This is a genomic window from Thalassobium sp. R2A62, assembly GCF_000161835.1.
GTDB lineage: Bacteria > Pseudomonadota > Alphaproteobacteria > Rhodobacterales > Rhodobacteraceae > Thalassobium.
In genome coordinates this window covers 2,967,313-3,024,983 of sequence record NZ_GG697169.2, presented here as the reverse complement: position 1 = coordinate 3,024,983, position 57,671 = coordinate 2,967,313, and the positions used below count along the sequence as shown (strand labels likewise).

Below are 57,671 nucleotides of genomic sequence, written 5' to 3'. Positions count from 1 at the left end.
CTTGGTGACATAGCTTTCCAGAACTTCGCCCTCATGGTCGACTGCCCGCCACAGATAGTGCGTCTCACCGTTGATCTTCACAAACACCCCGTCCAAATGCCACTGCCAGTTCGAATAAGATCGCATCCGACTGACTCGGTTTCTTCGGATCTCAACCGCGAACATCGGGCCAAATCTGTTCCACCAGAACCGAACTGTTTCGTGGCTAACGTCGATTCCACGTTCGTGCAGAAGGTCTTCTACGTTGCGGAGTGAGAGCGGAAATCGAACGTACATCATGACCGCCAAGCGGATGATCTCCGGCCTCGTTTTGGAGTACCTAAATGGATTGGGTTTTGTCATCCTACAAAGCTACGGAACCACCCTGCCCGTCTCAAGTTAATTTGCTCTGACAGTACCCCACAGTCCAAGCCCCCGAAAAAACGGGAGAAAACAGGGAAAAAGGCTGTTTACTGACAGAGACTGGGTGTGGGACGACACATAGTTCTGCCTTTTACCACCGCTAAGTCATTGATTTTGAAGAACCTGGAAAATGGATGAAGCACCACTCTTACCTTTTGCGACTCATAGGTTTACTTTTGACAGCGAAGCGGTCGTCCGTGCAATCCGCAGCGAAGGGCAAGAACAAGCCCAGACTGTGAATTCGATTTTCTAACTGCGCGTGCTCGCAGTATAAATATTTCTGCACCTGCGAAGAATTGGGTATCGCTATGCGGCATCAAAAACAGCCTTTCGTTTCAGCACGAGAGAAAGCTGGCCAAGAATCCAATCAAGGAACGAAGCGGTTTTTTGCGCTTCACCCCGATCGAGGCTTTTGGGTAGTACAGGCCAGTCTGCAAAAAAGTTTTGGAGCATATTCCTGCCGTCAGCGAAGTGCTGATGTCAGATAGTATAAGCAGGAAGAGAGGGTATTTTGTGCTAAGATCCGACATCAAAGAAGTATTGCTGGCCTGAAATCGCGAGATTTTTCGCGCTTCGTCACAGCTCCATATACATAGGGAATTTGTCACACAGCGTTTCTACTTCGCCTTTGACTTTGGCTTCGACCGCGCCGTTGCCGTCCGGGCCATTGGCAGCCAACCCGTCCACCACTTCGACAATCCAATCGGCGATCTGGCGAAATTCCGCCTCGCTAAATCCGCGAGTAGTACCCGCGGGCGTGCCAAGCCGAATGCCAGATGTGACCATTGGCTTTTCTGGGTCAAACGGAATGCCGTTCTTGTTGGTAGTGATATGCGCACGTCCAAGGGCGGCGTCGGTGATGTTACCTGTCACGCCTTTGGGCCGCAAATCCACCAGCATTACGTGAGTGTCCGTACCGCCCGTGACAATATCTAACCCACCTTTGATCAACTGATCAGCCAGCGCAACTGCGTTGGCGCGTACTTGCCGCATGTAGTCTCTGAACTCAGGGCGCAGCGCCTCACCAAAGGCCACAGCCTTAGCGGCAATCACATGCATCAGCGGGCCGCCCTGAATGCCGGGGAAGATCGCAGAGTTAAACTTTTTCGCCAAAACCTCGTCGTTGGTGACGATCATGCCGCCACGGGGGCCGCGTAAGGTTTTGTGTGTCGTTGTGGTCGCAACATGCGCGTGCGGGAACGGGCTTGGGTGTTCACCCGCCGCCACGAGGCCTGCAAAGTGTGCCATGTCGACGTGCAGGTAGGCCCCCACGCTGTCTGCAATCTGGCGCATCCGGCCAAAATCAATGGTCCTTGGAATCGCAGACCCACCAGCAATAATCATCTTGGGTTGGTGTTCTGTTGCCAGCGCCTGAACCTCTTCATAGTCCAGCAGATTGTCCACACGACGCACACCGTATTGCACCCCATTAAACCATTTGCCGGACTGGTTTGGGGCCGCCCCATGGGTCAGGTGACCGCCCGAGGCGAGGTTCATGCCCAAAATGGTATCGCCGGGCTGCAACAACGCCTGAAACACACCCTGATTTGCCTGAGAGCCAGAGTTGGGCTGCACGTTCGCGTATGCACAGCCAAAAAGCTGCTTGGCGCGCTCAATGGCGAGGTTCTCGGCCACGTCCACATGCTGGCAACCTCCATAATACCGACGCCCCGGATAGCCTTCGGCATATTTGTTGGTCATCACTGACCCTTGGGCTTCCATGACAGCAGCAGAGACGATGTTTTCAGAGGCAATCAGCTCAATCTCTTTGCGCTGACGCCCCAGTTCGGCGTCAATTGCCGCGGCAATCTCAGGATCACGGGTGGCAAGGGTTTCCGTAAAAAACGCATTTTTGGTGGTCATGTGAGGTCCTTGTCGTAGGTTAGCCAGTCCAGCCCAGACCCGCAGAAATGCAGTTCATGGATTGAAGCAACGGGCCGGTTTCAGCTGATTGATTCTCGCGACGCAATGCACGCAATTGTTTGATCTGAATTGTATGAATGGTTTCGAGGTAACGACGGTTTCCTTCAAAACGCTCCGTCAGATTTGGGAAGCGCGCCGCTAGACTTGGCTGTCCTGTAATCTTTTGAATTGCCGCAGCCGAGCTAGCATATTCGGCCTCAATCATCCCCAATATGGCTGTGCCGGATGCCGTATCAGTCGACAGCGCCGCATACTTGGCCGCAATTTGCATATCTGCTTGAAACAGGCTCTTCTCAACTTCATCGACCATCAGTTGGAACAAGGTCGATGTCGCAAACATATCGCATAGCATCTTCCATCCCAGCTCACCGCGTACTTTGGCAAAAGAAGCACACGCCGCACCAAACCCATACCATCCGGTCAGCAGATGGCGGTTTTGCGACCATGCAAACACCCAAGGGATCGCACGCAGGTCGGACAGGCTGGATGCCCCGAACCGGCGCGCGGGCCGCGATCCGATCTTGAGCATGGCAAGTTCCTCGACCGGACTGGCCTCTTGGAAATATTGGACAAACCCCGGCGAATTGAGCAGCGCATCATAGGCGACTTGCGACATGCCGGACAGGGCTTGCAGGGCGTTATCGTATTCCGGGTTGGTTTTTGGGGCATTGTGCGAAAGGGCTGTGTGAAGCAGCGCTGAGGACGCCAGCTGTTCAAGTTCCCTCAGTGCAGTCCCGCAGTTGGCGTATTTGGTAGACACGACCTCGCCTTGTTCCGTTGTACGCAGGGCACCATTCAAGGTGCCTGACGGTTGCGCTGCGATTGCGCGCCCCGTTGGCGCACCCCCGCGACTGACGGAGCCACCACGACCGTGAAAGAAGGCAGGAACAAATCCGAGACCTTGCAGCGTTTGTCTAATCTTGCGTTGGGCTTGTTCCAACTCCCACGTCGAACAGATAAAACCGCCGTCCTTATTGCTGTCTGAATACCCGAGCATGACTTCGATACGAGACCCTTGCCTCTTGAGGCTGCGGCGTGCGGTTGGAACGGCGATCAGGTCACTCAGAATACGGGGGGCATTGCGAAGATCTTCGATTGTTTCAAACAAGGGCACTACAGGAAGATCAAGCGTTTCTCCGGTTGCGGCAGCGTACCGGGCCAACAAATATACAGCTAACAGATCATCCGTGGATCGTGTCATAGACAAGATAAAACAACCTATCGCATCTGGGTCGTTCCCTTCGCGTGCATCAACAATTGCTTCCAGCAAATTGAGCAATTCTTGGGCCTGTTCACTCAGCGCTTCCACGTCGATATCTGGCAGAACATCGACGGCTATTTCGTAGCGCAAACGCTGTGACCACTTAATACTGCCATAAGTCTCGCCTGGTCCCCAAATCTCAGCCAAAACATCAGTTGTGACAGTGGAATTCTGCCTGATATCCAGTGAAGTTGTGCGAAATCCAAAGACCTCGACCCTCCAGCGCACTGGACGGATGTAGCGATTGCTCAGGTGCTGTGCGCCAATCGCAAAAAGGGCATTTTCGATTTCGTGAAGGTCCGAGACAAGTTCATCTGTGTGCGAATAGAGTGGACGACCTTCTAGGCGAGCGATGATGGCACTGATGGCTTGACGGAAAACTTCACCGGGATTGCGTTTTATAAGCGCATCAAATTCGTCGGACCTTGTGGTGATCGAGGCAAGCAGTTGAACATGGATATCGGGCAATTCTGCGATGTCACTGCTGATGCTGATATGGCGCGCTGCACGCGAAAGATCATCAATATGTTTGGTGATCGCTGTATCACGCCCGCGCGCCATGGCAGATTTGGTCGCTGCCAAAGTGACGTTGGGATTGCCGTCGCGGTCCCCGCCAATCCATGAATGGAACTTTATGCAGGGGCGCAGCGAACGAGGCTGTGTTGGAAAAGTGTTTTCCAGCCCGATCAGGAATTGATCAAACAGCTGCGGCGTTGCGTCGAACAGGCTGTCGCGAAAGAACTGCAATCCCCATTCGATTTCGTCTGATAAGCTGGGTCGCTCCAGCCGCAATTCGCCAGACAACCACAAAAGATCTATCTCGCCCCGCAGGTCCTCGACCCTGTTTGCGCGTTCACGCGGTGTCAATCTTTGCGTTTCCAGCGCCACCAAGTGGCGATAAATACGGCGGTGGATTTCGAGGATCGTAATGCGCTTGGCTTCGGTTGGGTGGGCGGTCAAAGTTGGCCCAACTGACAAGGACGCAACCGCGCTTTCAAACTGATCAGGTGCGTGTTCGGCGATTTTTGCCATCACTTGCGCAAATGTGCCGTCGACACATTCCACGCCATCCGTGGTTTCTGTATTTCGGCGGTCTCGAACGGCAGTGTTTTCATCTGCAATTTTTTTAAGCTGAAACCAAATGTTTGCCGCCTGCAGGAAATCACTGATCTGTGAGTCCTGAAGGCTTTCAATGTCACGCGGTGACGCTAAGAATGCAGCAATATCAGGCGCGCGCCGCATAACCGTCTTAAAAAGCAAATCCCACAGCAGATCTCTCAGCGACTTGGCATAGTCTTGACCCTCACAATCCACCATGCCAGCCCTCACCACGTTCATCAGTTCACGCGATCCGGGGGTGTTTCACCGTTAAAAAACGCCTCAAGATTGTTTAGGGCGCGAAAACCCATTTCCTCGCGCGCTTCTGCAGTGGCGCTGCCAAGATGGGGCAACATGACGAGGTGATCGCTGTCTAGCAGGGACTGTGCGATCTTTGGCTCGCCATCGAAAACATCTAGTGCCGCACCGCCTATGGTCTCGAATGTCAATGCCTGCACGAGATCATGTTCATTGATTACCTCGCCGCGGGCTGTATTAATCAGGAACGCACCTGGGCGCATCAAGTCAAGCCTGCGGGAATTGATCAGGTGACGGTTTTCCGCGCCACCGGGGCAATGCAAGGAAACAAAATCACATCGCGGCAAAAGATCATCTAGGTCGTCCGCTTGTACGGCATTGTAGCGCGCCAGAATTTCAGGGGCAACACGGCTGCGGTTGTGAACGACAATGTCCATGCCAAAACCATGATGCGCACGACGGGCCATTTCCTGCCCGATACGGCCAAAGCCGACGATGCCCAATGTCTTTCCAGACACCTTGGTGCCAACCAGATGCGTCGGGCGCCAACCGCTCCAGCGACCTTCGCGGACCTCTCGTTCGCCTTCGCCTGCCCGACGGGCCGCCATCAGCATCAAGGTCATCGCAAGATCAGCTGTACATTCTGACAGAACATCCGGCGTGTTGGTCACTGTCATGCCATGGGCCTGAGCACTTGGCATATCAATGTGGGTATAGCCAACGCCATAGTTGGCAAGCAGCTTGGTCCGCGGGTTAGACAGCTCAAGTGCATCAACACCTATCTTGTCTGTGACCGTCGGCAAAACCGCGTCATAGTCCAGAAACGCTTGACGGAATTCATGCGTCATCAGCGGGACATCGCTCCGGTTCAACACAACATCAAACTTTTCGGACAATTGTGCTTCTACAGCGGCAGGCCAACGACGGGTTACGAGAACTTTAGGCTTGATCATTGTCTTCTCCTCACATCACGCTTGCGATTGTTTCACCAATAACCGCTGGATTTTCGGCCACTGTCACGCCGGCGGCGGTCAGGATTTCCACCTTTTCTGAAGCACTTTCGCCAAAGGCTGAAATGATGGCACCTGCGTGGCCCATGGTGCGGCCTTTGGGAGCGGTCAGACCGGCCACATAGGCCACAACGGGCTTGGTTACATGTTCCTGGATGTAGGCGGCAGCTTCGGCTTCTTGCGGGCCGCCGATTTCACCGATCATGGCGATGACATGGGTGTCTCCGTCATTCTCGAACTGCGCCAAGATATCGCGGAACGAGGAACCATTAATCGGATCGCCGCCAATACCAACGCTGGTGGAAACACCAATACCGCGTTCCTTGAGTTGTGCCGCAGCCTCATAACCCAGCGTGCCAGAACGGCCTACGATCCCGACGTTGCCTGGCAAAAAGATATGTCCGGGCATGATGCCCAGCATCGCCTTGCCCGGAGAAATTGTGCCCGCGCAATTCGGCCCGGTCAGGACCATCCGGCGTTCTTTAGGATAACGCATCATGTAACGTTTCACCTGGATCATATCCTGCGCTGGAATGCCGTCCGTGATGCAAACGCAGTAGCGGATACCGGCATCGGCGGCCTCCATGATGCTGTCAGCGGCAAAGGGCGGGGGCACAAACACAAGGCTGGCCTCGGCTTGGGTGGCTTCCACGGCTTCTTTGACGGTGTTGAACACTGGCACGCCGTGCACGGTTTCCCCGCCCTTGCCGGGCACAACGCCGCCGACAACATTTGTGCCATATTCCAACATATCCTTGGTGTGGAATTGCGCCATCCGGCCTGTAATGCCCTGGACGATGACGCGGGTTTCGCGGTTGAGGTAGATGCTCATGGTTACACAGCCTTCAGATTGGGGGAAATGTCGCTTTTCCATGCGGAAACAGACCGTTCGGCCGCTTCCATCAGTGTCGTCGCACGGATGATGGGCAGCCCGCTTTTTGCAAGGATCTTCTGGCCTTCTTCAACATTGGTTCCTGCCAAGCGCACGATGATAGGCACGTCGACTTGCACTTCTTTCAACGCCTGCACAACGCCTTCGGCCACCCAGTCACAGCGGTTGATGCCCGCAAAAATGTTGACCAACACTGCTTGCACATTCTTGTCTGACATCACCAGACGGAACGCCTTGGCAACACGTTCAGGCGTGGCTCCGCCTCCAATGTCGAGGAAATTTGCAGGCTCTCCACCCGCTAGTTTGATGGTGTCCATCGTAGCCATCGCAAGACCTGCACCATTAACGATGCACCCGATGCTACCCTCAAGGCCGACATAAGACAGGCCGCGATCTGCCGCGCGGCTTTCACGGGGGTCTTCTTGGCTTTTGTCGCGCAGCTCACTGATTTGCGGGTGGCGAAACAGCGCGTTGTCGTCGAATGTCATTTTCGCATCCAGCGCCAACACGCGGTTGTCACCAGTGATAACCAGCGGGTTGATCTCGACCATTGTGGCATCCAAGTCGCGAAAGGCGCGGTAACAGCCTTGCAAAGTGCGTACCATGGATTGCGTCAAGCTGGGTTCAATCCCCAACTTGAAAGCAATATCGCGGGCTTGAAAGTCACGTAGACCAACGGCAGGTTCGACGGTCGAACGTACGATGCTCTCTGGCTTGTTTTCTGAGATTTCCTCAATCTCCATGCCACCTTCGGCGGAGGCCACGATCATGATGCGCTGCGTTGTGCGATCAAGAACGAAACCAAGATAGATTTCACGGTCAATAGGCACGGCAGCTTCGACATAGACACGGTAAATGCCTTTGCCTTCGAGTCCGGTCTGATGCGTGACTAGTTTCTTGCCAAACATGTCTTCGCAGGTGGCTTGGATTTCATGGTCCGTGTCGCACAGCTTGACACCACCGGCCTTGCCGCGGCCCCCGGCATGGACCTGCGCCTTGACGACCCACTTTTCGCCACCCATTTCACGGGCACGGTAGGCCGCCTGTTCAGGGCTATAGGCCAGCGCACCAGCAGGGATTTCAACGCCAAAGTTGCTGAGCACTTCCTTGGCTTGATATTCGTGAATATCCATGTCTTGTTTCCTTTAAGCTGCGATGCGGGATTGGTAGTGGAATTCTAGCTGCGCGGTGATCGCGTCGATATCAACCTCTGCGCCAATGTCGTTCATGGCTTGAGCAAACTTGGTCACGATCTCGGTGATGGCGGCTTGTGTCAGCAGGTTCAGGATTCCGATCCGCACTTGCACTGGTGCCGAAAGGGTTGGCCAAATCCCGAACCCAGTTGAACGACAGTCCTGCACCAACTCCATTTCGCGGCCTGCAAAAGCAGGGGGCAGGTTCAACACCACGAGGCTGGTCATGTTGGAGGTTACCTCGCAGCCCATCGCCGTCACGGCATCGCGCAGCGCTTTTTCGTGGAACACATAGTCCTGAGCTCGCTGCGCAAGGCCGTCTGCCAAATTGATCCGAAGCGCCTCGTGAAAGGCGGACACTGCGTAAGCGGAATGGGTGCGGTGGTACGCGCCTTTTTCCACATCTTCGCCATCAACAATACCCCAGTGGCGGGCCTCCATGATCGGGTGATTGGCGTAAGTATAGGCACCGTTTGCGCGCAGTATTTCGATGTAGCGATCAGAAAAGCTGACCGGTGCGTAGGTCAGCGGCAGGCACAACAGGCCCTTCTGCGGGCAAGACGCCCAGCCAACCACGCCAGGGAAGTCATCGATAGCAAATTCTTCGACGCCGAGGGAGGACACGGCATCGACGAGGCCCATCGCATCGTGCTTTACGCATGCGTCCGAAAACCCTTTGATGTCATTGATCCGGCCAGAACCGGTTTCCCAATGTGCCATAAAGGCCCACGTGGGTTTGTGTTCAGCCAATGCGGCCTCCACGATTTCCGCGGTGACTGACTGACCGTGGGGCACTTCGATCACGGTAACACTGGCAGGTTGTGGGTTCAGGCTGTCGGCGGCCAGCTCTGCGCGGGTGGCGGCCTTCATCCGAAGCGTGAGCGCGTCAATGCCCGAAAATGTACCATTGGCGAATGCGACGACTGTGTCACCTGGCATCACGGCGGACATCATGCAATCCAGCCCGCTCCACCCGGTGCCTGCCACGCCGAAAGTGTGGACGTTGGTCGTGCCCATGAATTGACGCAGCATATGTTTGCATTCGATCATGCCGCGCAGCACGTCGGGCTGCATGTGATCGGCGATACCCGCACCCGCGTAGGCTGCAAGAACTCGGGCGTCGGTATTGCCGGGTCCGGGGCCAGCGGCCAAAGTGTTTGGAATAACGAGTTGCGGGAACGAAGAAGCATTTCTCATGGCTTTGCCTATCTCATCGGGAAACATCTGCTCCCCAGATGAAGCATCGGTTTGTTTTTTACCGCAACGTAGGTTACTCCTGCTTTTGGGTAACTAATTGGGTAGTTAATATACTACCCATATTTACAGAAATACCGTGGTATACCGAAATATGACCCACCAAAATGGGTAGTTAAATTGTGAAAGAGCCTTAAATGCAAGACCTTACAGATAACACCGGCCCGATCACGGTGGCGCTTGCGGACAGCAACATGCTGGTCCTTTCCGCCATGTCTGAAATTTTCGATCGCGATCCGCGATTCTCTTTGGTGGCAACGGCCTCCACTGCGGAAGACTTCCTCGGGACGGTGATGCGCGTGCCTGTCCAAATTGGGATCATCGACTGGAACCTCCCCGCCTTGGGGGGGCAAAAGCTGATTGAGGTTATGCGTGATCAGCCAAGTGCGCCACGCATTTTGGTCTACGGCAACAACGCGGGCGACATGCCCCGACAAGCCCTTTCGGCGGGCGCGGCAGGCTTCACCCCGCGCAATGGCCCGGTGGAGGGATTGCTCGACACCTGTGCTGCGGTGGCGGCGGGGCAGATGGTGTTTCCCTTCCTCGATGTGAGGGAGCTGCAAAGCGACCCGATCCACCAGTTGACCAAGCGCGAAAAAGCGCTGCTTGAGGCGCTCTCGCGCGGGCTATCAAACAGGCAGCTTGCGGCAGAATTTGAGATCTCTGCAAACACGGTGAAATTTCACCTCTCAAACCTTTACGAAAAGCTGTCCGTAACCAGCCGCACGCAGGCTGTTGCGTTTTTCTTTTCAGCTCGGATCGGGGATCGATCGGCAGATGACGCCTGAGTGAAATGCGACCAAACCTCGCCTGAAATTTATTCTTGACAGGTAAATTTTTTTCCTGCCTGTGTTGCCGCCACTTTCGCATCACAACCTCAAGGATTATCGAAAATGAGTTTCCATCCCATCGACCAAGCCACCGCACGCCTTAACAGATCAGAGCTGGCAGTTCCCGGAAGCCAGCCTCAAATGTTTAAAAAAGCTGCAGAATCTGACGTTGACGTGATCTTTCTTGACCTCGAAGATGCTGTCGCGCCTGACGAAAAAGAACAGGCCCGCAAGAACATCATCAAGGGCCTGAACGAAATCGACTGGGGCAACAAGTCGATGTCGATTCGTATCAACGGATTGGATACGCACTACATGTATCGTGATGTTGTTAACGTTGTGGAACAGGCTGGCGAGCGGCTGGATCTGATCATGATCCCCAAGGTTGGCACCGCCGCAGACGTCTATGCGGTGGACATGATGGTAACCCAAATTGAGGACGCAAAAGGGTACTCAAAACGCATCGGTTTTGAGCACATCATCGAGACCGCTTTGGGCATGCAAAACGTCAACGAAATTGCCGCCGCTTCCAAGCGTAATGAGAGCCTTCATTTCGGGGTTGCAGACTACGCCGCAAGTATGCGCGCACGCACCACTGTGATCGGTGGCGTAAACGAGCATTATGCAGTTTTGACCGATCCTGCGGAGGACGGATTACGACAGGTCCATTGGGGCGACATGTGGCACTCTGCGCTAACCAATATGGTCGTTGCCGCCCGCGCAAACGGCTTGCGTCCGATTGATGGTCCTTTTGGTGATTTCTCCGATCCCGAAGGCTACAAAGCCGCCGCTTATCGTGCCGCAGTTTTGGGCTGTGAAGGCAAATGGGCGATCCACCCCAGCCAAATCGCACTGGCGAACGAAGTGATGAGCCCGTCCGCGGCCGAAGTCACCAAAGCCAACCGGATCATCGAAGCCATGGCCGAGGCCGAAGCAGCGGGAAAAGGGGCAGTTTCCCTTGATGGCCGCCTGATCGACTACGCATCCATTCGTCAGGCCGAGAACTTGGTCGTAAAAGCCAAACAAATCGCAGCTGGATGAACCTTACTCATCTAAAACACCTTGCACGGACCCTTTTTTTGGAAGGGGTCCGTGCCGCCGACCCAAAGTCAGCCGTCCAGCGGGCGCTGACGGCTGAGCCGCTAAAGGTAAACCCAGAGGGGCGTCTTTTGGTCATTGCCTTTGGCAAAGCGTCGGTTGCGATGATACAGCAGGCTTTGCAACATATTCCAGCGGCCCAACGCATAGAGGCCATCGCCGTCACGAACTACGAAAACGCGCGGGAAATTGACGGTTGCCGGGTCATGGCTGCGGGCCATCCGTTGCCAGATCAGAATGGCATTGAAGCCGGTACCGCCGTTATGGACCTTCTGCGCAGTGCAACAAAAAGCGATCAGGTTCTTTGCCTGATTTCCGGTGGAGGTTCCGCGTTGCTGCCAACGCCGCGTGATGGTTTGACGCTTGCTGACAAGATCAAAGTAAGCGAAATTCTGTTGGAAAGCGGATTTGACATTGAGCAGATGAACCGCATCCGTCAGCACCTTTCGGTCCTAAAGGGGGGCGGCCTGCTGGAGCTGGCATATCCAGCGAAAGTGCGGAGCTTGATCATCTCGGATGTTGTTGGCGACGATCTGGAAATCATCGCAAGCGGACCAACGGTACCCGCCAGCGTTGGCGGCAACCCCTGCGCTCTTTTGAACGACAAAGGGGTGTGGGATGCCATGCCCGGTGCCGCAAAGACCCTGCTTAAGACCCCGCGTGACACATCAAACCGTTCGGCTCGGGACACGTTGATCTGCACCAACGGCCAATGTCTGAACGCCATTGCCAGCAGTGCGCTGGATTGGTCCCCGCAAATTGTGACTGAGCCGCTGGTTGGCGATGTGCGCGACGCAGCCAAATCCGTTCTGGATTGCATCAGATCGCAACCAAAATCAGCACGACAGTTGATAATCTGGGGTGGCGAAACAACCGTTGAAATCAATGGAAATGGAATGGGTGGCCGCAATCAAGAACTCGCTGTGCGTTTCGCCGAACTCGCCTCAGACCTCACAGGCGAATGGGTGTTTCTAAGCGGTGGAACAGATGGACGAGATGGCCCAACAAATGCTGCCGGTGGTATCGTTGATCGCCAAACAATTGCGCAAGCGCAAACCAACAACATCAACGTTGCTGCAGCTCTCGAAGACAATGACAGTCATCGGGTTTTGGACAATTCAAACGGACTTTTGAAGACCGGGGCCACTGGCACCAATGTGGCTGACATCCAAATATTCCTAAGGATGGGTTAATGAGTTGCGACCTAGATCTTTTTACACGATCTGATGGTGTCACCCGCAGAGGGGGCCAAATCAATAAGGTAAGAGAATATTGGGCTGTTACGCTTTCGCAAAACCGGGAAACGCTGATATTAGCCTCTTACATCCGGCAGAGAAATGCGACAATAAGCGGCCTGTTACTACGGATTATAAGCGGCGGGCGATTAAATTGAGATCAGTCTGGATTGACTAATTGAACAGCCGGTTCGGTAATTTTAGATGCAATGCAGAAGAAATTTTGCTGTTAGCACAAATGTATGCTGCATCGGCAATAGCCGCGACTGCACCAGTCTGCTTTGCCTGCGACCTGCGAGTTCGCCGAAGGCGCATCGAAAGGTCGGTTTGAAATGGATGTCCAGTGTTTCACTTGAACGGCTGGTACGGTGAATTCCGCCGCGCTGCAAAATATGGGTCACTGCACTTGCGAGGAAATGCTGCGTCAGCAATATGCCAAACACCAATGACGGCTTCGTCCGCGCTGCGGTCATCGAGGATGCTGAATTGCTGCAGAACGCTTGAATGTCGGCAATGCGGGCTGCGACCGCAGCATCCCGATCAGGTGTTAGATGTCGGCTAAGGGCCGCCTGTGAAGACGGCCTAAATACGCTAAATTTCAATGGCTTCTGCGATGGCCAGAGCATCCTCGAGCTCCACACCAAGATACCGAACAGTACTGTCCATCTTCGTGTGGCCGAGCAGAAGTTGCACTGCCCGTAGGTTGCCTGTTTTCTTGTAGATCTGGGTGACCTTTGTGCGTCGCATCGAGTGGGTGCCGTATGCACTCGCCTCAAGCCCGATGGACGTGACCCAATCACGCACGATCCGGGCGTACTGCTGGGTCGAAATATGCAGCCGTTCATGGAAGCGGCCCGGCCAAAGGTACTCTGAGCCGACCATGAGCTCGTTTTCCATCCACTTCTGGACCGAGGCTCGGGTGCCTTCGGAAATCTCAAATCGCACGGGTTTCTGGGTTTTGCTTTGCAGGACGGAAGCGCGTTCCTTGATCTGGCCAGACGCCATCACGTCAACGACTTTCATCTTCACCAGGTCACAGCCACGCAATTTGCTGTCGATCGCCATGTTAAACAGTGCGAGGTCTCGATGGTTCTCTGCTAGTTCAAGCGAACTCGGATTGCCCAAACGTGTTTGGGCTTCAAAGGTCGTTTCTGATCAACGATGCGACCCTTGTTCCAGGCGGGGCGAAGTGCGCGAATGGCTGGCAGGTTTGGTGTGGTTTCCATGACTGATCCTCCGATCCGCCATGCCCTCCCAAAGCGACAACCCAATGCTGACGGGCACAGTGTACCACAGGATGTTGCGCTGCCCGCCTCGACAGGCGAGAACTCATCAACAGACTCAACATTCAACACACAAGCATCATGAAATACGCTCGATCAGATTCGGCTGAGGTGCCAATCTGCAAAAAGGTGCGCTTGCTCTGAAAATGGCTGCGTATCGTAGCCCGCGAACAAGCCATCTTGCGTGACCAATACCGTGCGCCAGCCACGTGCCGCAGCGCCCAAAATATCTGTATGAAGAGTGTCGCCGCACATCGCTATCCGGTCAGGCTCAAGCGAAGCCAGTGACCCTTCGATTAGGTCATAGACTTCGGGGAAAGGTTTTCCAAAGAAGTGGACATAGCTTGGGAATTGGTCGGCGATCTGGTGGCCATAGTGCCCTGGCTCAATGGAGAATCCATTATCGCGAGGCGCGGCCAGATCTGCGTTTGCGATCAATATTTTTCGCGGGCGCTGCTGCATCGCTGACATCAACAAGCCTTGACGCGAGGTTGTCCAGTCCGCTGTCGACAGAAACAGGAATTGTTCGGCCTTGTCATAGTCGTCGGCGTTGTCTTTCAGGCGCGTCACGCTGCTAGGCAGATCGTTCAGCGGGTCATAGTCGTCGGCGATTACCCCCCAACTCCCGTCACTCAGGTTTTGAAGAGCCGCTTCCCGGCTGGTGATGATTTCATCATCCATGACGCGCAATCCAAGGCGTTGGAACTTTGTAATTGCGCCCTCTCTGTCATAGCTTGCGGCATTGGTGAGGATGCGAATGGCGCAACCTCGTGCCCGCAGCTGATCCAGACGTAAATCTGCACCGGGGATCATCGTTTCGCCCACATTTAATACGCCAAATGCGTCAAAAACAAAGGCATCAACCTGATCGTCGATGTCTAGCAATGACGAGATCCCAAGCGAGGCTTCGCGGGCGACAACGTTTGGAAACCGTGCCCGCACTTCTTCGTAACGATCAAAAATCGACTGCGTTGTCAGCATGTTTCCCCATTTCGTTTTCTGATCGCCCGCTTGGGGAACACCTTAAAGGAATATTCTGTAAGCGAAAGCAAAAACCACAAAACAACATTTTTTTGGAGTCTTTGATGGGTCAAATCGATGGGTCAAATCCCTATTTTTTGACTGATGTTAGATTCATCCACCGCAAACCCCCGGTCACATCGCGCACAAAAATGTTGTTTTGTTGCTTTTTGCAGACTAAGCTTCACAGAGACTCATGGGCGCGGGGGTGGAATGACATCGAAAAAACAAAGACGACGCGAAGCGATCTCGGCTTTGGTGCTTGAACAGGGTGCTGTGACCATTGGTTCACTGGCTGACCGGTTTAATGTTTCCATGCAGACGATCCGGCGCGACGTGGATACCCTTTGCGAAGGCGACCTGCTGCACCGTGTCCATGGCCGCATCGAGCTGAGCGAAGAATCTCTCAATACGCCCTTCGATCAACGTGCTGGCACGAACCTGATGGGTAAGCGCGCCATCGGAGAGGCCGCCGCAGAGCTGATTCCTGACGGTGCTACTTTGTTCATTTCCATCGGTTCGACGCCGCTGAGCGTTGCGCAGGCCTTGCGCCGCCGGAAGGGCCTGACCGTCATCACAAACAACCTGAGTGCCGCGATGGCGCTGAGCGAGGACGTCTCGAATCGGATCATCCTGCCCGGTGGTGAGGTGCGTTTGCCGGATCGCGACATTTTAGGCAACGAAGTGCTGGATTTTTTTGGACGCTTCCGTGCGGATTTCGCGGTGTTCGGTGCTGCCGGGATCGCAGACGACGGTGGGTTGCTGGAATTTCACACAACTGAAGTCAGCGCGACACAAAAGATTTGTGAAAATGCCAAACAGTCTCTTCTGGTGATCGATGGGTCAAAGTTTGGGCGTCAGGCCCCCGCGTTGGGCGGCAATATAGCTGACATGGACAGGATCATCATCGACCGACGGCCGGAGGAGCAGTTTGCGCCCTTGCTGGACACCCTCAAAGATCGGCTGCTTGTGGCTGAAGGACATGCAAAATGACGACAACACCGTTTGTGAAGCTCGATGGCGTGGCAAAATGCTGGAACGGCCAATTGGGCGTTGAAGGCATCACGTTGGATATTCCCGAGGGTAGCTTTACCGCCCTTTTGGGGCCGTCGGGGTGCGGGAAATCAACGACGCTGCGCTTGTTGGCGGGATTGGAATTGCCCGACGAGGGTAAGATTTTGATCGATGGCAAGGACGTGACGACCAGTGCGGCATCGGACCGGAACTTGTCGATGGTGTTCCAGTCCTACGCACTTTTTCCGCATCTGTCGGTCGCCGAAAATGTCATGTTTGGCCTGAAGGTCAGGCGCGTCCCAAAGAAAGAGCGGCTGGAGAAGCTGCGCCGCGCTTTGGAAATCACCGGCCTGTTCGGTCTTGAAGATCGCAAGCCTGGCGAATTATCAGGCGGTCAGCGCCAGCGTGTCGCCTTGGCCCGCGCCATCGTGGCGGGGCAACGCCTGTGCCTGATGGATGAACCGCTCTCCAATCTTGATGCCAGGCTGCGCAACGCCGTGCGCAAGGACATCAAGAAGTTGCAGCGCGATCTGGGCATCACAGTCGTCTATGTGACCCACGACCAGACAGAAGCGATGAGCATGGCCGACACGGTTGTGTTGATGAAAGACGGGCATATCCAGCAGGTTGGTGCGCCCGAGGACTTGTACAGCAGGCCCAACAATACCTTTGTTGCCGAGTTTGTCGGCGCGCCGCCCATGGCTTTGATGCAATCTTCCGTTTTGGATGGGTTTGGCGATGACAAGACAATCGGGATCAGAGCCGAAAATATCCAGATTGTGCCAAAAGGCGAGGGGCGGATGCGGTGCACTGTTAATGAAAGTGAATTTTTGGGGGCAGAGACGCTAATCGGTCTGGATCACGCCCGCACTTCAGGACTTTGCGTGCTCAAACCGGGTCTTTCGATGATGGCCGATGGCAGCGAACTCGACATCACCTTTCACGACGAAAACCTGCACGTCTTTGACGCTGCGGGCCAACGACTGGCTGGGTGAAAATCACCCGCTGACAAAACAACCAACTAAAACCAAGGGAGAGAGAGATGAAACTATTTTCGACAACTGGATTGGGGCTGGCCACTGCGATGGCGGTTGGCCTGACTGCTCCGGCAAGTGCTGAGACCGAACTGACAATGTATTACCCGATTGCGGTCGGGGGTGCATTGACCGAAGTGGTCGACGGCATCGTTGCAGACTTTGAAGCGGCAAACCCTGACATCAAAGTGAACGCGATCTATTCGGGCAACTACGATGACACGCGCGTGCGTGCCTTGTCCGCACTTGCCTCTGGTGAGCCTGCCCAATTGGCGGTGATGTTTTCTATCGACGCCTATGACCTGATCGAACAGGATTTGGTGATCCCGTTCGAGGAGATCGCAACAACGGATGCGGACAAAGAATGGTTGAGTGGATTCTATCCCGCGCTCATGGCCAATGGTACGATCGAAGGCCAGACATGGGGCATTCCGTTTCAGCGCTCAACGATCGTGGCCTATTACAACAAGGACATGTTCCGCGCCGCAGGTCTTGACCCCGAAGCACCACCTACGACTTGGGATGAAATGATCTCTATGGGTAAGGCTCTGACCCAAGGCGACACTTACGGCCTGATGATCCCCTCTACCGGATATCCTTATTGGATGTTCCAGGCGCTTGCGATCCAGAATGGCAAAGAGGTCATGTCCGATGATGGTCTGATCACTTACTTCGACGACGCAACCGTTGTGGAAACGCTGGAATTCTGGAAATCGCTTTCGTCGGAACATGGCATCATGCCAACAGGTACCGTTGAATGGGGCACATTGCGTCAGGCATTCCTTGAAGGCCAAACCGCGATGATGTGGCATTCCACTGGCAACCTGACAGCGGTCAAAAATGGTGCGAGCTTTGACTTCGGCGTGGCCGAACTGCCCGCCAATGTGCGCAAAGGCTCGCCAACAGGGGGCGGCAACTTCTACCTGTTCAAAGATACGTCTGACGAAGAGCGCGCCGCTGCAATGAAGTTGATCCAGTTCATGACTGCGCCTGATCAGGCCGCCGCATGGTCCATTGGCACTGGCTACATGGGTGTGTCACCCGCAGCCTACGAAACAGATGCTCTGCAAGCCTACACAGCTGAATTCCCGCCTGCCTTGGTGGCACGCAACCAGCTGGAAAACGCTGTGGCCGAATTCTCGACTTTCGAGACAGCCCGCGTACGCGATGGTCTCAACAATGCGATCCAATCCGCTTTGACCGGCGCGAAAGAGCCAGCTGATGCACTTGCCGAGGCACAGGCCGCCGCTGAGCGCCTGCTCAAAGACTACCAGTAAAACTACTGGCTGGGCTGGCGCGTTGTTCGTGCCGGCCCACCTCTTTCCCACAGCGGAGACGCGCCATGTCAGCCCACGCCAATCTTGAACGCCGCAGACAGGCCATTTATGGCTGGCTGTTGCTGTCGCCTGCCGCTGTTCTGCTGACGTTGTTTGCGTTCTATCCGTCGGTCGCGACTTTGTGGTCGAGCCTGTTTTCCCGCGGCACGCGCCGCAAACCTACCGAATTTGTAGGCACCGAGAACTACGCCGATCTCTTTGCCGATCCGACTTTCTGGATCGTGGTCAAGAACAACCTGCTTTACGCAGGTATCACAATCCCTGTGTCGATCTTCATCGCGCTCTCGATGGCGCTTTGGGCCAATGGAAAAATCCGCGCCCGTGGCTTTGTGCGCACTGCCTATTTCACGCCGACCGTCTTGCCGATGATCGCGGCGGCAAACCTGTGGCTTTTCTTTTATACGCCCGGCCTTGGGGTGCTGGACCAGATCGGCAGTCTGTTCGGCCTGCCGTCCGTTAACTGGCTGGGCCAGCCAGAAACCGCGCTTTGGGCGATCATCATTGTGACCATCTGGAAAGAGGCGGGGTTCTTCATGATCTTCTACCTCGCCGCGCTTCAGACGATCCCGGCGGACCTCAAGGAAGCCGCCGATATCGAAGGGGCCAGCCGCTGGACATATACGCGCCGGATCGTGTTGCCGCTGCTTATGCCCACAACCCTGTTCATCGCGGTAAATGCCATGATCAACTCGGTCAAACTGATCGACCACTTGTTCATATTGACCAAAGGCGGGCCGTCAGATGCCTCAAAACTCATCCTCTATTACATCTACGAGATGGCATTCGCCTTCTTTGACGCGCCAAGTGCAGCGGCCATGACGATGATGGTCATTGGGGTGCTGGGGATCGTCGCGGCTGTGCAGTTCCTCTATCTCGACAGAAGGACGCACTACCAATGAAGAGCCTGACCAAATTCATGGACAGCTTTGGCGCAATCCTTTTGGCGATAATCTGGATTTCACCGTTACTGTTCGCCTTCTGGGCCGCAACACATTCGACGTCAGATGCGGTCAATCTGAAACTGTTCTCGCCTTGGACACTGGATAACTTTCGCGTGGCCTGGGAGGGCGCGCCATGGCTGAAGTATTTCATCAACACCTTCATGCTGGTGACCGTGATCCTGATCGGGCAATTCGTGCTGACGACATTAGCAGGCTTCGCCTTTGCGCAGTTGAATTTCCCCGGCAAGGATTTCGTGTTCATTCTGGTACTGATGCAGCTTTTCATCCTGCCCGAAGTGCTGATCGTTGAAAACTACGCCATGATCTCGCGGCTAGGGCTGTTTGATACGATCCTTGGTGTCGGGATGCCCTATATGGCCAGCGCATTTGGCATATTCCTGATGCGTCAGTCTTTTAAGGGTGTCCCCATTGAATTGCACGAGGCCGCGCGGATTGAGGGCTGTGGATTGCTGGGCATTCTGTGGCGGGTTTATGTGCCCTTGGCAAAACCCACATATCTGGCCTATGCGCTGGTTTCGGTCTCTACCCACTGGAACAATTTCCTGTGGCCCTTGATCGTCACTAACTCTCCGGAAACGCGGCCTCTGACGGTGGGTTTGTCGATCTTTGGCGCGCCTGAAAACGGTGTGGATATCAGCGTCATCTCGGCCGCAACTCTGATGTCTGTCGCGCCATTGCTGATAGCGTTCCTGATCTTCCAACGCCAATTTGTCCAAGCCTTCCTGCGCGCAGGGATCAAATGAAAACAATCTTGCAGATCTCCGACACGCATATCGTGGCACCAGGTGGGCGTGTCGCGGGTCGGCTCGACACTGCAGATGCCCTGGATCGCCTAGTCATCCGGATCGGTGCAATCCGTCACCAGGTCGGGGGGCTGGATGCAGTGCTTGTGAGCGGGGATCTCAGCGATGATGGCAGCGCGCGAAGCTATGACCACTTCAAAAAGCTGATCGCCCCTCTAGGGGTGCCGCTGCATGTCATACCCGGCAACCACGATGCACACGCGCCGATGCGTGCGGCCTTTGCGGATCAGATCCCGGGCGCGGGTCCTATCAACTGGGACCACAGGATCGGAGAGGTTTGCCTGATCGGCCTGGACACATTGGTCGAGGGGCAAAAGCACGGAACCCTGACCCGGGAGACGCTGGCCTTCCTGCGTGCCGCATTGAACCGCGCGGATGGCCTTCCGGTTTTGCTGGCGTTGCATCATCCACCGTTTCCATGTGGGATCAGGTTCATGGATGACATCGGTCTGACCAATAAACAGGATTTCGCAGACGCCGTCCGCAGCTATGCAGGTGAGCTTCGGATTGTCTGCGGGCATATCCATGCCATGATGATCCAGACAATTGCAGGCCATGTCGCGATCTCTGCACCATCGCCCAATAGCACCTTTGCCTATGACCGGCGGCCTGATGCGCCGGTTGGGTTTCACACCCAGGAGGACGGATGCCTGCTGCACCGATGGGATGGAGGCTTTCAGTCGATCCGCATCGGCCCAGATGACGGTGACGGTCCCTTTCCGTTCCAGACCTCTTGAAGGCAGGAGAGCATGACCGGTGAGTGAACCGCACGCCCTTCAAATCGTCATACAGATCGCTGGCGCTGCGACCCTGTTGATTTGGGCCGTGCGTCTTGTGCGCATCGGCGTTGAGCGTGGGTTTGCCGCGCCGATGCGTAGCTGGTTGCGTCATTCTACCAAGAACCGATTGCTAGCGGCGGGGACTGGCATGGGTGCTGCAGTGTTGCTGCAAAGTGCGACTGCGGTTGCCTTTCTGGTGTCCAACTTTGTCTCTAAGGGTGCGCTGGGGGCGGCGGCAGGATTGGCGATTCTATTGGGGGCTGATGTCGGGTCAGCAGTGGTGACGCAGCTCTTGATGGTGCGTCAGCCTCTGCTGATCCCTTTGCTGCTGCTGATCCCTTTGCTGCTGCTGATCGGGGTCTCTGTGTTTCTGCGCGGCAACGGCAGCAACACGCGGCAAATCGGCGCATCATGATCGGGCTTGCCCTGATTTTTGTGTCGTTGGAAATGATCCGGGGTGCCACCGAGCCGATGATATCCCATCCCGGCATGCAGGCCATCATGGCCTATCTGGGCGGCGATCTACTGACCGGTTTCGTGATTGGCGCTGTGTTTGCTTGGGGCGTCTACTCAAGCGTTGCGGCCGTGTTGCTGTTCGTCACACTGACTGGCCAATCTATCCTTCCAACTCCTGCTGCCGCCGCCATGATCCTTGGGGCCAATCTGGGCGGGGCGTTATTGCATATGTACTGACCCATTTCCGCACCAATCGCGTCACGACGGATGGTCATGGCCAATCTGATCCTCCGAGGCGGTGGTGCCGCACTAGTCCTCCTCGGGATTGTCGCGATGCCTGATTTGTTAACCGGGCTTGGTACGACGCCAGACCGGCAAGCCATCAATCTGCACCTTGCGTTTAGCGTCGGCCTAGCGCTTGTGGCATTCCCATTTGTGGGGCCGATTATGGCCGTGGCGTCATATCTCATGCCTGAAAGACCCGATCAGCCTAGAGGGCTGAAGGTCACCAGCGCCCTTGATCCCGCTCTGCTGGACCGCCCCGGGCGTGCCATTGACTGTGCGGCGCGCGAGCTTTTGGCGATGGGCCAAAAGATTGAACAAATGCTGATCACGGTTGAACCCATTTACGACCAGTGGAACACCGCCACCGCCAGCTTGATCGCGGATCAGGACAAGGCCGTCAAACAGACCCATCTGGAGATCAAACTCTGTCCGTCGTCAGGTTTTTTGGGACCAATGGCGGCTTAAACTAAGAGAGAATTTGGCTCCGTCTCGAGACAGACGATCCAGGGATTCCACTATCAGCACGCTACCTGACTCTACAATTCCTTGGTCGATAGCCGTGAGAAATACTGAGAATGCGCCTTCTTTCGCATTCTTCCCGTGAAACCCACTAACACCCACGTCTCGTATCGTTTCGACTAAGTGGTAACCATGTTCACGAGCATAACGTTCGCTCGCATCCATTTGCCGCCGGATGCCGTCCCCAACTTTTTGCACATCGGTGCTTATGCGCAAATAGCTATAAGCGTTAATGTTTTTCACCCTTCCTCCCTCTCTAACGCACCTTAAGATGCGTCTAGTTTAATGGTCCACTATAATTTTTCAAATGGAACGCCTGGTTCAGGGAAATCGATGATGGCCGCGCGGATGGCGAGCATTTTGCCACCTTTGACGGCGATGAAGGCCTTGGAAACCTCGATGGTTCATTCGGTGGCCGGAATTTTGGGTGAGGCAGGGATTTGCACTGACCGTCCGTTTTGCGACCCGCATCATTCGGCCTCGATGCCTGCGATTGTGGGCGGCGGTCGCAGCGCGCGGCCGGGGCAAATTTCGCTCGCTCACAACGGCGTATTGTTTATGGATGAATTCCCCGAATTTAGCCGCCAAGTGCTAGACACGCTTCGCCAACCGATCGAGACGGGCGAGATCGTCGTGTCGCGCGTCAATGCGCATGTCCGCTATCCCAGTCGTTTCTTGCTCGTCGCGGCTGCGAACCCGTGCAAGTGTGGGTATCTGTCTGATACAGATCGCGCCTGTTCGCGGGCCCCGCTGTGCGGCGAGGACTACCTCGGCAAAATTTCTGGCCCGCTGATGGACCGTTTCGATTTGCGGATTGATGTGCCTCCGGTTGCGTTCTCGGACTTGGATTTGCCCAAAACCGGCGACAGCTCTGCCGTGATTGCAACCCGTGTCGCCGCCGCGCGGGAGGTTCAATCAGAACGGTTTGCCGACCATCCTGAAATGCGTGTGAACGCGGATGCCCAAGGCGAAGTTCTGGATCAGATTACAAAATTGTCTGAGGCTGACCGCACCTATCTTCGGACAATCGCAGACCGATTTGGCCTGACCGCACGCGGCTATCACCGCGTTTTGCGGGTGGCGCGCACGATCGCCGATTTAGACGGGTGTTTGGCAACCGAGAAACGGCACCTCGCAGAGGCGGTCAGCTTTCGCGTTGGGCCTGCCTAGCGTTTGGCTTCGATCGCGGTCCAAATCTTTTCCGCGATGTTGACGCCGTTGAAACGCTCCATCTCTTGGATGCCGGTGGGCGACGTGACGTTGATTTCGGTCAGGTAGTCGCCGATCACGTCGATGCCTACGAATATCTGGCCCTTTTCACGCAGCAGCGGGCCAATCCGTTCGCAAATCTCGATGTCGCGTGGGCTAAGGTCGATCTTTTCGGGGCGACCGCCAACGTGCATGTTTGATCGGGTTTCACCTGCAGCTGGAACCCTGTTGATCGCACCTACCGGTTCGCCATCAACTAGAATAACGCGCTTGTCGCCATTGCTGACGTCCGGCAGGAATTTCTGCACGATCAGCGGCTCATTGTTGATGCCGCTGAACATCTCGTGCAGGGACGAAATGTTACGATCTTCCTCGGTCAGCTTGAACACGCCTGCGCCGCCGTTGCCGTACAAAGGCTTGAGAATAACAGTCCCATGTTTGTCTTTGAACGCCTTGAGAGTTTCGAGATCGCGGGCTATCGTTGTCGGTGGCGTTAAATCAGGAAAGTCGAGCACCAAGAGCTTTTCAGGATAATTGCGGACCCATGTTGGGTCATTCACGACCAACGTGTCTGGATGGACCCTGTCCAACAAGTGCGTCGACGTAATATAGCCCATGTCAAACGGTGGGTCCTGACGCAGCCAAACCACATCAAAGTCACGTAAATTGCGATGCTCCATGTCACCCAATATGGCATGGTTGCCTTGCTCGCGTTGAACACGCAAAGACTGGCCACACACCGTGATCTCGCCTTCTTCATAGGCAAGCATATCAGGGGAGTAATAGAATAGGTTATGACCGCGCGCTTGGGCCTCTTCGGCGAGGCGAAAGCTGCTGTCTGCATTGATGTCGACCGCTTGGATCGGGTCCATTTGAAACGCAATATTGAGGGGCATCATTGGTCCTGTCAGGCAAAAACTGTTGCCCTTTACATGGCGTAGCAACCCTCGACCTGCAATGGCCCGACGTTAGAATTGACCAAATGCATTCTCAAGAATGCGAACGTCGCCGCTTCCATCTACCAAGGCCACGTCAAACCGACAATCAGTATCTTGGCCGATGGGCAGTGTTCCCAAGAATTCGCTTGCTGCACAATAGATGCGTTTCATTTGTCGTGGTTCCAATTGCATGGCCGCACTTTCAAAACTCTTGCTGCGCTTTACCTCACAAAAAGATATTCGGCTCCGTCGGTGACGATCAGATCGATTTCACCAGCACAACCACGCCAGCGATTCGCGACGATCTGGAACCCGCGATCCCTGTATTGGCGTGCAACAATTCCCTCGGCAGTCAGACCTGCGTAGTATGAAACTGCACCACTCATTCACATCTCCATTCCAAGCGCGATTTGATAGACGGCCCGTCTCGGCATGCCCAGCGAACCGGCTACAACCGAGGCGGCGTCTTTGACACGCATCGTTTTCATCGCCTCACGCAGCGCTGTTTCGATATCAGCAACCGTGACGGCCTGTTTTGTCGCACGACCAACCAGAACGACCAGTTCGCCCTTAACATTCCGCCCTTCAAAGGCTGTGCTGACTTCGGCAGCGGTGCCTCTGGTCACTTCTTCAAATTTCTTGGTCAGTTCGCGGCACACCACAGTCGGACGGTCGTCTCCATAGACATGACGCAAACTCACTAACATTCCCTGAATACGTTTTGGCGATTCGTAAAATACCAGTGTCGCGGGGATGTCTCTCAGCGTGGCGAGCTCGGTTTCGCGTGCAGTTGCCGCGTTTGGCAGAAACCCAAAAAAGAAAAAGGCGTCGGTCGGCAGACCTGAAATCGTCAGTGCCGGCAGAACCGCAGATGGACCGGGCGCCGAGGTTACTGGCAAATCTGCGTCAATGACGGCACGGCCCAGCGCATAGCCCGGATCCGCGACCAGAGGGGTGCCAGCCTCGGAGGCATAGGCCACTGATTTCCCCTGCGATATAGCATCAACAATGCGGTTGCGGGGGCCATCACCGCTATGATCGTGGTAGGCGACAAGTGGACGATCCCCCAAAGGGATGCCGTGAATATCCATCAATTTTCGAGCTGTACGTGTATCTTCGGCCGCGATCACATCGGCGCTGGCAAGGATATCGAGCGCTCGCAACGTAATGTCGCGCGCTGTTCCAATCGGGGTCGCCACAAAATATAGACCAGCGGAGAGTGGCTTGGTTTGAAAATTCATCTATAGACCCTCAGACGTGGTGCTTTATGATCCCACGCAATTAGAAGAGGATCAGCCTCTTGTCACGTTAGGGAGTGAGACAACCCATGTTTGCCTGTATATCTGCCGTCCGCAAGTCGGCGGCGCGTTTGTTCGTCTGTCTGTCGATCTTTTTTGTCGCGGCGTGTGATCCAATCAATTTGGCGGGTGGGGGCGATAGTCGCCCACGCATTGATCCTACCGCGCCTGTCCAAGTGGCCCTGCTTGTCCCCAGCGGATCTGGCAACGCCCAAGACGCGTTTTTGGCGCAAAACCTAGAAAACGCAGCGCGTCTAGCAATCTCTGACCTGAACGGTGTCAGCATCAACCTGCGTGTTTACAGCACAGCAGGCAACCCACAGCAGGCAGCGAATGCCGCTGTAACGGCCGTAAATGAAGGCGCCAAGATCATCCTTGGACCTCTCTACGGTGAAGCAGCCAACGCAGCGGCTGTCGCGGTTGCGGGACAAAACGTCAATCTGCTGGCGTTCTCGAACAACGCCAGCATCGCAGGCGGCAACCTCTTTGTTCTCGGGCCAACCTTTAACAGCACCGCAAACCGTCTGGTGCGCTATTCCGTAGGTCAGGGCAAACGCAGCTTTATGATCATCCACGGCGATGACGTTCCAGGTGCCGTTGGCCGCGACGCGATTGCATCAGCGGTCACAAACAACGGTGGCACAATCGCAGGCATCGAAGGCTATCCGCTGTCGCAGCAAGACATCGTTTCCCGTGTTGGACCTATTGCCGCGGCAACCAAAGCCAGCGGAGCAGATTCGGTCTTTTTGACTGCAGGTGCAAATGCCGACCTTCCGATCCTTGCCACAGCATTGCCCGAGGCTGGCATCAGCCCAAGCAGCACGCAATATGTTGGTCTGACCCGTTGGAATGCTATGCCGCAGGCGCTGACGCTTCCAGGTCTTCAGGGTGGTCTGTTCGCACTACCCGACCAAGCACGTCAAGCCGCCTATGAGCAGCGGTATGCGTCAACATATGGTGAGCAACCGCACCCGCTGGCCGGTCTGGCCTATGACGGGATCGCAGCGATTGGCGCGCTGTTGAGTGCTGGCAATGCAAATGCACTGACCAAAGGTGCGTTGACACAGTCGTCGGGTTTCCAAGGCGTCAATGGTATCTTCCGCTTTTTGCCTAATGGCACGAACGAGCGCGGCCTGACCGTCGCGCAGATCCGCAACAACCAAGTTGTCGTAGTCGATCCTGCGCCACGCAGCTTTGGTACAGGAGGGTTCTAAACCTCTGATGAACAATCACACAAACGCGCCGGACGGATTGATCTGTCCGGCGCGAGATATTTTCGACGTTCCCAAAATCACCGCCAAGCTGGATGCAGCTGCCGCAGTTGCCAAAGATGGCCACAGCCTGCGCAGTGCGGCTGTCGACATCCTAAAGGTCGCGCGGGTCGACGGGATGCAAAAGATTGCAGATGCCTTTGCCGAGCGTCCAACGCAGGCGCGCCCAGTCACCGAGGCCTATGCCTATCTGGCTGATCAAATTGTGATTGCGGTCTTGGATTTGGCGACCCGTCATTTGCACCCTCTCTCAAATCCGACACAGGGCGAGCAATTGGCATTAATCGCAGTTGGTGGATCAGGCCGTGGTGAAATGGCGCCGTTCTCGGATGTCGATCTGCTGTTCCTGACGCCCTACAAAATCACGCCTTGGGCCGAGAGCGTCGTTGAATCGATGCTGTATATGCTGTGGGATCTCAAGCTGAAGGTTGGCCATGCGACCCGCACCGTCAAAGACTGTGTGCGATTGGCCCGCGAGGATTACACGATCCGGACCAGTCTGGTCGAGAACCGGTTTCTAGCTGGCAACGAAGCATTGGCCCAAGAGCTGCGAGAGCGGCTGTGGAACGACCTGTTCACGTCTACCGTCCCTGAATTCATCGAGGCCAAGTTGGCCGAGCGCACCGAGCGCCACCGCAAGCAAGGTGGGCAGCGGTATATGGTCGAGCCGAATGTCAAAGAAGGCAAAGGCGGCTTGCGTGATCTGCAATCGTTGTTCTGGATCGCCAAGTACATCAACGGTGTTGATGACGCCGCTAAGCTGGTGGGTCTTGGGGTATTTACCGAAGACGAATTCGATGCGTTTTTGACCGCCGAAGATTTTCTGTGGACTGTGCGTTGCCACCTGCATCTGATCGCAAATCGCGCGATGGATCAGCTAACCTTTGACATGCAAGTCGAGGTCGCGGCACGGATGGGATATGCAGACGGCACAGGACGTCGTGCGGTTGAGCATTTCATGCAGGACTATTTCCGCCACGCCACGCAGGTGGGTGAATTGACCCGAGTGTTCCTGACCGCGATGGAAGACGCTCACATCAAACAGGTGCCGATGCTTACGCGGATCTTTTCGCGCCGCAAAAAGGCCAAGGCGCCTTATACGATCGAACAAAACCGATTGGACATTGCGGACGAGGCTGCCTTTCTCGGGGACAAGCTGAACATTTTGCGCCTGTTCGAAGAAGCGCTGCGCACTGGCACGCTGATCCACCCGCACGCAATGCGGCTGGTGACTGCGAACCTAGACCTGATCGACAAGGGCATGCGCGAGGACCGCGAGGCCAACCGTATCTTCATCGATTTGATGCTAAAGCACGGCAACCCTGAACGCGCGTTGCGCCGGATGAACGAATTGGGTGTGCTGGGGGCGTTTATGCCAGAGTTTCAGTCCATCGTCGCGATGATGCAATTCAACATGTATCATTCCTATACCGTCGACGAGCATACCATTCAGGTGATCAGCCATCTGGCCAAGATCGAACGCGAAGAACTGATCGAAGAGCTGCCCGTCGCCAGTGGCATTCTCAAAGGTGGGGTCAATCGTCGGGTGCTCTATGTTGCCTGCCTGTTGCACGACATCGGCAAAGGCCGACCCGAAGATCATTCGATCTTGGGGGCGAAAATTTCACGCACTGTGGCACCACGATTGGGTTTGAACAAAACCGAGTGTGAAGATGTCGAATGGCTGATCCGGTCACATTTGGTGATGTCGGACACGGCGCAAAAACGCGACATTGCAGATCCGCGCACCGTGCGGGATTTTGTCAAATTTGTTGGTAACAAGCGCAGGCTCGATCTGCTGACTGTGCTGACAGTTTGTGACATCTCAGGCGTCGGGCCTGATACTTGGAACAACTGGAAAGCGGTGCTGATCCGCGCTCTCTATCGTCAATCGCTGCATGCGCTTGAAAACGGGATGGAGGCATTGAACCGCACCAACCGTGGGGCCGAGGCGAAGAAGAACCTGCGCGATGCTTTGGCCGATTGGACCCCCAAGGATTTACGGATCGAAACGGGTCGCCACTATCCGCCTTATTGGCAGGGCCTTCACGTCACTGCCCACATCGACTTTGCACGGATGTTGCGCGAACTGGATGATGACGAGATCAAAATCGAGCTGACCCCTGATGAAGACCGAGATGCGACGCGTGCGTGCTTTGCGCTGGTTGATCACCCCGGGATTTTTGGGCGGATCACGGGTGCGCTTGCTCTTGTTGGGGCCAATGTCGTGGACGCACGGACCTACACCAGCAAGGACGGTTATGTAACGGCGGCATTCTGGATCCAAGACAGCGATGACACGCCATATGACGAGGATCGCCTGCCACGCCTGCGCAAGATGATCGAGCGTACATTGGCCGGTGACATCCTGCCGCGCGACGCGTTGACCGACCGCGACAAAATCAAAAAACGCGAACGTGCGTTCAAGGTGCCGACGCATATCACCTTTGATAACGATGGCTCGGAAATCTACACGATCATCGAAGTCGACACCCGCGACCGCCCTGGTTTGTTGTTTGATTTGACCCGCTCGCTGGCGGCATCGAACATCTATATCGCCAACGCGGTGATCGCGACCTATGGTGAGCAAGTGGTCGACACGTTTTATGTCAAAGACATGTTTGGCCTGAAATTTTACAGCGAATCCAAGCAGAAAACCTTGGAACGCAAATTGCGAGATGCCATCGAACAGGGCGTCGAGAGGGCCGTTCAGTGAAGCCAATCCGATTGATGCGCGGATTCATGACCGTAGGTGTTTGGACACTGGCCAGCCGCGTTTTTGGATTTATCCGTGATATTCTGATTGCTGCGACCTTGGGCGCGGGGCCGGTGGCCGAGGCATTTTTGATCGCCTTTGCCCTGCCGAATATGTTCCGTCGTTTCTTTGCCGAGGGTGCGTTCAACATGGCCTTTGTGCCCATGTTCTCTAAGAAAATAGAGGACGGCGATGACCCCGAACGCTTTGCGAGGGATGCGTTCAATGGGCTTGCTACCGTGGTGATCGCTGTGACGGTCTTGGCTGTCTTTGCGATGCCGTGGTTGGTCTATGCGATGGCCAGTGGTTTTGTCGGGGACGAACGTTTCGATCTGGCCACCGACTTTGGACGCATCGCGTTTCCCTATATTTTGTTCATCTCATTGGCGGCTTTGCTGTCAGGCGTGCTGAACGCGACGGGCCGGTTTTTGGCCGCCGCGGCCGCCCCTGTTCTGCTGAACATCTTGTTTATTGCAGCGGTTTATTTGGCCAAAGGGGCTGGATGGGACGTTGGGCGCACGTTGGTTTGGACAGTTCCAATTGCAGGCATGGCACAACTGGCGCTGGTTTGGATCGCGGCGGCGCGCGCTGGGTTCACGATGTGTTTGCAACGCCCCAAGATGACACCCGAGCTAAAGCGTCTGGCGATCATCGCGTTTCCTGCGGCTCTGGCGGGTGGCGTTGTCCAAGTGAACCTGCTGGTCGGACGCCAAGTCGCAAGTTTCTTTGACGGTGCGATTGCTTGGCTCAACTATGCGGACCGTTTGTATCAACTGCCGTTGGGTGTGGTTGGCATTGCCATTGGTGTGGTGCTATTGCCCGACCTCTCTCGCAAGCTGCGCGCTGGTGATCATGAGGGCGGCAAACATGCGTTTAATCGCGCAGCCGAAGTGTCGCTTACTCTGACAGTTCCCGCGTCTATCGCGCTGATTGCAATTCCGGTCCCTCTCATCTCAATTCTGTTTGAACGCGGTGCGTTCACCAGTGATGACAGTGCCGCCACGGCAGTCGCTGTTGCAATCTACGGGCTCGGCTTGCCCGCGTTTGTGATGCAAAAGGCGCTGCAGCCCCTGTTCTATGCACGCGAAGACACGCGCAGCCCGCTAAATTACGCATTAGTGTCTATGGTCGTGAACGCGGTTGTTGCGATCGGACTGGCCACACAGATCGGCTATATGGCGGCGGCGTTGGCGACGACATTGGCAGGTTGGGTGATGATGGCGTTGTTGCTACGCGGCGCACGCAAGCTGGGGGATGCAGCCGCCTTTGACGCGCAATTTAAACGCCGGTTCTGGCGCATTCTTTTGGCCTCTGGGCTGATGGGTGCCGTGTTGTGGTGCGTGTCCGTTTTGCTGGGACCGTTTCTCGCCGCCCCTACGATCCGCTATGCGGCGTTGGCGCTATTGGTCGGTGCGGGCACGGGCAGCTACTATGCTTTTGGTCGACTGCTCGGCGCGTTTGATCTGCGGGATCTGCGGCGCAAAGCCTAGTCGTTGCGCAACCGCGACAGCATCCGTGCCCAGCCTCCCGGCACCAGCATCGGTGTCAGTGCAAAGCCAACAACAAAGGCGACCAGTTCTGCGATCCAGCTCATGCTGGTTCCAAACAAGATGCCAAACACCAACTGAATGCCCAGCAAAAACCCGATCAGGCGAAACGCGTTCAATTGATTGTCGCCCATCGCCCCCAAGCGTTGCCATAGCACCCACGTGTAGGCCCCGATCAGCCCGTAGCCCGCAGGATAGGCACCAAAGAGCGGGAACGGATCATTGACGATCAGACAGAACGTCAATGCGCCTAAAATGCTGGACCCAAAGAAAACAACCAACGTTGCAATGGGGGACAAGACGCGACCAACATAGTTGCCAATCGCCAGCACAATGACCGCCCCAAAGGCCGCATCAATCCAAGAACGGTGCAGGAACGGGTAGAATACGAAACGTTTAATTTGGTCCCAACTGGCCTCGCGCCGCTCAACCGCAAAATCAAACAACTGGTCATAGACAGCAAAGGATTGGATGGCCCCGATCCGCCAGCCCGCCGCCTCAGGCGGGAAAACGATGCCCGTGCTGGTCAACCAAAAGAGCGCCTCGATCAATACGATCATCGCGCCAAGCCCGATAACAACACGCGGGACGGGATGGATAAGCGGCTGGTTCATTCTGTCACCTCAGTTGACGGGGCCCAAGTGCATGGGTAAGCCAGCGTAACATGTATTTCCAGCCCGAGTTGTTCCATGACTGATACCACTTTTACGCCCCGCGTCTTTTCCGGCATCCAGCCGTCCGGCGGCCTGACCCTTGGCAACTATCTGGGCGCGATGAAGCGTTTCGTAGATATGCAAAACGTTGGCGGCTTTGAGACCGTCTATTGCATGGTCGATCTACACGCGATCACGGTCTGGCAGGATCCTGCCGCATTGCGTCAGAACACACGCGAATTGGCCGCAGGCTTTATCGCGTCGGGCATCGATCCCGAAAAATCCATTTTGTTCAACCAGTCCCAAGTGCCCGAACACGCGCAGTTGGGTTGGATTTTCAACTGTGTCGCTCGCATGGGCTGGATGCAGCGGATGACCCAATGGAAAGACAAAGCTGGCAAGAATTCGCAGAACGCGTCGCTGGGGCTGTTTGGCTATCCTGCGCTGATGGCGGCCGACATTCTGATCTATCACGCGACGCATGTACCTGTGGGCGAAGATCAGAAACAGCATTTGGAACTGACGCGGGATATCGCCGCCAAGTTCAACAACGACTTTGGTGTGGATTTCTTCCCGATCACCGAACCGGTCATCGAAGGGGCCGCGACGCGCGTGATGTCGCTGCGTAACGGATCCAAGAAGATGTCCAAGTCCGACCCGTCTGATGCGAGCCGCATCAACATGACCGACAACGCTGATACGATTGCCAAGAAGATCCGCAAAGCAAAGACTGATCCCGAACCTTTGCCAGAGAGCGCCGAAGGGCTGGCCGAGCGGCCAGAGGCGCGCAATCTGGTTAACATCTACGCGGCACTCGCCGACCAGTCAGTCGATGCCGTTCTGGCCGAAGTTGGCGGCAAACAGTTTGGCGAGTTCAAGCCGATGCTGGCAGATCTGGCGGTGGCCAAGCTGGCACCGATTTCCACCGAGATGGCCCGTCTTATGCAGGATCAGGCCGAGATCGACCGCATCCTTGCACGTGGGGCTGAACGGGGTCGCGAGATCGCGTCGCCTATCCTGAAAAAGACCTATGAAATTGTTGGAATGGTCGGCAGCTAACGCCAACCCGCATCAATCATGAGAGCACGCCCCGACACATCGCGGCGTGCTCTTTTCGTTCTAGACGTACCACTTGGCCATTTTGATCTGGGTGTCGCCTGTCAGCGCGTCGGCAAAGGCAAACACATCCGAGTTCTTGTAGTGGTAAGGATAGACCACCTTGGGGGCGAAGGCCGCGACCGCGTCGGCAGCGGCGTCTTCGTCCATTGTGAACGGCAGGTTCATTGGAACAAACGCCACATCAATATCGGTCAATGCGCGCATCTCGTCAGTGCCTTCGGTGTCGCCCGCGATATAGATGCGCAACCCGTCAGCGATCAGAACGTATCCGTTGTCGCGCCCCTTGGGATGATATTTCGTCCGGTCTTCGGTGGTATTATAGGCTGGGATCGCCTCGATCGGCATACCAAGAAGTTGGCCCGTTTCACCGTTGGCGAGCGCTGTGGCCTGTGCCTGCATGTCGGCGGGCAGTTTGTCATACACAGTCGGGTTCGTGATCAGAACCGTTTCGTCGCCCATCAATGCGGTCAGCGTATCAAGATTAAAATGATCACCGTGGTGGTGTGTGACCAAAATCGCGTCGGCGGCGGGCAAGTCGGCATATTTCGCCGGATCGCCGACCGGATCGTTATAGACCGTGCCCATAGGCGTGGTCATCGCAAAAGATGCGTGGCTGACAGGGAAAACTGATTCCGCCACCTAGAACACTGACCCGTATGGTTGCCGCGCCGCCGGACTGAATAATAGCACTGTCTTTGAATGATAATTTCGCAAAAGTGGGCCCTGGCCAACATTTTTTACACGAAGCGTAATTACTCATCAGAGCCTCCGGCTTCTTTATGCATGGATTGCGTTCTTTTTGAACCCATCGAAGGATATTGTTTTGCCCATTAAAGTGATCATACGCCAACATGGAAATCTCAAGGGCGAACGGGCTGTAATCCCGATCAATGATGATGGTTCCTATGATTGGTATGGTTGGATGTGGAGCGCATCCAACCGACATCTGACCCCGTCGTCGATTGAAAAGATGCTTCAATCCATCATGCCGCTCAAGCTATGGGCGCAGTTTGTGGGCATTGATGTAGAGAAAGAGATGGTCCATGGAGAGTGCCTGTCATCTCCTCAGATCGAAGATTTTAAATCGTTCATTCCCCTATATGTGAACGACCTTCGCAGCCTCCTGATAGCTCCCCCAATCAAATTGAATGACTGGCTCTTGGCGCGTGAGACAGTATCGGACAGCGAACTGCGCTCAAGGCGCTTACACACCGACACTTACCTGAGATTTTTGGGCGAACATGGGAACGCTGTGCTGCGCAACTATGGGCGTGACAAAACTGTAAATATGCAGGTTCGAGAGAAGCGCTTAGCACCCCCGCAAAAGGTGTCAAAAAAGAAATCGATTTATGCTCCGGGTTCAATCTCCCAGCAGTTGATGAGTGGTGCCTCCAAGGGCATCGCATCTCGCATATCGCCCACAAGGATCAATAATGCTCAGAAATTTGTACAGGCCTTTTTCACATGCGACGTGAGAGGTCTCTGGCCAGACAAGCGAGATAAAGCCAAGAAGAGCCCCATCGCTCTGAGGAATGAGGTTTTCTTGCGTCTTGTGATGGAGACGAGCGGGCGTATCAGTGAGGTGAGAGAGCTTAAATGGTGCGATTTCCAACCGCGCGGCCTGATCAAAATCAGGCGCCGTCACAACGATCCAGACAACGCGCGGGCCAGGAAAGGAAATACCAAAACGAATGACCGCGAGATCGTGTTGCATGAGCATACGTTTGCGTTGCTTGAAAAATGGGAGGAAATGAACCAAGAGATCCCTCATGCGCGCACCAATGACTTTATTTTTTTAAGCCTCTCAAACAACACCGAGAAGCATAAAAACAAACCGATCAGTAAGACGTCTGCGGTTAGAATTCTCGAACACGCATGCGGTAAACTTGGCACTGGCAAGGTAAACTTCCACGCATTCCGCCACCTGCAAAATCAGGAGCTTTCTGCACTGGCACAGGCGCAAGGGTGGACCAACGAAGAGTACCGCAAGGTGGCCACGTATATCAATGGCTGGTCGCCTTACTCCGAGATGACACAACACTACAGCAAAGGGAGTGCTTTCGAACTATCGCGTCAAGCGATGAAAGACGGCTGGAGCACCAGGGAAGCACTGACCGGCCCGAACGGAGGACCTAAGGTATGAATATCCGCACCAATCTTCCCACACGGGAGCAACTGACGGTTCGCTACCATAACGGCAAAGCATACAATTTGAATGACCTGAAATGGGGTCCATTCGTGTCTGGGGGTAACAACCACAACATCAGCTTCGAGCGTCTTGCAAAGGTCTGCACGCCCGAGCTTTTGAACGCCATAAAAGCAACCGCAAGTGCGCGGCTTGAAAGCGTCACGGCCGCTGCTGTGAAATCCGATATGCTCGCCGTATCGGCATTCGCTGAGCTTGTTATCAAAGGCCGTGCGCCGGGTTCGAAACTCGCAACGATTACAGCCGATGATATTCGGGAATTTACTCTCAAAAGTGAGAGCAAAAATTACTTAGTCCCAGCAAAATTCTTTGTTCTCGAAATGCTCTCGCATGAATATCTGGCGCCGGACGCAGAGCTGCAAAATGAAGTCACCCGAACGACCCCTAAGAAGACCTCATGTATCCATATCTTAACGCTCGATCCGAACGAAGGCCCGTATCTCGACAGTGAAATTCTTGCCATAGATCAGGCCTTGCAAGAGGCCTATGACAAAGGCAAAATTAGCGACCACGACTACCTCCTTGCGATGACAGTGCGGCTCTACGGACAGCGTCCCATCTCAAACGCTGCGCTGAAACTTGGTGATGTCCAAACACCCGCGCTGACGGGTGAAAATCGAACCCAAATACGCTTCCCTATTCGCAAGAAAATAAGTCCCAAGTTTGATCGCGGGCCACTACGGCCCACCCCGATGTTCTATGCCCATGTGTTGGAAAAGCATGCGCTCAAGCGCAAGGAAGAGGACAGCGAAATCCCCTGGCAAGAGCGCGCACTGTTCACGCCTCCAAGGGGCAAAAATAGTCTCGATGATCCAGAGCTAGAGGGCCACTTCCCGAGTGAAAGTTTTTCGGCCCACTACAGGCGGATGATGCTTAGGCTAAAGGTAATCTCGCCCCGTACGGGCAAGCCTATGAGGATCACTGCAAATCGGGATCGCCACACAGTCGGAACGCTGCTTGCTATCCAGGGGTGCACCGCTGAGGTCATCGCGGCTTGGTTGGAGCATGATAGCCTTCAAAGCTGTGAGGCGTATGTGGAGGTGGCAACGCGCCATCATCAGCAGATGAGTAGCTTGCTTGATGGCAAATTTATGCACGCCGCAGCGCGGTTCACAGGTGAAGTGATTACCGAGGAAGAACTGGATGATTTTGCCCTCAGCACGGTCGTGTCTGATTTTGAAAGCCGTCAGCCGAAATTGGGCGGTTGCGCGTCCGGCGGCTGTGGTGCGCTGGACGACTTATCCGCCCCATTCGCATGCTTTCTATGCCCCAAGTTCCGCCTATCGAAAAAGGCGCATCTGACCCCTCTTCTCGAAGGTCTGGTGGCAAAAAGAAGGGAAGCAAAATCCGTTGGGGACACCGAATTTGCCAGCACCATCGACCGCCATATTGCGGCCATCCATGCCGCGCAAAAAGAATTGGAGAAATGATTGTGTCCAATGTAGCCAAGTTGATAACACAACAGAACAAGGCCGTTTCCGACTTTATTCAAGCTGGGCGCAATGTCACCATTCTCAAGAAAGCTGGCATCAAATTCGATGACATGAAGTGGGATCTAACCGCGCTCACGAAGGCGAACAATAACGCTAGCAGTCAGACCATTTCCTTTAAGACTGTGAGGGATGGCCTGGGTAAGAAAGCGAAGCCGTTTCCCGAGCCGCTCAATGGGGTCGCGAAGGCTTACATGGCGCAGTTTCTTAAGGTGACTTTAGGCCGTAGGCTGAGCAGAGGTGCTTTCGGGATTCGCCTTAAGGCCTTCCAGCGGTTGGAGCAGCAGTTGTTTGAGGCTGGCAAGTCAGGTGACATTGCCGCGCTAACCACAGAGCAGGCGGTGGCTGCATTTAAATCGTCCGAAAGCACCCAAATGCAAAACAGTTTGGGTGTAGGTGTGCGCGAGATCTGTTCTACCCTAAACAGGGCCGGGGTTTGCCCAAATGTGTCAAATGATATTGTGGTGGCTCAGTATGTTACGAGCGATAAGAACCGCATAAAGTCTCCGGAACAGAAGAAGAAGCACGCCAAGAAAACGCTCACGAATGATGAGGCCTTTGCGATCGCTGATGCCTTCCATATAGCGGGCGAAATAGGCACCGATAGAGACATCACCGATAGAGACATCCTGACAACGTCGATATTGGCGCTCATGTTTTGCGCGCCTTGTCGGATCGAGGAGACCACAATCTTGCCGTTTGATCTGGAGGTTGAGGACGGGGAAGAAAACAGCCCAGCGGACGATATACTGCCGTTCGACCAGAACGTAAACTACCGGGGTTGGTTTAGCCGGTATGGGGTGCGCTGGTGGCCCGTCAAGGGCGGTCCCCCTCAGGTAAAGTTCGTCGTTGAAGAAATGGTTCCGGTGGCCAAGGAAGCCATCAAACGTTTGCGGAAACTAAGCGAAAAAGGTCGTGCACTCGCTAAAAAAATTAGCGATCCAGATCAAATTCCTCTTCCTCCTGACTTGGAACATCTGCGCCAGACAGGTGAAGTCAAATCTTCTGAGGTTTCTAAAATCTTCGGCCTGTTTAGGTTGGAGGGTATAGTAAAGAGGCATTTGGTAAGCGTGCGCTACGGTGTCTACACGTTCGCAAGCGTTGAAGCGTATTGGCGCAGTCAGCTTCCTAAGGGATGGCCGATGGTGTCTGAATTGTCAGGCGTAGAATACAAAGACTGCCTGACAACGCATCTGCTTCACGCGTACGACGATGGAAAAGGCACCAGCCCATGTCTGCCTACATGCATCACCTCGCAGACCATTCAGATGGACCTCAATGGCAGGTTCATAAACCACCGTGACGGATCAAAAACTTGGCAACCAAACGTTTTTGAGCGCCTTGGTGTGACGCTTCCGAATGGTGACTATCCAAACATCAACACGCACCAAATCCGCCATTGGCTGAACACGGTTGCACAACGAGCCAACGTTCCTCAGGTCCATATTGCGCGCTGGTCAGGTCGCAAACATATCGCGCAAAATCAGGACTATGATCACACGGATCTGGAAGACGTGGTTCAGGAGATTATGGACAGGAACAAGCCCGAAGTTGAACCAGCGGACAAGCTCCCAATTATCGTCGACGATAGTCCCGATAATCTGGATTATCGGGCGGCAATTCTACGCAAATCGATCCACTCAACACCCTTTGGGTTCTGCACCCAAGCTCTTCGAATTGATCCATGTGACCGGGCTGGGGCATGTACCACCTGCACGAAGCTTGTCTGCATAGCTGGCAACAAAAAGCACATGGATGCTGTGGCGGAAGATGTGCAGCGTCGCCAACGCGCCGTACAGAATATGCAGGAACATGAGCAGGCCGGTGGCCGCGTAAATCCCAGAACAAAGGCAACGATGGAACAGCAACTGGAGCATGTCAGTCAACTTGAACAATACCTCTCTGACGAGGAGCTCAAGGGGCAGCAGATCAAAAACGCTGAGGCGCTTCAGCATGTCTCCTTCAGCCATTCTGAGAGGCGCATCAGTGAAATGAAAAAACTGGAGAAGCAGTGATGAGCAAACACCTCACCAAGCAGAACATACAGGACATCATTGCTCTGATCGGCAGAATGAAAGGGAAAATCACATGGGGGAAGATTACGAACTCGGTCAATGATAAGCTCAATCTTCCCCACGCCATGCTCAGCTTGAAAAATAGGCCTGAAATTGCGGAGGCTTACGCTGCGCGAAGATCGGTTCTGGATGACCTGGAAAAGCAAAAAAAGAAGGTTGCGAAAGCGCCTGCTCCCCAGCTCCCAGAAAACCCCCCTGAGCATATCGAAAAACTCGATGAACGTATCTTTGCATTGGAAGACAGGCTCCACACAGTCCTCTACAATGCAAAGGTGAATGGCGTCGATATCGTCCGCATGGAGCGCCCCCCGACACCGGTCGATTTTAGTCCGTCCAAAGGTTAGGGAGCACTCAAATGTCCCATTCAAAGAAAGCCGAAGCGCTCCGCGTTCTGGGCAGTCTGATCGAAGCGGCAGAGGTGACTGGAAAGCCTCTGCCGAACGACGGCACATCCCTGCAACTCGGACAGATACTCACGCTCTCTGGCCTATCCAGACAGCAACTCTCCCGCTACCCCGAGGTGAAGGAAATGCTGTCGGAATATGCTACGACGCAGGGCCTCTCCTACAGCCGTCAGGGGCGCGTTGCGGCTGAGGAGACTGCCCCGTCGGACAACACACAAATGGTCCCACTCGCACGGCTCCAGGAAGTAAGCCTGCGGCTGTCTGCGACGGAGCGCAAGAACGCCGAGTTGAAGGCTGAGAATGCCAGCCTTAGGGCGCAGTTGTTCCGCGCCGATGAGACCGCTGAATTGATCGCCTTAGGCGGTCGTATTGCACCTGGAAAAGCATGAACGCACACACCCCTCCCGACAACGGCGGTCTCCCCCAAAGCCCGTCGATGTTCCAGCATTACCTTGCCCGTGAACGCGCCTTCAAAAACATTGGCCCAAAGCGTGCTGCCGCTCTGACTGAGGCCTTTGGCGACGATCTTTCCAAAGCCATTCTTGATCAGGATGAGGGTGTCGCGGATATCATTGGCGAGGAGGCTGCGCTGAATGCGGCCGCAGTGCTGGAAACCCGCCTGCCAGAGACGACCTTCCTTGCATGGCTCGACAGCCTTGCCGCAGACATTCCCGCCGCCAAGGCAATCCGGCTGGCGCGGGCTTGGGGACCGCAGGGCATCGATGCCATCCGCGAGAACCCCTATCTCCTTATCGCCATCACCGACTGGAAGACCGTGGATCGTATTGGGGCAGCTCTCAACATCGGCCCCAAGGACGAGCGACGCCAGGTGGCCGCTGTAGAGGCTACTCTGTCAGGGAGTGCCTGCCTTGGGGCTGGGTCCACTCTATTGGCCTCTCAGGACGCTCTGAGGGTCGCTGAGAGGCTTTTGGGGTACAAGTGTGGTGCTGAGGTTGCTGAGGCCGCTGTGAAGGCTGGTGGGGCCATAGGGCTTGCTGGAGAGCTTCAACCACCCGGCGCTGCCCATATGGAGGCGTACTGCGCTCTCAAGCTGGCTCAGCTTGCGCCACAGACGCCATGTTCTGGCATCACCGATCCCGACACGCTCGATGCGCTTCTGGAGGAATACGAGGCTCCCCAGCCATTCCCGCTCACCGATGCGCAGCGAGAGGCTGTCCGCATGTCTCATCGGCACCGCCTGCTGGTGTTGGCGGGCTATGCTGGCTCAGGAAAAACAACCGTCCTCAAAGAGGTCTGCCAGACGCAGGAGACGTTGCGAAAAACACCCCTCATTATCACGCTTTCCGGGCGTGCTGCTCAACGGGCAAATGAGGCGACGGGCCGTAGGGCGATTACCGTCGCACGCTTCCTGATTGAACAGGAAAAAAGTGACACGCTTCTCGATGAGAACACGGTGCTGATTGCCGACGAAGCATCCATGCTTGGCCTTGTTGAGGTCTGGCGCATACTGCGCCGTCTGGGTGATGCATCGCTCATTCTGTGCGGAGATCCAGCGCAGCTTCCGCCTGTTTCTCCGGGCGTTGTCTTCCATGCGCTTGTTCGTCATCCCGACATTCGGAAGGTCGTTCTGGACCGTGTCCATCGGCAGGATGAACGCACCGGTATTCCTGCTTTGGCGGAGGGCGTACGTGATGGCATCATAGGCACCTTACCGCCCTTTACCGGCGCAAAGCCGGGCGTCACCTTCGATGCCTGTGAGCGGGACAATCTCTGCCATGAAATCGTGCGCCTGCAAACGGCACTGCACGCAGATGGCAACCACCCCGATCACGTTCAGATCATCGCCCCGACGAACAAAGAAATCGATATCATCAACACCCACTTCCACGGCCTTGCCATGCAGGGTGGCCCGACGCTTTGGCCAGGTACAAACATCGCGGTAGGAGAGCCGATCATCTGGACCGTGAACAACGCTGAACGGGGACTGACAAACGGCGCATTGGGAAGGGTTCTATCGATTGAGGATGAACGTATCTGCGCGCTGCTCGATGGGACGGAACACGAGCTGAAGGAAGAGGATGGGCAGTTCGTGCAACTGGCCTACGCCATCTCGGTTCACAAGGCGCAAGGAAGCCAGTGGCCCGCCGTCATCATCCCCACCTTCCCAAGCAAGATTGTGGATCGTTCATTGATCTACACGGCGCTGACGCGCGCCCAGGAACAAGTGCACTTCCTTGGGTCTCTCAACGCTATGCAACGAGCTATTGAGAGGCCCGCGGCGGCAGACGTTCGAAAGACAGGCTTCGGCAGGTATTTGGATTTAGTGAAGGAGATGAAGAATTGATTTTGAGCCCTGGAAGAACCCCATTCGATTATCCCCTCAGCGCAAAGTGCTGGTCGAAAAGTACCTGCAAGAACACTATCCCGCAGAACTCAAGAGTTGGTGGGAAAACCTCGATATGAACTCCATCTAAAAAAAGGGGGTGTTACGAACACACGATGGCAAGGCCGCTTCCTGCCGATGCGCGGAGACATCAAATATCGGAGCGCATAGGCAGGATGCGGTATGGGTTTGCAACACCGAAAATGGGGTTTGAGAGCGTTTTTAACGACCCCTAAAAAAGTATGCTTTCCGTCTGCTCTGATGAGGAAAAAGATATGGGAAACCCGTATCCTTTTTGGGTGTATGGTTTGTCAGGCGCCCAAGTCCTTACAAAATAGGGGTCCAAACTGCGACACCACTGTTACACTCGCTGTCTACGTGACAGAAAACTGAAACCTCGCCAGTTGCGCTGGCAAAGGTATCTCCGCTGTGACCAGCAGCCCGCGCAGCGTAGGGCAAGATCATCAAGGCCGCAGAGGATTGAAGCAAATGGCGTCGTGTCAGCATGGTGTTTCCCTCTCAATGGTTGCGTCTTTTCATACGTATGAAAGAACCCATTCCGTGGTTGAGGCAAATCACAATGCCGCAACCTGTCTCGGATTGCTGCTTGCTGGAACACGGCATGCACAATAGCGTGTCTGCAGAACAGCGAGGATATCATGGCGGCAGGCACTAACATTCGCACCTATTTCGAAGGCACATGGCACGACGGAAACGTCCCCATCATGCGGGCCGCTGACCACGGGTCATGGCTAGGCTCGACCGTCTTTGACGGTGCGCGCTATTTTGATGGCATAGCCCCTGATTTGCTGCCTCATTGCACGCGTGTGAATGCGTCTGCCCGCGCCTTGATGATGGAGCCTACGATGACGCCCGAAGAGATGGTCAATCTCGCGTGGGAAGGGCTGGCCGCTTATTCATCCAAGACCGCTGTCTATATCCGCCCGATGTATTGGGCCGTTGATGGTGATCCGACTGCGATCGTTCCTGCAGCCGAGACTACAGCGTTTGCCATGTGTCTCGAAAAGATCCCTATGCCGTCGCATAAGCATGCAACCACTTTGACCCAGACACGTTTCCGCCGCCCCGTTCTCGAGGACAATGTCGTCAACGCCAAGGCGGGTTGTCTATATCCCAACAACGCACGAATGTTGGCCGAAGCGCGGTCAAAGGGCTTCGGCAACGCGCTGGTCGCCGATGTCGCGGGCAACGTGGCCGAAACCGCCACAGCCAACGTGTTCATGGTCAAAGATGGCGAAGTGTTTACGCCCATTGCCAACGGTACATTCCTGTCAGGGATCACCCGCGCACGGCACATCAAAAACCTACGCGCCGATGGCGTCACCGTGCATGAACAGGTTCTCAGTTTTGACCACTTTCGCGATGCTGACGAAGTATTCTTGTCCGGCAATATGGCCAAGGTAACTGCGGTCAGTGCCTTTGACGATCGTCAATATCAGGCAGGTCCTTTGGCCCGCCGTACGCGCGATCTCTATTGGGATTGGGCCCATTCCAGCGCGTAAACCGTGGCGGCGCCGACTGCGGTTGGGACTGCTGGTTCTGCCATTTTTCCTAACAACATTCGGTTTGATTTTGCTGCTTGCGACGTCACCTTTTGCGACCCCTTGGGTTGATCGCACGGCGTCCGAGCTGGACCGTGCTCTGACCAGTGCAATGGCGCGAGCTGTCACCCCAGACTGGGCGCGCCGCGAGATGGAACTGGCGTTGGCCACTGGTGACTTTGACCGTGTTCAAACCGTTGCGTTGGTTGCTGCAGAACATGGGCTGGCGCCTGATCCGGACCTCGCAGCGCGGATCGACACCCTAGAGGCCGAGATAACGGGTTTTTGGGCCTCGGCGCGGACCTGTGGCAGCTGTATTGCGGACATCGCACAATGCCCGTCGGTTGCGATGATTGCGACCTGTGGGCTTCCAGTCGAGCTCACCCCAGTCGGAGATCTAAATGCGTTGCGCCGCGCCGGATGGGCGGCGGCCACAGGGGGCGACGTCGACAAGATTGACGTGACCCTTGCCATTGTGGGGCTGGGTGCGACCGCGACTGTGGTCATAACCGCCGGAAGCAGCGCTAGTGTCAAAGCGGGTGCAACATCACTGCGTGTCGCGCGCAAGATGGGCACGCTGACACCGCGGTTTTCTGGCGAACTATCCCGAGTGGCGCGGGTTGATCTGAAGCCCAAGAAGATCCTACCATACATGCACGGCACTGCAACGTTAGACGAATTTCTGGACACTGCAAAATTGGCGCGCTTGCAGGACGTGACCGGTGATTTGACCCGCGTCGCACGCAATACCTCGCTCACGGACACATTGGTGTTGATGCGATATGTTGATGGGGCGGATGATGCTGCCCGTCTCGCGCGCCTCAGCGATATACGCGGCGCGCGTACCTCATCAACGTTGGCTGTTCTCGGGAAATCGCGGGTCTTTCGAACAATGGTCAAGTTGACTGATGTGGCATTGGCGACTGCCGCGCTGATTTACGCAGCGGTCCTGCAGGTTGTGCTGTTCGGCGCCAATGCTGTGGGATCGGCCTGTTTGCGCGGTGTTAGACGATTGATCTGACGCAAACGGCATAGGCGAATCCGATTGCCAGTCGTGGCGCTGTGCTGCACAATCAGCATCGGACAAAGGAGAGCCTAAGATGCGCAAGTTTTTGGTCGTTTTGGACGACAGCCGCGAATGCCTGAACGCGATGCGTTTCGCGGCCCTGCGTGCTGCCCATACGGGCGGTGGTGTCGAGGTTTTGGCCATCATTCCGCCAGACGAATTCAACCACTGGATCGGCGTGGCACAGATCGCACGCGAAGAAGCCCGCGAGCGTATCCACGCCCACTTTGAAGTCTTTGCGAAATGGATGCGGGACAAACAGAACATCGATCCAGAGCTGGTGATCCGCGAAGGCGAGCCCGTACCCGAGATCATGGCGCAAGTGCTAGAAGACACTGAAATTGGTGTGCTCGTGCTTGGCGCTGGCGACGACAAAAAGGGACCCGGTCCACTGGTGACCCAGCTGTCGCGAAACTCGGGCAGCTTGCCGATCCCGATCACGATCGTTCCCGGCGACATGACAAAAGAACGCCTTGAGGCAATCACCTAGTTTAGAATCATTCCAAAACCTTGACATTGAGCCCTGCAAGGCGCATTTAAGAGACCCATTCAGGAGCTGCACCATGTTCATTCAAACAGAATCAACGCCGAACCCCGCTACATTGAAATTCCTGCCCGGTCAGACCGTGCTGGACATGGGCACGGCCGATTTCCCATCTGCCGAAGCAGCCGAAAAATCGCCACTGGCGAAACGGATTTTTGCGGTCGAGGGCGTAACTGGCGTCTTTTTTGGCACCGATTTTGTGACCGTGACCAAAGGCGACGATATCGAATGGGATCACATCAAGCCCGCCATTTTGGGTGCAGTGATGGAACACTACCAATCAGGCGCGGCCGTAATCGATGGCGAAGCACCAACCAGTGGCGGCCATGCCGAGCACACAGGCGAGGATGCCGAGATTGTGGGCCAGATCAAAGAGCTGCTGGATACACGCGTCCGCCCAGCTGTGGCACAAGACGGTGGCGACATCACATTCCTCGGTTTCGACCGCGGTGTCGTTTATCTGCACATGCAAGGTGCCTGCGCGGGTTGCCCGTCATCCACTCTGACGTTGAAAATGGGTATCGAAAACCTGCTGCGCCACTACATTCCTGAGGTGCTCGAGGTTCGGCCCGTTGCCGCCTAAGCCGACCCTGTTGGCCTTTGACACGTCGGCGGCGCATTGCGCCGCCGCTTTGCTGTCGGGCGATCAAATTCTGACCAGCCGGATTGACGAGATGGCCAAGGGCCAAGCAGAACATCTGATGCCAATGCTAAACGAAGTGTTGGCCGAGCATGGCCTAGGCTGGGGCGATCTCGACGCTGTGGGCGTCGGCGTTGGACCAGGCAACTTTACCGGTATCCGCATTTCGGTTTCGGCCGCACGGGGCCTCGCATTGGCAATGAACAAACCAGCGATCGGGGTCTCTAACCTCGAGGCGCTGGCCTACGGTCAAACGGGAATGCGCGTCGCCTGTATGGATGCACGCCGTGACCGTGCCTATGTTCAGGCATTCTGCACTGGCCCCGAAACTGGGCCCACACAATGCGACCTGACGGCAGAGGGCCTGCCCACCTTACCGGCGCGGTCTGAACCAGTGGTCATTGGCGATGTCGCAAAGCAGATTGCCGCGCTGACACAGTGGCGTGTGGGCGTCCCTGCGATGCCGCTGATCAATGCGATGGCGCATATCGCGGCGTCACGTCTTCCCAGTACCACCACGTCACCTGCACCGCTCTATTTGCGCGCAGCTGATGCTGCCCCTGCCCGCGACACAGCCCCACGGATCGTTCCATGACACCCAAAGACCTCGCTGCATTGCACGCCCGCGCATACCAACATGGCCGCGCGTGGTCGGCCAAAGAGTTCGAGCTACTGCTGGCAGAAGAGCCGACATTCATCATCAACGGCCCCGTCGGGTTTATCATCGGGCGTGTGGTCGCTGATGAGGCTGAAATCCTAATGGTGACTGTCGAGCCCTGCCAACAAGGCGTCGGGCACGGACGTACGTTGCTGGCCACCTATGAATATGCCGCCGCTCAGGCTGGTGCCCAAGTTTCGTTCCTCGAAGTTGCCGAAGATAACGCCCCTGCCCTCGCGCTTTATGCGGCCCAAGGGTACCGCGAGGCAGGCCGACGTCCGAAATACTATAAACGTCCCGACGGACATGCGGACGCTTTGGTTCTCAAACGGCCCCTAAAACTGGCGTAAGTGGTCGAGTTGCCGCTGTAAACCTGACCAAATGGTCAAATATATCACTACGGCAACTAAAAATCCCTAAAAACTTGTTGAACTTCCGCGCCGTACGAGTCCTACTCTCACGATGATCCGAAACAATCGGACCGCTCAGAGAGACGCGCACAATGCCGTCTTTTGCTCATCAAAGACCTGGGAGAGATCTATGACCCTTATGAAAACATTCCTCGGCGCGACTGCGGCCATGGCGTTGACCGCCGGTGCTGCTGCTGCCGACCCTGCCATCATTTTCGACCTTGGCGGTAAATTCGACAAATCGTTCAACGAATCTGCGTTCAATGGCGCACAGCGTTGGGCCGAAGAAACTGGCGGTTCGTTCAACGAAGTTGAATTGCAGTCCGACGCACAGCGCGAGCAGGCTCTGCGCCGCTTTGCAGAAGCTGGTGCAAACCCAATCGTCATGGCTGGTTTCGCATTCGCATCATCGCTGTCCGAAGTGGCCGCTGACTATCCTGACACCAAGTTTGCCGTCATCGACGTCAACTGGGTCGACATGCCAAACGTACGCGGCATTGGCTTTAAAGAAGAGCAAGGTTCGTACCTCGTTGGTATGGCAGCTGGTCTCGCATCCGAGAGCGGCACAGTGTCGTTCGTCGGCGGCATGGACATCCCACTGATCCGTAAATTCGCATGTGGCTATGCACAGGGCGCCAAAGCGGCAAACCCAGATGCAAACATCATTGCAAACATGACAGGCACAACACCTGCTGCATGGAATGACCCGGTAAAAGGGTCCGAGCTGACCAAAGCGCAGATCAGCCAAGGTTCTGACGTTGTATTCGCAGCCGCTGGCGGTACAGGCGTTGGTGTTCTCCAGACTGCTGCTGACGAAGGCATCCTGTCGATCGGCGTAGACAGCAACCAGAACTACCTGCACCCAGGTCAGGTTCTAACATCCATGCTCAAGCGCGTAGACAATGCTGTTTACGAAGCATTCAGCCAAGGCACTGACCTCGAGACAGGCATCTACAACCTCGGCATCGCCGAAGGTGGCGTAGGCTATGCTCTGGACGAGTTCAACGCTGAGCTGATCACAGACGACATGAAGGCGATGATCGAAGACGCATCTGCCAAAATCACGTCTGGTGAGCTGATGGTTCACGACTACACATCTGACGAGACTTGCCCAGCGCTCGACTTCTAAGTCAGGCTGACCAAACTACGACAAACGAGGCCGCGCTGGACAACGGCGCGGCCTCACCATTTGGGGGGAGATGACGATGACGACATCCACAGAACAGTTTTTCGGCGCATGGGGTGAAGCTCACGCTGCCGCCCGCGTGGGCGCGGTTCGCGCCGCCATGACCGACGCCGCGACATACGCTGATCCCCGCACACCCGAGCCATTGACCGGCGCTGATGCCGTTACCGGCTATGTCGGTATGTTTGTCGAAATGGCGCCGGGCGCACAGGCCGTTGTCATCAAGTCCGATACGAACGGCGCATCCGAGCGCGCGACCATCGCATTCCGCATGGCCGATGGCAAAGAACAGCTAGGCCAGTATTTCATTGACCACGATGGCGACAAAATCGTCCGAATGGTCGGTTATGTTGGCACCGGCGCCTAGTCGCCCTTAATTCCTACTTTGGGATCTGTATTCATGAATGACCAAGCCCCCGCCATCGAACTCAAAGGCATCTCCAAAGCCTTTGGCCCCGTTCAAGCCAACAAGGACATCTCGATCCGCGTGATGCCCGGCACGATCCACGGCATTATCGGAGAGAATGGTGCAGGCAAGTCGACGCTGATGTCGATCCTGTATGGGTTCTACAAAGCAGACGCCGGCGAGATTTTCATCAAGGGTCAAAAGACTGCGATCCCTGACAGCCAAGCCGCGATTTCCGCAGGCATCGGCATGGTGTTCCAGCACTTTAAACTGGTTGAGAACTTCACCGTCCTAGAAAACATTATTCTAGGCGCTGAGGATGGCGCGATGTTGCGTCCGTCGTTGGCCAAGGCCCGCCGCGAACTCAAGGCGTTGGCGGAAGAATACGAATTGAACGTCGATCCTGACGCGATTGTCGAAGACATCGGCGTCGGCATGCAGCAGCGTGTTGAAATCCTCAAGGCGCTCTACCGCCAAGCCAACATTCTGATCCTGGACGAGCCAACAGGCGTGCTGACCCCAGCCGAAGCGGATCAGCTGTTTCGCATTCTCGGACGGCTCAAGGACGAAGGTAAGACCATCATCCTGATCACCCACAAACTGCGCGAGATCATGGACACGACGGACACGGTCAGCGTGATGCGCCGTGGCGAGATGACAGCGACGGTCAAAACCCAAGAGACCAGCCCCCAAGCGCTGGCCGAACTGATGGTCGGTCGCAAGGTTCTGCTGCGGGTAGAAAAAGCTGCACCAAAAGTCGGCGCCAAGGTTTTGGAAGTGCGCGATTTGAACGTGATCGACAGCAAAGGCGTCGAGCGGTTGCGCAACATCTCGTTGGATGTGCACGCGGGCGAAATCCTCGGGATTGCGGGGGTTGCCGGCAACGGCCAATCGGAACTGTTAGAGGTGCTGGGCGGCTATGGACGCGGCACAGGCTTGATCAAGGTCAACGGTCAGGACATCGGCCTGACCGGTGCAAAATCTGATGCCCAGAGCCGCCGCGCACGTGGCATCGCGCATGTTCCAGAGGACCGCCAGCGCGAAGGTTTGATCATGGACTACCAAGCGTGGGAAAACACTGCGTTCGGCTATCACCACGATCCGAAATATCAACGCAACCGCATGTTGATGAACAACACCGCAATCCGCGAAGACACCGAAGCCAAGATGGAGCGGTTCGACATACGTCCGCCCAACCCGCGCCTCGCGGCCAAGAACTTTTCCGGCGGCAACCAGCAGAAAATCGTGCTGGCCCGAGAAATCGAGCGGAACCCAGATCTGCTGTTGATCGGCCAACCAACACGCGGTGTCGACATCGGCGCGATCGAATTCATTCACCAACAAATTGTAGCCCTTCGCGATCAAGGTAAAGCGATCCTATTGGTGTCGGTCGAGTTGGAAGAAATCCTATCACTAAGCGACAGGATCGCAGTTATGTTTGACGGTCAAATCATGGGCGAACGGTTGCCCAACGAAACAGATGAAAAAGAACTAGGCCTGCTAATGGCCGGTATGAACGGGGAGGCCGCATAATGGATGTGATGCCAAAATGGGCAGACGTCGTTCTGATCCCGCTGGTCGGTTTAATCATGGCCTTTGTGCTGTCTGGCCTGATGGTCTGGGCCAGTGGCCAAGACCCGTGGGACGCGATCAATCTGATGATCTCGGGCTCGCTGGGGTCGACCTATGCGTGGGGCTATACGCTCTACTATGCGACCAACTTTATCTTTACGGGTCTGGCGGTCGCAATCGCCTTTCACGCCCGTATGTTTAACATCGGTGGCGAAGGTCAGGCAGCCTTGGGCGGCTTGGGTGTCGCGATCTGTTGTCTGTATATCCCGTGGCCCCATTGGTCGCTGGCACTGATCGGCGCAGTCATCACTGGTGGCCTCTTTGGTGCGATTTGGGCCGCTATCCCTGCCTATCTTCAGGCGAAACGGGGCAGCCACATCGTTATCACCACGATCATGTTTAACTTTATCGCAGCTGCATTGATGAATTACATGCTGGTTGGCCCGCTCAAGCCCCGCGGCGCAATGGAGCCCGCAACTGGCAAGTTCCCTGAGGCGACACATCTTCCAACGCTGCACGACTTCTTTGGCGTGTTTGGTATCGAATGGAGCAAAGCCCCCCCCGCCAACATCACGTTGCTGGTCGGTCTGGCCGCGTGTTTCCTGTTGTGGGTGCTGATCTGGCGCACGCGACTAGGTTATGAAATCCGCGCCTATGGTCATTCCGAAAGTGCTGCGAAATACGCGGGCATTAGCCCAACCAAAATCATCATGATTGCTATGATCATTTCGGGCGCTTTGGCCGGTATGATGGCGATCAACAACGTGATGGGTGAGGCCGAGCGTCTGGTGCTGAACAACGTTGAGGGCGCAGGATTTATCGGGATCGCAGTTGCCTTGATGGGGCGGTCGCATCCGTTGGGCGTTTTGATCGCCGCACTCCTATTTGGGTTTCTGTACCAAGGTGGATCGGAACTGGGCCTTTGGACCAAAATTCCCCGCGAAATGGTTGTCGTTATCCAAGCGTTGGTGATCCTGTTCACTGGCGCGCTCGACAATATGATCCGGATGCCGCTAGAGCGCATGTTCCTTGCGCTGCGCCGCAAACGTATCGTGGCAGAGGGTTAAGTCATGGATTTTAACACATTCCTCCAAATCCTCGACGCAACCGTCCGTCTCGCGACACCGTTGTTGCTGGCATGTCTCGCGGGTCTCTATTCGGAACGTGCAGGTATCTTTGACATCGGACTAGAGGGCAAAATGCTCGCCGCTGCGTTTATTTCGGCGGCAGCTGCGTTTGTAACAGGCTCGGTCTGGCTGGGCCTGCTCGCCGGTATCGGCGCATCGATGCTACTGTCGATCGTACACGGGATGGCGTCTATCACATTCCGCGGAAACCAATTGATCTCGGGTGTGGCAATCAACTTTCTCGCGGCGGGTTTAACGGTGGTTCTTGCCATCAACTGGTTCGGACAAGGCGGGCGTACGCCCCAGTTGTCTGGTGGCGGGCGGCTCACACCGATTGACCTGCCCTTTGCCCAAGCGGTCGCAGACGTACCAATCATCGGACAGATTTATGCCGAGCTGATCTCGGGCCATACGATTCTCGTCTATCTCGCGCTCGCCTTTGTGCCCTTCACATGGTGGCTGTTGAACCGGACACGGTTCGGCCTGCGTCTGCGCGCCGTTGGTGAAAACCCGGCAGCCGTCGACACAGCCGGTGTTTCGGTGATTGGGCTACGCTATGCGGCTGTTGCGATCTGCGGTGTGCTGTGTGGCATCGCCGGTGCGTATCTCGCCACAGCGCTTCAGGCGGGCTTTACCAAGGACATGTCGGCTGGTCGCGGGTTTATCGCGCTGGCGGCTCTGATCTTTGCGAAATGGCGCCCTTGGCATGCGCTGGGTGCGACGTTGCTGTTTGGCTTTTTGCAGGCGATTTCTCTGCGTCCAGACGTCATAGAGGCCGTGCTCGGGTTCAAGATCCAGATCCAGCTGTTGGACGCACTGCCCTATATCCTAACTGTCGTCATCCTTGCAGGCTTTGTCGGCAGGGCGGTGCCGCCACGTGCAGGTGGCGCGCCCTACGTCAAAGAACGATAATGAGACCGCCCAGAGCCTGTTAACCCGAACACTCTGGGCGTTTTCACATAAAAACGCGCAAGGCTGGTCTCAATTCTTCACGCTTCATGCTGCTTTGCAGCATTTTGTGACCCAGATAGCCAATTTTCATGAGTCCAGCCGTTGCCCAAGCGCATGGTCTGGGTCTATGACGTGTCATGCAAATCTACCTTCCCATCGCAGAAGTATCGGTGAATGCTTTCCTCTTGCTCGGACTGGGCGGGATTGTCGGCATTCTTTCAGGGATGTTCGGCGTGGGCGGTGGGTTTTTGATGACGCCCCTGTTGTTCTTTATTGGCATTCCACCAGCAGTGGCTGTCGCCACTGAAGCGAACCAAATCGTCGCCTCGTCGTTCTCTGGTGTGCTGGCACATTTCAGGCGTAAAACGGTCGATCTGAAAATGGGCACCGTTCTGATGCTCGGCGGATTGGTTGGTGCCGCACTCGGTGTTTTCATCTTTAACTATCTAAAATCGCTAGGTCAGGTCGATCTGCTGGTCAAGCTTTGCTACGTCGTGTTCCTCGGTGTTGTGGGCGGGCTGATGTTCATCGAAAGCTGGCGCGCGATCCGCCGTTCAAAAGCGAACATTGTTCCTACTCGCAAAAAGCACGGCTGGATCCACGTGCTTCCCTTTAAAACCAAGTTCCGCGTCTCGGGCCTCTATATCTCGGTACTACCGCCGCTCGCAGTGGGTGTCGTCGTTGGCATTCTAGCGGCGATCATGGGCGTCGGCGGTGGCTTTATCATGGTGCCGGCGATGATCTATTTGCTCGGGATGCCAACCAAGGTGGTTGTTGGTACTTCGCTGTTCCAGATTATTTTCGTGACCGCGTTCACGACCATGCTTCACGCAACAACAAACTATACCGTCGATATCGCCCTCGCTGTTTTGTTGTTGGTCGGTGGTGTCATTGGCGCCCAAATCGGCACGCGCATCGGCGTCAAAATGAAGGCCGAACAGCTGCGCATTTTGCTGGCTCTGATGGTTCTCGCGGTTTGTGGCAAACTGGCATTTGATCTACTGGTTCAGCCCTCAGAACTCTATTCGCTGGGCGCCGGAGGTCACGAATGATCCGCGCTTTGATAATGATGCTCTGCCTCGCAGCACCCGCTGCTGCAGAAGAGGTCGTGCTCGGCCTCAGCCGTGATAGCGTGGCAATCACCGCAACATTTGATGGCGACGATATTTTGGTGTTTGGCGCTGTCAAACGCGAGGATATGATCCCCTCTGACAGCAACCTCGAAGTCATCATCACGGTCTCTGGCCCCGACCAGCCCGTAACGGTTCGACGCAAAGACCAACGATTGGGTATTTGGGTCAATACCGAGGCTGTCGAAGTGGATGCGGCACCGTCGTTTTACGCAGTCGCGACAACCAGTCCAATGGCGAACGTTCTCTCAGATGTCGAAGACTTGCGGCATCACATCACAATCCCTCGAGCCATTCGGTCTGTTGGTGCGACCGTCGATGATACCGCTTCATTCACACAGGCACTGATCCGAATTCGTGCGGGCCAGCAGCTCTATCAAACACTCGAAGGCCAAGTATCTCTCGAAGAAGACACGCTGTTTAGCACTGCGATCGAATTGCCTGCGAACCTGACCGAGGGCGACTATAGTACCCGTATTTTTCTGACCCGAGACGGTGCTGTGATCGACGTCTATGAGACCAAGATAGACGTCGCCAAAGTCGGACTTGAGCGTTGGCTCTATAACCTCGCTCATGAAAATGCGTTTCTTTACGGTTTGATGTCGCTCTTTATCGCCATTGTTGCGGGCTGGGGCGCGTCAGCTATTTTCCAAGCGTTCCGACGTTAATCTCCGTCGCTCTGCGTTGACAGCTCGAGCGGCGCTGGCGCTGTTTTCAAATCATCGACTTGCAACGTGCCGCTTGGCTTGCCCAAACGGTTGCGCACGACCCATCGCAATTGGGTCTCGGCCCGTGTGATCGCCACATACGCAAGACGTTTCCACAATGGCTTGCCTGCCTCGACACGGCCCATCCGGCTCGCCGCGTAAATGTCAGGCGCGAACACCTGCACCGTGTCCCATTGCGAGCCCTGCGCCTTGTGAATTGTCACGGCAGCACCGTGTAAGAACGTGGCCCCCATACGTGCAGCGAATGGGATAAACGGTTCTTCATCATCCATTTGCTCGATCTTAACGATTGAGGCTGCACTGACCTGCGGGTCTTCGGCGCCCATCACATGCAACCGCGAGAAACCAGGTTTGCGCCCTGGCCCCAGGTACACAACATGCGCGCCCTTGATCAGCCCTCGCGCCTCTAGATCGAGGCGCTTTTTCCGGTGCTTCATTGGTAGCTCGATCCCGTCACAAATCAGCGGCTCGCCCTCTAACAGCTCGTCTTCGGGTGCTCCAAAGGCGCCGCGAAATGCGTGGATTAACCGGATACGTGTGGCATTGCGCCAAACCAGAACAGGGCTCCGCGACATCAAATCGCTTTCGACCCGTTCAGCCCATACAACCCGTTCGTCCACTCGTGCCGCGTCTTGGATCATCCGCTCAAAGTCATGGAATTGAAGAGCCGGATCAGCCAACGCATGCGCAAGATCAAGGATTGGATTATCGCCGTCTTGACGGTGGACACGGCTTAGAACACGTTTGCGCGGCTCGGCCAAACCGTCAAAAACCATGCCACCATCGGCGTCGCCCTTGGCTTTGACCGGCGGTAACTGCGCGGGGTCACCAAATAGCACAAGCGTTGGAAAGATCTCTTGCAGGTCGGCAAACTGTTTTTCATCCAACATCGAACTCTCGTCGACCAATCCAATGTCGAGAGGGTTTTCGCGCCGCTTCCATCCAGTGATAAAATCACTGCCGCGCAGACCTGCAGCAGCCAATGCTGCGGGCACTGATTTGTTGGCTTGGAAGGATGTCATCGCGCGGTCTAGGGCGACGTCCGTCAACCCCTCAATCTCGGGACGCTCGCCATTGCCGTTCAACCATTCGGCAACCTTTTCGTACTCGGGATCGTACATCGGCGTGTACAAAATTCGGTGGATCGTTGTGGCTGGAACGCCGCGATTTCGCAGAACACTGGCGGCCTTGTTTGTCGGTGCGAGGATCGCCAATGTTCGACGGTCTTTGCGGGCCTTGCCCTCGTAATCCCCCGAAACAATATCAACCCCTGCATCCTCTAATACTTTGTAAAGTTTGGCCAAAAGCATGGTCTTACCCGAACCAGCTTTGCCGATCACAGCCATCACTTGGGAGTTCGCGTTGTCACGCGGAGGGGTCAGAAGACTATCATCAAGATCGACGCCAGCACCGCGCATCAGCTCGGCCACGGCATCAAAGGCATCAGCCTGATCTTCGGAGAATGTCAACGCGGGCGTAGTCATATCGGGACACTATCCGCCCCACGTTGAGGGTGCCAGCGCTTATGCGGTCTGTGCCAGTTCACGGTCAAATCCAAAGGCGCGATTGTACCAGTGTTCAGACAATTCCGACGACACTCCTGCACGGTCGAGAACCTGCGCACGGTCAGCTTCCGAATACCTCCAGAGCCCAACACTTAGCTGTTCGCGGCCCTGACCGACTGACCCCAGAATTTCGGGTGACGACCCTATCGTACGGTAAATCCGAACCATCCGAGCATCAAAGACACCCAAGAAATGCGATAGCCCCATTTGCCGCATGAGCTCTCCGCCCGCCAACATAAGCAGACCAGCCACGCACGCCTGAGAGTTCGGCGCGAGACAGAACCGTGTGCATTCCCAAATGAACGGGCTCTTGAGACCGCTGACATCAGCAATGCCTGCAAAGTGCTCCTCGGTCATGGTTCGACCCGTTGTAGGCAAAACCGCATCGACCCGCCATGCAATCCGTCAGGGCGCTCCCAAATCACATAGAGCGGGCTAAGGTCGTCGTATTGATCGCGTTCGAGCCCGCCGTCATCGACCTGCACATCCCAACCTAGTCGGTCGTGAAATTGCGTTGCGCGATCGCGGAACGTGCTGTCTCGCAACCGAGGGTAAGCATTCAAGTCATCGGCATATAGATAACGTAGCATTCGTATTTCCCTTTCCTTATCGTCCTGAGGCCAAGGTAGAAACACAGTCGTTAAGGCAGACCGAGCGGGTCGCGCCGGCCAGTTAAATCCCGTTCATGTTTCTTAACGAAACGGTGATGCGTCGTTCATTGTGGATCCGTCGTCGACTGTTGTCCAGGCCATCCGCCAGCCGCGTTTTTAGCAGCGCCACCGACGACAATTAGCCCGTGCGCCATGGCACGGGCCACAGCATGGGTTGTGTTCAACGCACCCAATTTGAACCGTGCACTTTCGATATAGGCACGCAGGGTGTGCTCGGAGATCGACAAAGTATTCGCCACTTGCGCACGCGAATATCCCATAGCAAGGAACGTCATTGCATCAACCTCGCGGGGGCTCAGACCCTTGGCCGCCTCGGGGACACGGTTTTTTTCAAACTCGAGCCCCTTTTGGTTGAACGTATGCGCAATCAGAATCAGATCCCGGCGGTTCGCCTCTGTCCAATTTGCCCACCAATCATCGTCGCAATTGTGAGATGCCGAAAACAACGCGAACTGCCCATTCGGCCCACGGATCGGGATGGAATAGCCTTGGATCCCGACACCTGCTTCTATTGCTTCGGCTTGGAACGTGCGTGCGGCCTTGGAAGACCAATCGAGCCGTTTCCAATCCACTGGGTGAAACCGCTGGAAGCAGCCAACCACGACCGGATCTATCCGCAAATAATCCTGTTCGACATAGCGTTGTACCCACGACCGATCATAGGTGCCACAGCCATACTGTTCACCATCGCTGGATACCCAGTGATAGACGATGTGATCGATTTTATAGAGGTCTCGCAGGTCTGAAATACTGTCCTGCAAATGGTTAAGCGATGTCGCTTGTTCCAGTTCTTCGATAAACGTCTCCAGCTTGCGCGTCATGACCACGTACGCCCTCGGGCGTTCCCTCATCCTGCGACGAAATCTCTGCGACCGCGACAAGGCTAGCATCAGCAAGTTGTTCAGCAAGGATGGGAAGTTCGTTTTGCTGCGCAAAGGCCTTAAGGTCCGCGAGGACGTCGAGTATCCAATTATGTCCCATGAGCGACTTTCTGCTTGAGTGGTTAACGAGCGGTTAACATAACACTACCACAAGGCGATGTTTTCGAACACTCGCTTATTACAGCCCCCCATTTATGGTGGGAGCCACTGCAACTAACCCTCTGGAAACGCTTAAGCAAAATTGTTACCAAAAAGTAAATCGCCCCGATCCTTCAGAATCGAGGCGATCAAAATACACGAATAACGTGCATAGTGCGTTTACTGTTGGGCGAGAACATCCTCGAACGAGCGCAGACCGGTTTGGGGCGACTGCACCAGCACCGACATGTTGCCTGGTTTGTGCTCGTTGCGCATCATTTTCATGTGCGCCTCTGGAATATCGTTCCATTCAAACACTTCGGACATGCAAGGATCTAACCGACGCTCCAGCATCAGTTTGTTCGCAGCACTTGCCTGTTTGAAATGGGCAAAGTGGCTCCCTTGTAGACGTTTTTGGTGCATCCACATGTACCGCACGTCTAGCGTCAGATTGAACCCCGACGTCCCCGCACAAATCACGACCATACCGCCCTTTTTGCAAACAAAGGTCGAGACTGGGAACGTCGCCTCGCCTGGGTGTTCGAATACCATGTCGACGTTGACGCCTTTGCCGGTGATGTCCCAGATCGCTTTGCCGAACTTGCGGGCTTCTTTGAACCATGCGGCATATTCTGGCGTGTTCACCGTGGGCATCTGACCCCAGCAATCAAAGTCGCGGCGATTGATGACACCTTTGGCGCCCAGCCCCATGACAAAGTCGCGCTTGCTCTCGTCAGAAATCACGCCGATTGCATTGGCACCAGCGGTATTGATCAACTGGATCGCATAGGACCCCAGACCGCCAGATGCACCCCAGACCAGAACGTTCTGACCGGGCTTTAGATCGTGCGGTTCGTGACCAAACAGCATCCGATATGCAGTGGCGAGTGTCAGCGTATAACAGGCAGCCTCTTCCCATGTCAGGTGCTTGGGGCGCGGCATCAGCTGCTGTGCCTGAACGTTTGTAAACTGAGCAAAAGAGCCGTCAGGCGTCTCGTAGCCCCAAATGCGCTGACTAGTAGAAAACATCGGATCGCCGCCGTTGCATTCTTCGTCGTCACCGTCGTCTTGGTTGCAGTGGATCACCACTTCGTCGCCAACCTTCCAACGCTTTACCTTGTCGCCAACGGCCCAAACGATGCCGGACGCATCGGAACCTGCGATGTGGTAGTCGGCACCGT

52 protein-coding genes and 5 pseudogenes (2 of these 57 only partly in view) are annotated in these 57,671 nt (G+C 55.5%); 36 read left to right on the top strand and 21 right to left on the bottom strand.

Annotated elements, in window-relative coordinates:
- The 7 genes and pseudogenes from TR2A62_RS15115 to TR2A62_RS15085 all read right to left on the bottom strand — a co-directional run.
- Positions 1-342 (bottom strand): annotated as a pseudogene (locus TR2A62_RS15115) (IS6 family transposase); it reaches 366 nt to the left of the window's first position.
- A gap of 636 nt (positions 343-978) precedes the next feature.
- Entirely contained in the window at positions 979-2,265 is a 1,287-nt protein-coding gene (gene glyA / locus TR2A62_RS15110; protein ID WP_009157877.1) for a serine hydroxymethyltransferase, read from the bottom strand.
- A 19-nt stretch (positions 2,266-2,284) separates the two neighbouring features.
- Entirely contained in the window at positions 2,285-4,924 is a 2,640-nt protein-coding gene (locus TR2A62_RS15105; RefSeq protein ID WP_083791079.1) for a phosphoenolpyruvate carboxylase, read from the bottom strand.
- Positions 4,924-5,895: a D-glycerate dehydrogenase gene (locus tag TR2A62_RS15100; RefSeq protein ID WP_009159524.1), complete on the bottom strand. Its 972-nt coding sequence runs from the start codon at positions 5,893-5,895 to the stop codon at positions 4,924-4,926. Before TR2A62_RS15100 ends, TR2A62_RS15105 begins: the two co-directional genes overlap by 1 nt.
- A gap of 10 nt (positions 5,896-5,905) precedes the next feature.
- Positions 5,906-6,784 (bottom strand): succinate--CoA ligase subunit alpha, encoded by an 879-nt coding sequence (gene sucD, locus TR2A62_RS15095; RefSeq protein ID WP_009158245.1) that lies wholly within the window; start codon positions 6,782-6,784, stop codon positions 5,906-5,908.
- 2 nt (positions 6,785-6,786) lie between these two features.
- Positions 6,787-7,977: a malate--CoA ligase subunit beta gene (locus tag TR2A62_RS15090; RefSeq protein WP_009157463.1), complete on the bottom strand. Its 1,191-nt coding sequence runs from the start codon at positions 7,975-7,977 to the stop codon at positions 6,787-6,789.
- Positions 7,978-7,989: 12 nt separating this feature from the next.
- The gene (locus TR2A62_RS15085; RefSeq protein ID WP_223296125.1) at positions 7,990-9,234 is read right to left on the bottom strand and encodes an aminotransferase class V-fold PLP-dependent enzyme; all 1,245 of its coding nucleotides are present in this window, start codon (positions 9,232-9,234) and stop codon (positions 7,990-7,992) included.
- Positions 9,235-9,428: 194 nt separating this feature from the next.
- Here TR2A62_RS15085 and TR2A62_RS15080 point away from each other — a divergent pair, with 194 nt between their 5' ends.
- From TR2A62_RS15080 to TR2A62_RS15070, 3 genes are all read left to right on the top strand, one after another.
- Positions 9,429-10,079, top strand: coding sequence for a response regulator transcription factor (locus TR2A62_RS15080; RefSeq protein ID WP_009158691.1), 651 nt, complete (start codon positions 9,429-9,431; stop codon positions 10,077-10,079).
- A 105-nt stretch (positions 10,080-10,184) separates the two neighbouring features.
- The gene (locus TR2A62_RS15075) at positions 10,185-11,162 is read left to right on the top strand and encodes a CoA ester lyase (protein WP_009159278.1); all 978 of its coding nucleotides are present in this window, start codon (positions 10,185-10,187) and stop codon (positions 11,160-11,162) included.
- Positions 11,159-12,412 (top strand): glycerate kinase, encoded by a 1,254-nt coding sequence (locus TR2A62_RS15070; RefSeq protein ID WP_009160360.1) that lies wholly within the window; start codon positions 11,159-11,161, stop codon positions 12,410-12,412. The genes TR2A62_RS15075 and TR2A62_RS15070 overlap by 4 nt, the downstream gene beginning before the upstream one ends.
- A 242-nt stretch (positions 12,413-12,654) precedes the next feature.
- On the opposite strand, the gene TR2A62_RS18565 is transcribed toward TR2A62_RS15070, so the two are convergent.
- The 3 genes and pseudogenes from TR2A62_RS18565 to TR2A62_RS15060 all read right to left on the bottom strand — a co-directional run bounded on the left by TR2A62_RS18565 (position 12,655) and on the right by TR2A62_RS15060 (position 14,718).
- A complete protein-coding gene (locus tag TR2A62_RS18565; RefSeq protein WP_150103503.1) occupies positions 12,655-13,080 on the bottom strand; it encodes a hypothetical protein in 426 nt (141 codons plus the stop codon).
- A pseudogene (locus TR2A62_RS15065) lies at positions 13,046-13,680 on the bottom strand (tyrosine-type recombinase/integrase). Before TR2A62_RS15065 ends, TR2A62_RS18565 begins: the two are co-directional and overlap by 35 nt.
- Before the next feature lie 153 nt (positions 13,681-13,833).
- Positions 13,834-14,718 carry an HAD-IIA family hydrolase gene (locus tag TR2A62_RS15060; protein ID WP_009160819.1) on the bottom strand — a complete coding sequence of 295 codons (885 nt, stop codon included), beginning with the start codon at positions 14,716-14,718 and terminating at the stop codon, positions 13,834-13,836.
- Between the two features lie 252 nt (positions 14,719-14,970).
- Here TR2A62_RS15060 and TR2A62_RS15055 point away from each other — a divergent pair, with 252 nt between their 5' ends.
- From TR2A62_RS15055 to TR2A62_RS19225, 9 genes are all read left to right on the top strand, one after another.
- Positions 14,971-15,750, top strand: a complete 780-nt coding sequence (locus tag TR2A62_RS15055; protein ID WP_009157851.1) for a DeoR/GlpR family DNA-binding transcription regulator — start codon at positions 14,971-14,973, stop codon at positions 15,748-15,750.
- Positions 15,747-16,766 (top strand): ABC transporter ATP-binding protein, encoded by a 1,020-nt coding sequence (locus TR2A62_RS15050; RefSeq protein WP_009158663.1) that lies wholly within the window; start codon positions 15,747-15,749, stop codon positions 16,764-16,766. Before TR2A62_RS15055 ends, TR2A62_RS15050 begins: the two co-directional genes overlap by 4 nt.
- A gap of 47 nt (positions 16,767-16,813) precedes the next feature.
- Positions 16,814-18,082 (top strand): ABC transporter substrate-binding protein, encoded by a 1,269-nt coding sequence (locus TR2A62_RS15045; protein WP_009160414.1) that lies wholly within the window; start codon positions 16,814-16,816, stop codon positions 18,080-18,082.
- Positions 18,083-18,147: 65 nt separating this feature from the next.
- Positions 18,148-19,041: a carbohydrate ABC transporter permease gene (locus TR2A62_RS15040; protein ID WP_009157482.1), complete on the top strand. Its 894-nt coding sequence runs from the start codon at positions 18,148-18,150 to the stop codon at positions 19,039-19,041.
- The gene (locus tag TR2A62_RS15035) at positions 19,038-19,847 is read left to right on the top strand and encodes a carbohydrate ABC transporter permease (protein ID WP_009160744.1); all 810 of its coding nucleotides are present in this window, start codon (positions 19,038-19,040) and stop codon (positions 19,845-19,847) included. The genes TR2A62_RS15040 and TR2A62_RS15035 overlap by 4 nt, the downstream gene beginning before the upstream one ends.
- Positions 19,844-20,644, top strand: coding sequence for a phosphodiesterase (locus tag TR2A62_RS15030; RefSeq protein ID WP_009160004.1), 801 nt, complete (start codon positions 19,844-19,846; stop codon positions 20,642-20,644). Before TR2A62_RS15035 ends, TR2A62_RS15030 begins: the two co-directional genes overlap by 4 nt.
- A 19-nt stretch (positions 20,645-20,663) precedes the next feature.
- Complete coding sequence (locus TR2A62_RS19235; RefSeq protein ID WP_009158722.1) at positions 20,664-21,101, top strand: Na+/Pi-cotransporter; 438 nt, start codon at positions 20,664-20,666, stop codon at positions 21,099-21,101.
- Positions 21,098-21,379 (top strand): Na/Pi cotransporter family protein, encoded by a 282-nt coding sequence (locus tag TR2A62_RS19230; protein ID WP_009157902.1) that lies wholly within the window; start codon positions 21,098-21,100, stop codon positions 21,377-21,379. Before TR2A62_RS19235 ends, TR2A62_RS19230 begins: the two co-directional genes overlap by 4 nt.
- A gap of 36 nt (positions 21,380-21,415) precedes the next feature.
- Positions 21,416-21,892, top strand: coding sequence for a Na/Pi cotransporter family protein (locus tag TR2A62_RS19225; RefSeq protein ID WP_009157540.1), 477 nt, complete (start codon positions 21,416-21,418; stop codon positions 21,890-21,892).
- On the opposite strand, the gene TR2A62_RS18245 is transcribed toward TR2A62_RS19225, so the two are convergent.
- A complete protein-coding gene (locus TR2A62_RS18245; protein ID WP_190275714.1) occupies positions 21,863-22,189 on the bottom strand; it encodes a recombinase family protein in 327 nt (108 codons plus the stop codon). The genes TR2A62_RS19225 and TR2A62_RS18245 overlap by 30 nt on opposite strands.
- Positions 22,190-22,252: 63 nt before the next feature.
- On the opposite strand from TR2A62_RS18245, the pseudogene TR2A62_RS15020 reads away from it, so the two are divergent.
- Positions 22,253-23,116 (top strand): annotated as a pseudogene (locus tag TR2A62_RS15020) (YifB family Mg chelatase-like AAA ATPase); the annotation flags it as partial.
- Here TR2A62_RS15020 and gshB read toward each other — a convergent pair.
- The 3 genes and pseudogenes from gshB to rsmI all read right to left on the bottom strand — a co-directional run bounded on the left by gshB (position 23,113) and on the right by rsmI (position 25,334).
- A complete protein-coding gene (gene gshB, locus TR2A62_RS15015; protein ID WP_009160139.1) occupies positions 23,113-24,051 on the bottom strand; it encodes a glutathione synthase in 939 nt (312 codons plus the stop codon). The pseudogene TR2A62_RS15020 and the gene gshB sit on opposite strands and share 4 nt — an antisense overlap.
- A 72-nt stretch (positions 24,052-24,123) precedes the next feature.
- Positions 24,124-24,479, bottom strand: a pseudogene (locus TR2A62_RS15010) (YraN family protein).
- Positions 24,480-25,334 carry a 16S rRNA (cytidine(1402)-2'-O)-methyltransferase gene (rsmI, locus tag TR2A62_RS15005; protein ID WP_009158837.1) on the bottom strand — a complete coding sequence of 285 codons (855 nt, stop codon included), beginning with the start codon at positions 25,332-25,334 and terminating at the stop codon, positions 24,480-24,482. It lies immediately after the preceding pseudogene.
- Between the two features lie 86 nt (positions 25,335-25,420).
- Between rsmI and TR2A62_RS15000 the strand changes: the two genes are divergently transcribed.
- The 3 genes from TR2A62_RS15000 to murJ are packed head-to-tail and all read left to right on the top strand — an operon-like array spanning position 25,421 to position 30,907.
- Complete coding sequence (locus tag TR2A62_RS15000) at positions 25,421-26,605, top strand: penicillin-binding protein activator (RefSeq protein ID WP_009158428.1); 1,185 nt, start codon at positions 25,421-25,423, stop codon at positions 26,603-26,605.
- Between the two features lie 7 nt (positions 26,606-26,612).
- A complete protein-coding gene (locus TR2A62_RS14995; protein WP_009159576.1) occupies positions 26,613-29,378 on the top strand; it encodes a [protein-PII] uridylyltransferase in 2,766 nt (921 codons plus the stop codon).
- On the top strand, positions 29,375-30,907 hold the full coding sequence (murJ, locus tag TR2A62_RS14990) for a murein biosynthesis integral membrane protein MurJ (RefSeq protein ID WP_009157483.1): 1,533 nt from the start codon (positions 29,375-29,377) through the stop codon (positions 30,905-30,907). Before TR2A62_RS14995 ends, murJ begins: the two co-directional genes overlap by 4 nt.
- On the opposite strand, the gene TR2A62_RS14985 is transcribed toward murJ, so the two are convergent.
- A complete protein-coding gene (locus TR2A62_RS14985; RefSeq protein WP_009160148.1) occupies positions 30,904-31,578 on the bottom strand; it encodes a rhomboid family intramembrane serine protease in 675 nt (224 codons plus the stop codon). The two genes, murJ and TR2A62_RS14985, sit on opposite strands and share 4 nt — an antisense overlap.
- Positions 31,579-31,653: 75 nt before the next feature.
- On the opposite strand from TR2A62_RS14985, the gene trpS reads away from it, so the two are divergent.
- Positions 31,654-32,676: a tryptophan--tRNA ligase gene (gene trpS / locus TR2A62_RS14980; protein ID WP_009158786.1), complete on the top strand. Its 1,023-nt coding sequence runs from the start codon at positions 31,654-31,656 to the stop codon at positions 32,674-32,676.
- 60 nt (positions 32,677-32,736) lie between these two features.
- Here trpS and TR2A62_RS14975 read toward each other — a convergent pair whose 3' ends face one another.
- Positions 32,737-33,375: an MBL fold metallo-hydrolase gene (locus TR2A62_RS14975; protein ID WP_009159870.1), complete on the bottom strand. Its 639-nt coding sequence runs from the start codon at positions 33,373-33,375 to the stop codon at positions 32,737-32,739.
- A 184-nt stretch (positions 33,376-33,559) separates the two neighbouring features.
- On the opposite strand from TR2A62_RS14975, the gene TR2A62_RS14970 reads away from it, so the two are divergent.
- Genes TR2A62_RS14970 through TR2A62_RS14945 form a run of 6 tightly spaced genes read left to right on the top strand, consistent with a single transcriptional unit; the run spans position 33,560 to position 41,216 of the window.
- Positions 33,560-34,879, top strand: coding sequence for a site-specific integrase (locus TR2A62_RS14970; RefSeq protein WP_009158377.1), 1,320 nt, complete (start codon positions 33,560-33,562; stop codon positions 34,877-34,879).
- The gene (locus TR2A62_RS14965) at positions 34,876-36,372 is read left to right on the top strand and encodes a site-specific integrase (RefSeq protein ID WP_009159429.1); all 1,497 of its coding nucleotides are present in this window, start codon (positions 34,876-34,878) and stop codon (positions 36,370-36,372) included. The genes TR2A62_RS14970 and TR2A62_RS14965 overlap by 4 nt, the downstream gene beginning before the upstream one ends.
- Complete coding sequence (locus TR2A62_RS14960; RefSeq protein WP_009160312.1) at positions 36,369-38,447, top strand: DNA-binding protein; 2,079 nt, start codon at positions 36,369-36,371, stop codon at positions 38,445-38,447. Before TR2A62_RS14965 ends, TR2A62_RS14960 begins: the two co-directional genes overlap by 4 nt.
- Complete coding sequence (locus tag TR2A62_RS14955) at positions 38,447-38,851, top strand: hypothetical protein (RefSeq protein WP_009157409.1); 405 nt, start codon at positions 38,447-38,449, stop codon at positions 38,849-38,851. Before TR2A62_RS14960 ends, TR2A62_RS14955 begins: the two co-directional genes overlap by 1 nt.
- Before the next feature lie 11 nt (positions 38,852-38,862).
- Entirely contained in the window at positions 38,863-39,300 is a 438-nt protein-coding gene (locus TR2A62_RS14950) for a hypothetical protein (RefSeq protein ID WP_009159886.1), read from the top strand.
- Positions 39,297-41,216: an AAA family ATPase gene (locus TR2A62_RS14945; RefSeq protein ID WP_009160913.1), complete on the top strand. Its 1,920-nt coding sequence runs from the start codon at positions 39,297-39,299 to the stop codon at positions 41,214-41,216. The genes TR2A62_RS14950 and TR2A62_RS14945 overlap by 4 nt, the downstream gene beginning before the upstream one ends.
- A 366-nt stretch (positions 41,217-41,582) precedes the next feature.
- Here the strand turns inward: TR2A62_RS14945 and TR2A62_RS19220 are convergent, their stop codons facing one another.
- Positions 41,583-41,762: a hypothetical protein gene (locus TR2A62_RS19220; RefSeq protein WP_009157737.1), complete on the bottom strand. Its 180-nt coding sequence runs from the start codon at positions 41,760-41,762 to the stop codon at positions 41,583-41,585.
- Positions 41,763-41,914: 152 nt separating this feature from the next.
- Between TR2A62_RS19220 and TR2A62_RS14935 the strand changes: the two genes are divergently transcribed.
- From TR2A62_RS14935 to TR2A62_RS14875, 13 genes are all read left to right on the top strand, one after another.
- Complete coding sequence (locus TR2A62_RS14935) at positions 41,915-42,778, top strand: branched-chain amino acid aminotransferase (protein WP_009159411.1); 864 nt, start codon at positions 41,915-41,917, stop codon at positions 42,776-42,778.
- Positions 42,696-43,838, top strand: a complete 1,143-nt coding sequence (locus TR2A62_RS14930; protein ID WP_190275713.1) for a hypothetical protein — start codon at positions 42,696-42,698, stop codon at positions 43,836-43,838. Before TR2A62_RS14935 ends, TR2A62_RS14930 begins: the two co-directional genes overlap by 83 nt.
- A 79-nt stretch (positions 43,839-43,917) precedes the next feature.
- Positions 43,918-44,373, top strand: a complete 456-nt coding sequence (locus tag TR2A62_RS14925) for a universal stress protein (protein ID WP_009157811.1) — start codon at positions 43,918-43,920, stop codon at positions 44,371-44,373.
- A 73-nt stretch (positions 44,374-44,446) separates the two neighbouring features.
- Positions 44,447-45,010, top strand: coding sequence for a NifU family protein (locus TR2A62_RS14920; protein WP_009160565.1), 564 nt, complete (start codon positions 44,447-44,449; stop codon positions 45,008-45,010).
- Positions 45,000-45,662 carry a tRNA (adenosine(37)-N6)-threonylcarbamoyltransferase complex dimerization subunit type 1 TsaB gene (gene tsaB / locus TR2A62_RS14915; protein WP_040820824.1) on the top strand — a complete coding sequence of 221 codons (663 nt, stop codon included), beginning with the start codon at positions 45,000-45,002 and terminating at the stop codon, positions 45,660-45,662. The genes TR2A62_RS14920 and tsaB overlap by 11 nt, the downstream gene beginning before the upstream one ends.
- Positions 45,659-46,075, top strand: a complete 417-nt coding sequence (locus tag TR2A62_RS14910; protein ID WP_009159825.1) for a GNAT family N-acetyltransferase — start codon at positions 45,659-45,661, stop codon at positions 46,073-46,075. Before tsaB ends, TR2A62_RS14910 begins: the two co-directional genes overlap by 4 nt.
- 190 nt (positions 46,076-46,265) lie before the next feature.
- Positions 46,266-47,264 carry a BMP family protein gene (locus TR2A62_RS14905; protein ID WP_009158747.1) on the top strand — a complete coding sequence of 333 codons (999 nt, stop codon included), beginning with the start codon at positions 46,266-46,268 and terminating at the stop codon, positions 47,262-47,264.
- Positions 47,265-47,340: 76 nt separating this feature from the next.
- Positions 47,341-47,688 (top strand): hypothetical protein, encoded by a 348-nt coding sequence (locus TR2A62_RS14900; protein WP_009157953.1) that lies wholly within the window; start codon positions 47,341-47,343, stop codon positions 47,686-47,688.
- A 33-nt stretch (positions 47,689-47,721) separates the two neighbouring features.
- The gene (locus TR2A62_RS14895; protein ID WP_009157417.1) at positions 47,722-49,260 is read left to right on the top strand and encodes an ABC transporter ATP-binding protein; all 1,539 of its coding nucleotides are present in this window, start codon (positions 47,722-47,724) and stop codon (positions 49,258-49,260) included.
- Positions 49,260-50,366 carry an ABC transporter permease gene (locus TR2A62_RS14890; RefSeq protein ID WP_009157968.1) on the top strand — a complete coding sequence of 369 codons (1,107 nt, stop codon included), beginning with the start codon at positions 49,260-49,262 and terminating at the stop codon, positions 50,364-50,366. Before TR2A62_RS14895 ends, TR2A62_RS14890 begins: the two co-directional genes overlap by 1 nt.
- A 3-nt stretch (positions 50,367-50,369) precedes the next feature.
- On the top strand, positions 50,370-51,338 hold the full coding sequence (locus TR2A62_RS14885; RefSeq protein WP_009159107.1) for an ABC transporter permease: 969 nt from the start codon (positions 50,370-50,372) through the stop codon (positions 51,336-51,338).
- 176 nt (positions 51,339-51,514) lie between these two features.
- Positions 51,515-52,429: a sulfite exporter TauE/SafE family protein gene (locus tag TR2A62_RS14880; protein WP_009159679.1), complete on the top strand. Its 915-nt coding sequence runs from the start codon at positions 51,515-51,517 to the stop codon at positions 52,427-52,429.
- The gene (locus tag TR2A62_RS14875; protein ID WP_009158103.1) at positions 52,426-53,175 is read left to right on the top strand and encodes a TIGR02186 family protein; all 750 of its coding nucleotides are present in this window, start codon (positions 52,426-52,428) and stop codon (positions 53,173-53,175) included. Before TR2A62_RS14880 ends, TR2A62_RS14875 begins: the two co-directional genes overlap by 4 nt.
- On the opposite strand, the gene TR2A62_RS14870 is transcribed toward TR2A62_RS14875, so the two are convergent.
- From TR2A62_RS14870 to ccrA, 4 genes and pseudogenes are all read right to left on the bottom strand, one after another.
- On the bottom strand, positions 53,172-54,719 hold the full coding sequence (locus TR2A62_RS14870) for an ATP-dependent RecD-like DNA helicase (RefSeq protein WP_009160598.1): 1,548 nt from the start codon (positions 54,717-54,719) through the stop codon (positions 53,172-53,174). The two genes, TR2A62_RS14875 and TR2A62_RS14870, sit on opposite strands and share 4 nt — an antisense overlap.
- A gap of 39 nt (positions 54,720-54,758) precedes the next feature.
- Positions 54,759-55,390, bottom strand: a pseudogene (locus tag TR2A62_RS14865) (acyl-homoserine-lactone synthase).
- A gap of 125 nt (positions 55,391-55,515) precedes the next feature.
- Positions 55,516-56,292 (bottom strand): autoinducer binding domain-containing protein, encoded by a 777-nt coding sequence (locus TR2A62_RS14860; RefSeq protein WP_009160881.1) that lies wholly within the window; start codon positions 56,290-56,292, stop codon positions 55,516-55,518.
- A 378-nt stretch (positions 56,293-56,670) separates the two neighbouring features.
- Positions 56,671-57,671 carry the 3' portion of a crotonyl-CoA carboxylase/reductase gene (gene ccrA / locus TR2A62_RS14850; protein ID WP_009159809.1) on the bottom strand. 283 nt of this gene lie beyond the right edge of the window, so 1,001 of the gene's 1,284 nt are visible here — the last part of the coding sequence; its start codon lies beyond the right edge, outside the window — the gene reads right to left on this strand; the stop codon is at positions 56,671-56,673.

Bases quoted from the DNA above. Each gene is read 5' to 3' on its own strand.
- TR2A62_RS14985 (WP_009160148.1), bottom strand. From the start codon at position 31,578: ATGAACCAGCCGCTTATCCATCCCGTCCCGCGTGTTGTTATCGGGCTT.
- TR2A62_RS15030 (WP_009160004.1), top strand. From the start codon at position 19,844: ATGAAAACAATCTTGCAGATCTCCGACACGCATATCGTGGCACCAGGT.
- TR2A62_RS15040 (WP_009157482.1), top strand. From the start codon at position 18,148: ATGTCAGCCCACGCCAATCTTGAACGCCGCAGACAGGCCATTTATGGC.
- TR2A62_RS14875 (WP_009158103.1), top strand. From the start codon at position 52,426: ATGATCCGCGCTTTGATAATGATGCTCTGCCTCGCAGCACCCGCTGCT.
- TR2A62_RS15080 (WP_009158691.1), top strand. From the start codon at position 9,429: ATGCAAGACCTTACAGATAACACCGGCCCGATCACGGTGGCGCTTGCG.
- TR2A62_RS18565 (WP_150103503.1), bottom strand. From the start codon at position 13,080: ATGCTCTGGCCATCGCAGAAGCCATTGAAATTTAGCGTATTTAGGCCG.
- TR2A62_RS14965 (WP_009159429.1), top strand. From the start codon at position 34,876: ATGAATATCCGCACCAATCTTCCCACACGGGAGCAACTGACGGTTCGC.
- TR2A62_RS15045 (WP_009160414.1), top strand. From the start codon at position 16,814: ATGAAACTATTTTCGACAACTGGATTGGGGCTGGCCACTGCGATGGCG.
- TR2A62_RS14995 (WP_009159576.1), top strand. From the start codon at position 26,613: ATGAACAATCACACAAACGCGCCGGACGGATTGATCTGTCCGGCGCGA.
- trpS (WP_009158786.1), top strand. From the start codon at position 31,654: ATGACTGATACCACTTTTACGCCCCGCGTCTTTTCCGGCATCCAGCCG.
- TR2A62_RS15100 (WP_009159524.1), bottom strand. From the start codon at position 5,895: ATGATCAAGCCTAAAGTTCTCGTAACCCGTCGTTGGCCTGCCGCTGTA.
- TR2A62_RS15055 (WP_009157851.1), top strand. From the start codon at position 14,971: ATGACATCGAAAAAACAAAGACGACGCGAAGCGATCTCGGCTTTGGTG.
- TR2A62_RS14870 (WP_009160598.1), bottom strand. From the start codon at position 54,719: ATGACTACGCCCGCGTTGACATTCTCCGAAGATCAGGCTGATGCCTTT.
- rsmI (WP_009158837.1), bottom strand. From the start codon at position 25,334: ATGAATTTTCAAACCAAGCCACTCTCCGCTGGTCTATATTTTGTGGCG.
- TR2A62_RS14955 (WP_009157409.1), top strand. From the start codon at position 38,447: ATGAGCAAACACCTCACCAAGCAGAACATACAGGACATCATTGCTCTG.
- TR2A62_RS15060 (WP_009160819.1), bottom strand. From the start codon at position 14,718: ATGCTGACAACGCAGTCGATTTTTGATCGTTACGAAGAAGTGCGGGCA.
- TR2A62_RS14910 (WP_009159825.1), top strand. From the start codon at position 45,659: ATGACACCCAAAGACCTCGCTGCATTGCACGCCCGCGCATACCAACAT.
- TR2A62_RS14905 (WP_009158747.1), top strand. From the start codon at position 46,266: ATGACCCTTATGAAAACATTCCTCGGCGCGACTGCGGCCATGGCGTTG.
- glyA (WP_009157877.1), bottom strand. From the start codon at position 2,265: ATGACCACCAAAAATGCGTTTTTTACGGAAACCCTTGCCACCCGTGAT.
- TR2A62_RS14920 (WP_009160565.1), top strand. From the start codon at position 44,447: ATGTTCATTCAAACAGAATCAACGCCGAACCCCGCTACATTGAAATTC.
- TR2A62_RS14900 (WP_009157953.1), top strand. From the start codon at position 47,341: ATGACGACATCCACAGAACAGTTTTTCGGCGCATGGGGTGAAGCTCAC.
- TR2A62_RS14890 (WP_009157968.1), top strand. From the start codon at position 49,260: ATGGATGTGATGCCAAAATGGGCAGACGTCGTTCTGATCCCGCTGGTC.
- TR2A62_RS14935 (WP_009159411.1), top strand. From the start codon at position 41,915: ATGGCGGCAGGCACTAACATTCGCACCTATTTCGAAGGCACATGGCAC.
- TR2A62_RS14960 (WP_009160312.1), top strand. From the start codon at position 36,369: ATGATTGTGTCCAATGTAGCCAAGTTGATAACACAACAGAACAAGGCC.
- TR2A62_RS15090 (WP_009157463.1), bottom strand. From the start codon at position 7,977: ATGGATATTCACGAATATCAAGCCAAGGAAGTGCTCAGCAACTTTGGC.
- TR2A62_RS19220 (WP_009157737.1), bottom strand. From the start codon at position 41,762: ATGCTGACACGACGCCATTTGCTTCAATCCTCTGCGGCCTTGATGATC.
- TR2A62_RS14945 (WP_009160913.1), top strand. From the start codon at position 39,297: ATGAACGCACACACCCCTCCCGACAACGGCGGTCTCCCCCAAAGCCCG.
- TR2A62_RS15050 (WP_009158663.1), top strand. From the start codon at position 15,747: ATGACGACAACACCGTTTGTGAAGCTCGATGGCGTGGCAAAATGCTGG.
- gshB (WP_009160139.1), bottom strand. From the start codon at position 24,051: ATGCCCCTCAATATTGCGTTTCAAATGGACCCGATCCAAGCGGTCGAC.
- TR2A62_RS19230 (WP_009157902.1), top strand. From the start codon at position 21,098: ATGATCGGGCTTGCCCTGATTTTTGTGTCGTTGGAAATGATCCGGGGT.
- sucD (WP_009158245.1), bottom strand. From the start codon at position 6,784: ATGAGCATCTACCTCAACCGCGAAACCCGCGTCATCGTCCAGGGCATT.
- TR2A62_RS15105 (WP_083791079.1), bottom strand. From the start codon at position 4,924: ATGAACGTGGTGAGGGCTGGCATGGTGGATTGTGAGGGTCAAGACTAT.
- TR2A62_RS15075 (WP_009159278.1), top strand. From the start codon at position 10,185: ATGAGTTTCCATCCCATCGACCAAGCCACCGCACGCCTTAACAGATCA.
- TR2A62_RS14860 (WP_009160881.1), bottom strand. From the start codon at position 56,292: ATGACGCGCAAGCTGGAGACGTTTATCGAAGAACTGGAACAAGCGACA.
- TR2A62_RS14925 (WP_009157811.1), top strand. From the start codon at position 43,918: ATGCGCAAGTTTTTGGTCGTTTTGGACGACAGCCGCGAATGCCTGAAC.
- TR2A62_RS15000 (WP_009158428.1), top strand. From the start codon at position 25,421: ATGTTTGCCTGTATATCTGCCGTCCGCAAGTCGGCGGCGCGTTTGTTC.
- TR2A62_RS19225 (WP_009157540.1), top strand. From the start codon at position 21,416: ATGGCCAATCTGATCCTCCGAGGCGGTGGTGCCGCACTAGTCCTCCTC.
- TR2A62_RS15035 (WP_009160744.1), top strand. From the start codon at position 19,038: ATGAAGAGCCTGACCAAATTCATGGACAGCTTTGGCGCAATCCTTTTG.
- TR2A62_RS15070 (WP_009160360.1), top strand. From the start codon at position 11,159: ATGAACCTTACTCATCTAAAACACCTTGCACGGACCCTTTTTTTGGAA.
- TR2A62_RS14885 (WP_009159107.1), top strand. From the start codon at position 50,370: ATGGATTTTAACACATTCCTCCAAATCCTCGACGCAACCGTCCGTCTC.
- TR2A62_RS15085 (WP_223296125.1), bottom strand. From the start codon at position 9,234: ATGAGAAATGCTTCTTCGTTCCCGCAACTCGTTATTCCAAACACTTTG.
- TR2A62_RS14895 (WP_009157417.1), top strand. From the start codon at position 47,722: ATGAATGACCAAGCCCCCGCCATCGAACTCAAAGGCATCTCCAAAGCC.
- TR2A62_RS14880 (WP_009159679.1), top strand. From the start codon at position 51,515: ATGCAAATCTACCTTCCCATCGCAGAAGTATCGGTGAATGCTTTCCTC.
- TR2A62_RS14950 (WP_009159886.1), top strand. From the start codon at position 38,863: ATGTCCCATTCAAAGAAAGCCGAAGCGCTCCGCGTTCTGGGCAGTCTG.